General features: G+C 61.0%; 49 protein-coding genes and 1 tRNA gene (1 of these 50 running past the window's edge). 35 read left to right on the plus strand and 15 right to left on the minus strand.

Going from position 1 to position 57671, the window contains the following annotated elements; genetic code table 11:
* The first annotated feature begins 314 nt into the window (after positions 1-314).
* From HY836_RS05140 to lapB, 3 genes are read left to right on the plus strand one after another with little or no spacing between them, the layout of a single operon-like run.
* Positions 315-629: an integration host factor subunit beta gene (locus tag HY836_RS05140; protein WP_290674238.1), complete on the plus strand. Its 315-nt coding sequence runs from the start codon at positions 315-317 to the stop codon at positions 627-629.
* Between the two features lie 8 nt (positions 630-637).
* Entirely contained in the window at positions 638-1015 is a 378-nt protein-coding gene (locus HY836_RS05145) for a lipopolysaccharide assembly LapA domain-containing protein (RefSeq protein ID WP_290674240.1), read from the plus strand.
* 56 nt (positions 1016-1071) lie between these two features.
* The gene (gene lapB, locus HY836_RS05150; protein ID WP_290674242.1) at positions 1072-2229 is read left to right on the plus strand and encodes a lipopolysaccharide assembly protein LapB; all 1158 of its coding nucleotides are present in this window, start codon (positions 1072-1074) and stop codon (positions 2227-2229) included.
* Here the strand turns inward: lapB and HY836_RS05155 are convergent.
* Positions 2223-2816 carry a copper chaperone PCu(A)C gene (locus HY836_RS05155; RefSeq protein WP_290674244.1) on the minus strand — a complete coding sequence of 198 codons (594 nt, stop codon included), beginning with the start codon at positions 2814-2816 and terminating at the stop codon, positions 2223-2225. The two genes, lapB and HY836_RS05155, sit on opposite strands and share 7 nt — an antisense overlap.
* A 119-nt stretch (positions 2817-2935) precedes the next feature.
* Here HY836_RS05155 and HY836_RS05160 point away from each other — a divergent pair, with 119 nt between their 5' ends.
* The gene (locus HY836_RS05160; RefSeq protein WP_290674246.1) at positions 2936-5857 is read left to right on the plus strand and encodes a right-handed parallel beta-helix repeat-containing protein; all 2922 of its coding nucleotides are present in this window, start codon (positions 2936-2938) and stop codon (positions 5855-5857) included.
* Positions 5858-5896: 39 nt separating this feature from the next.
* Here HY836_RS05160 and HY836_RS05165 read toward each other — a convergent pair whose 3' ends face one another.
* Entirely contained in the window at positions 5897-7429 is a 1533-nt protein-coding gene (locus tag HY836_RS05165; protein WP_290674248.1) for a YifB family Mg chelatase-like AAA ATPase, read from the minus strand.
* Between the two features lie 318 nt (positions 7430-7747).
* Here HY836_RS05165 and HY836_RS05170 point away from each other — a divergent pair, with 318 nt between their 5' ends.
* The 6 genes from HY836_RS05170 (at position 7748) to gshB (ending at position 15399) form a co-directional block, all read left to right on the plus strand.
* Positions 7748-8086 carry a P-II family nitrogen regulator gene (locus tag HY836_RS05170; protein ID WP_290674250.1) on the plus strand — a complete coding sequence of 113 codons (339 nt, stop codon included), beginning with the start codon at positions 7748-7750 and terminating at the stop codon, positions 8084-8086.
* A gap of 103 nt (positions 8087-8189) precedes the next feature.
* Complete coding sequence (locus tag HY836_RS05175) at positions 8190-9728, plus strand: ammonium transporter (RefSeq protein WP_290674251.1); 1539 nt, start codon at positions 8190-8192, stop codon at positions 9726-9728.
* 219 nt (positions 9729-9947) lie between these two features.
* Positions 9948-11243: a glutamate--cysteine ligase gene (gene gshA, locus HY836_RS05180; RefSeq protein ID WP_290674252.1), complete on the plus strand. Its 1296-nt coding sequence runs from the start codon at positions 9948-9950 to the stop codon at positions 11241-11243.
* 108 nt (positions 11244-11351) lie between these two features.
* Positions 11352-13238, plus strand: coding sequence for a potassium transporter Kup (locus tag HY836_RS05185; protein ID WP_290674253.1), 1887 nt, complete (start codon positions 11352-11354; stop codon positions 13236-13238).
* 26 nt (positions 13239-13264) lie between these two features.
* On the plus strand, positions 13265-14449 hold the full coding sequence (locus tag HY836_RS05190; RefSeq protein ID WP_290674371.1) for a benzoate/H(+) symporter BenE family transporter: 1185 nt from the start codon (positions 13265-13267) through the stop codon (positions 14447-14449).
* Positions 14446-15399, plus strand: coding sequence for a glutathione synthase (gene gshB / locus HY836_RS05195; protein ID WP_290674254.1), 954 nt, complete (start codon positions 14446-14448; stop codon positions 15397-15399). Before HY836_RS05190 ends, gshB begins: the two co-directional genes overlap by 4 nt.
* On the opposite strand, the gene HY836_RS05200 is transcribed toward gshB, so the two are convergent.
* Together HY836_RS05200 and HY836_RS05205 are read right to left on the minus strand one after the other, a co-directional pair.
* The gene (locus tag HY836_RS05200; RefSeq protein WP_290674255.1) at positions 15400-16176 is read right to left on the minus strand and encodes a response regulator transcription factor; all 777 of its coding nucleotides are present in this window, start codon (positions 16174-16176) and stop codon (positions 15400-15402) included.
* Positions 16173-18146, minus strand: a complete 1974-nt coding sequence (locus tag HY836_RS05205; protein ID WP_290674256.1) for a hypothetical protein — start codon at positions 18144-18146, stop codon at positions 16173-16175. Before HY836_RS05205 ends, HY836_RS05200 begins: the two co-directional genes overlap by 4 nt.
* Positions 18147-18279: 133 nt before the next feature.
* On the opposite strand from HY836_RS05205, the gene HY836_RS05210 reads away from it, so the two are divergent.
* Positions 18280-20217 (plus strand): ATP-binding cassette domain-containing protein, encoded by a 1938-nt coding sequence (locus tag HY836_RS05210; protein ID WP_290674257.1) that lies wholly within the window; start codon positions 18280-18282, stop codon positions 20215-20217.
* Positions 20218-20234: 17 nt separating this feature from the next.
* Here HY836_RS05210 and ptsP read toward each other — a convergent pair whose 3' ends face one another.
* Positions 20235-22025 (minus strand): phosphoenolpyruvate--protein phosphotransferase, encoded by a 1791-nt coding sequence (gene ptsP / locus HY836_RS05215; RefSeq protein WP_290674258.1) that lies wholly within the window; start codon positions 22023-22025, stop codon positions 20235-20237.
* 189 nt (positions 22026-22214) lie between these two features.
* On the opposite strand from ptsP, the gene HY836_RS05220 reads away from it, so the two are divergent.
* The 7 genes from HY836_RS05220 to HY836_RS05250 all read left to right on the plus strand — a co-directional run bounded on the left by HY836_RS05220 (position 22215) and on the right by HY836_RS05250 (position 29574).
* A complete protein-coding gene (locus tag HY836_RS05220) occupies positions 22215-23081 on the plus strand; it encodes a GNAT family N-acyltransferase (RefSeq protein ID WP_290674259.1) in 867 nt (288 codons plus the stop codon).
* A gap of 101 nt (positions 23082-23182) precedes the next feature.
* Complete coding sequence (gene rsmB / locus HY836_RS05225) at positions 23183-24565, plus strand: 16S rRNA (cytosine(967)-C(5))-methyltransferase RsmB (protein ID WP_290674260.1); 1383 nt, start codon at positions 23183-23185, stop codon at positions 24563-24565.
* A gap of 8 nt (positions 24566-24573) precedes the next feature.
* Positions 24574-25167, plus strand: coding sequence for a DUF4390 domain-containing protein (locus HY836_RS05230; protein WP_290674261.1), 594 nt, complete (start codon positions 24574-24576; stop codon positions 25165-25167).
* Between the two features lie 23 nt (positions 25168-25190).
* The gene (locus tag HY836_RS05235) at positions 25191-27560 is read left to right on the plus strand and encodes an ATP-binding protein (protein ID WP_290674262.1); all 2370 of its coding nucleotides are present in this window, start codon (positions 25191-25193) and stop codon (positions 27558-27560) included.
* A gap of 33 nt (positions 27561-27593) precedes the next feature.
* Positions 27594-28382: a response regulator gene (locus HY836_RS05240; RefSeq protein WP_290674264.1), complete on the plus strand. Its 789-nt coding sequence runs from the start codon at positions 27594-27596 to the stop codon at positions 28380-28382.
* A gap of 54 nt (positions 28383-28436) precedes the next feature.
* Positions 28437-28512, plus strand: a tRNA-Phe gene (locus tag HY836_RS05245).
* 162 nt (positions 28513-28674) lie between these two features.
* Entirely contained in the window at positions 28675-29574 is a 900-nt protein-coding gene (locus HY836_RS05250; protein ID WP_290674266.1) for a glycosyltransferase family 9 protein, read from the plus strand.
* Here the strand turns inward: HY836_RS05250 and HY836_RS05255 are convergent.
* Positions 29533-30645 carry a glycosyltransferase gene (locus HY836_RS05255; protein ID WP_290674373.1) on the minus strand — a complete coding sequence of 371 codons (1113 nt, stop codon included), beginning with the start codon at positions 30643-30645 and terminating at the stop codon, positions 29533-29535. The two genes, HY836_RS05250 and HY836_RS05255, sit on opposite strands and share 42 nt — an antisense overlap.
* A gap of 188 nt (positions 30646-30833) precedes the next feature.
* On the opposite strand from HY836_RS05255, the gene HY836_RS05260 reads away from it, so the two are divergent.
* Genes HY836_RS05260 through HY836_RS05275 form a run of 4 tightly spaced genes read left to right on the plus strand, consistent with a single transcriptional unit; the run spans position 30834 to position 35021 of the window.
* Positions 30834-31937 carry a glycosyltransferase family 4 protein gene (locus HY836_RS05260; RefSeq protein ID WP_290674269.1) on the plus strand — a complete coding sequence of 368 codons (1104 nt, stop codon included), beginning with the start codon at positions 30834-30836 and terminating at the stop codon, positions 31935-31937.
* Complete coding sequence (locus HY836_RS05265) at positions 31934-33046, plus strand: glycosyltransferase (protein ID WP_290674271.1); 1113 nt, start codon at positions 31934-31936, stop codon at positions 33044-33046. Before HY836_RS05260 ends, HY836_RS05265 begins: the two co-directional genes overlap by 4 nt.
* Before the next feature lie 11 nt (positions 33047-33057).
* Positions 33058-33858 (plus strand): glycosyltransferase family 2 protein, encoded by an 801-nt coding sequence (locus HY836_RS05270; RefSeq protein WP_290674273.1) that lies wholly within the window; start codon positions 33058-33060, stop codon positions 33856-33858.
* Between the two features lie 50 nt (positions 33859-33908).
* Positions 33909-35021 (plus strand): DegT/DnrJ/EryC1/StrS aminotransferase family protein, encoded by a 1113-nt coding sequence (locus HY836_RS05275; protein ID WP_290674275.1) that lies wholly within the window; start codon positions 33909-33911, stop codon positions 35019-35021.
* 18 nt (positions 35022-35039) lie between these two features.
* Here the strand turns inward: HY836_RS05275 and HY836_RS05280 are convergent, their stop codons facing one another.
* The gene (locus HY836_RS05280; RefSeq protein WP_290674277.1) at positions 35040-35453 is read right to left on the minus strand and encodes an FdtA/QdtA family cupin domain-containing protein; all 414 of its coding nucleotides are present in this window, start codon (positions 35451-35453) and stop codon (positions 35040-35042) included.
* Positions 35454-35665: 212 nt separating this feature from the next.
* On the opposite strand from HY836_RS05280, the gene HY836_RS05285 reads away from it, so the two are divergent.
* Positions 35666-36964 carry a glycosyltransferase family 61 protein gene (locus tag HY836_RS05285; protein ID WP_290674279.1) on the plus strand — a complete coding sequence of 433 codons (1299 nt, stop codon included), beginning with the start codon at positions 35666-35668 and terminating at the stop codon, positions 36962-36964.
* Here HY836_RS05285 and HY836_RS05290 read toward each other — a convergent pair.
* The 7 genes from HY836_RS05290 to HY836_RS05320 all read right to left on the minus strand — a co-directional run bounded on the left by HY836_RS05290 (position 36950) and on the right by HY836_RS05320 (position 45783).
* Positions 36950-38041, minus strand: coding sequence for an acyltransferase (locus HY836_RS05290; RefSeq protein ID WP_290674281.1), 1092 nt, complete (start codon positions 38039-38041; stop codon positions 36950-36952). The two genes, HY836_RS05285 and HY836_RS05290, sit on opposite strands and share 15 nt — an antisense overlap.
* Positions 38042-38053: 12 nt before the next feature.
* Complete coding sequence (locus HY836_RS05295) at positions 38054-39553, minus strand: hypothetical protein (protein WP_290674283.1); 1500 nt, start codon at positions 39551-39553, stop codon at positions 38054-38056.
* 97 nt (positions 39554-39650) lie between these two features.
* The gene (locus tag HY836_RS05300; protein ID WP_290674285.1) at positions 39651-41027 is read right to left on the minus strand and encodes a hypothetical protein; all 1377 of its coding nucleotides are present in this window, start codon (positions 41025-41027) and stop codon (positions 39651-39653) included.
* An 89-nt stretch (positions 41028-41116) separates the two neighbouring features.
* Complete coding sequence (locus tag HY836_RS05305) at positions 41117-42103, minus strand: glycosyltransferase (protein ID WP_290674287.1); 987 nt, start codon at positions 42101-42103, stop codon at positions 41117-41119.
* 20 nt (positions 42104-42123) lie between these two features.
* Positions 42124-43221, minus strand: coding sequence for an FkbM family methyltransferase (locus HY836_RS05310; RefSeq protein ID WP_290674289.1), 1098 nt, complete (start codon positions 43219-43221; stop codon positions 42124-42126).
* Positions 43214-44386 (minus strand): Gfo/Idh/MocA family oxidoreductase, encoded by a 1173-nt coding sequence (locus HY836_RS05315; RefSeq protein WP_290674291.1) that lies wholly within the window; start codon positions 44384-44386, stop codon positions 43214-43216. The genes HY836_RS05310 and HY836_RS05315 overlap by 8 nt, the downstream gene beginning before the upstream one ends.
* 2 nt (positions 44387-44388) lie before the next feature.
* On the minus strand, positions 44389-45783 hold the full coding sequence (locus HY836_RS05320) for an ATP-grasp domain-containing protein (protein WP_290674293.1): 1395 nt from the start codon (positions 45781-45783) through the stop codon (positions 44389-44391).
* Positions 45784-45796: 13 nt separating this feature from the next.
* On the opposite strand from HY836_RS05320, the gene HY836_RS05325 reads away from it, so the two are divergent.
* From HY836_RS05325 to HY836_RS05380, 12 genes are all read left to right on the plus strand, one after another.
* Positions 45797-46468 carry a DUF4254 domain-containing protein gene (locus HY836_RS05325; protein WP_290674295.1) on the plus strand — a complete coding sequence of 224 codons (672 nt, stop codon included), beginning with the start codon at positions 45797-45799 and terminating at the stop codon, positions 46466-46468.
* Entirely contained in the window at positions 46468-47427 is a 960-nt protein-coding gene (waaC, locus tag HY836_RS05330) for a lipopolysaccharide heptosyltransferase I (protein WP_290674297.1), read from the plus strand. The genes HY836_RS05325 and waaC overlap by 1 nt, the downstream gene beginning before the upstream one ends.
* A 21-nt stretch (positions 47428-47448) precedes the next feature.
* Positions 47449-49179: an ABC transporter transmembrane domain-containing protein gene (locus HY836_RS05335; protein ID WP_290674299.1), complete on the plus strand. Its 1731-nt coding sequence runs from the start codon at positions 47449-47451 to the stop codon at positions 49177-49179.
* Between the two features lie 128 nt (positions 49180-49307).
* Positions 49308-51032, plus strand: coding sequence for a type IV-A pilus assembly ATPase PilB (pilB, locus tag HY836_RS05340; protein ID WP_290674301.1), 1725 nt, complete (start codon positions 49308-49310; stop codon positions 51030-51032).
* A 31-nt stretch (positions 51033-51063) separates the two neighbouring features.
* Positions 51064-52281, plus strand: a complete 1218-nt coding sequence (locus HY836_RS05345) for a type II secretion system F family protein (protein ID WP_290674303.1) — start codon at positions 51064-51066, stop codon at positions 52279-52281.
* Entirely contained in the window at positions 52281-53147 is an 867-nt protein-coding gene (locus tag HY836_RS05350) for an A24 family peptidase (protein ID WP_290674305.1), read from the plus strand. Before HY836_RS05345 ends, HY836_RS05350 begins: the two co-directional genes overlap by 1 nt.
* Positions 53129-53764, plus strand: a complete 636-nt coding sequence (coaE, locus tag HY836_RS05355; RefSeq protein WP_290674307.1) for a dephospho-CoA kinase — start codon at positions 53129-53131, stop codon at positions 53762-53764. Before HY836_RS05350 ends, coaE begins: the two co-directional genes overlap by 19 nt.
* Positions 53765-53795: 31 nt before the next feature.
* The gene (gene zapD / locus HY836_RS05360; RefSeq protein WP_290674309.1) at positions 53796-54554 is read left to right on the plus strand and encodes a cell division protein ZapD; all 759 of its coding nucleotides are present in this window, start codon (positions 53796-53798) and stop codon (positions 54552-54554) included.
* Positions 54555-54580: 26 nt separating this feature from the next.
* The gene (locus tag HY836_RS05365; protein ID WP_290674311.1) at positions 54581-54781 is read left to right on the plus strand and encodes a DNA gyrase inhibitor YacG; all 201 of its coding nucleotides are present in this window, start codon (positions 54581-54583) and stop codon (positions 54779-54781) included.
* Positions 54782-54796: 15 nt separating this feature from the next.
* A complete protein-coding gene (locus tag HY836_RS05370) occupies positions 54797-55231 on the plus strand; it encodes a nucleotidyltransferase domain-containing protein (protein WP_290674313.1) in 435 nt (144 codons plus the stop codon).
* Positions 55221-55643, plus strand: a complete 423-nt coding sequence (locus HY836_RS05375; RefSeq protein WP_290674315.1) for a DUF86 domain-containing protein — start codon at positions 55221-55223, stop codon at positions 55641-55643. Before HY836_RS05370 ends, HY836_RS05375 begins: the two co-directional genes overlap by 11 nt.
* A 297-nt stretch (positions 55644-55940) precedes the next feature.
* Complete coding sequence (locus tag HY836_RS05380) at positions 55941-57047, plus strand: glycosyltransferase (protein WP_290674375.1); 1107 nt, start codon at positions 55941-55943, stop codon at positions 57045-57047.
* 28 nt (positions 57048-57075) lie between these two features.
* On the opposite strand, the gene HY836_RS05385 is transcribed toward HY836_RS05380, so the two are convergent.
* Positions 57076-57671, minus strand: the end of a protein-coding gene (locus HY836_RS05385) for an FAD-dependent oxidoreductase (RefSeq protein WP_367114630.1). The gene runs 1204 nt beyond the window's last position; only the last 596 of its 1800 coding nucleotides appear in the window; its start codon lies beyond the right edge, outside the window; its stop codon occupies positions 57076-57078.

Consider the following 57671-nt stretch of genomic DNA (forward strand, 5'->3'; position numbering starts at 1 on the left):
CAGCTGTCGATCAAGGCCAAGGACAACGTCGAGCAGCAAGAAGCCATGCAGTCCCTGCGCAGCGAAACCACCAAGGAAGGCGCCGGCACCACCAGCCTGGGCGCCCTGCTGAAGGCCAAGCTGGACCAGAACAACGGTTAAGCCCGTTTGTTCTCACACAACACCCGTCGGCCAGGCTTCGGCCTGGTTCTTCGGGGGTTGTGATGAGCGTGGCAACACCTCTCGGTGTTGAAAGCCCTGGATCCTGGTCCTGCCAGGTTGAAGGGGCTTTTTGCTGATGCTCATCACAGCCTTAGATTCTCCGCCCTGCCCCTATGACCCGTTCCGATCTCGTGGCCAGACTGGCCGAGCGCTTTGGTCAGCTCACCCAGCGTGACGCCGAATTCGCCGTCAAGACCATCCTGGACGCGATGTCCGAGGCGCTAGCCAGGGGCCACCGCATCGAAATCCGTGGTTTTGGCAGCTTTTCGATCAACCGCCGACCACCCCGCATGGGCCGCAACCCACGCTCGGGCGAACAGGTGCTGATCCCCGAGAAGCTGGTGCCGCACTTCAAACCGGGCAAGGCCCTGCGCGAAGGCGTGGATAAGGTGGATACTGTCATCCAACAAGACACACTCAAGAGCTGAACACCCTCATGCGAGCACTGAACTGGTTGTGGCGCGGCCTGCTGTTCTTCGTCCTGTTCGCGTTCGCGCTGAACAACCAGCATCTGGTGGAGCTCAAGTGGTTCCTGGGTTACAACTGGCAGGCCCCGATGGTCTTCGTTGTGCTGGGTGTGTTCGCGCTGGGCTGCGTCACCGGCGTGCTGGCCATGCTGCCAAGCTGGTGGCGCCATCGCCGCGATGCACGCAACCGCGCCTTGTTGCTGCCTGAACCCGTCGTCAACAGCAAGCAAACTGTCACCCCCAGTCCATTTGACAGCGGCCCCAGCACCCGTTCCGGTCCACCCACACTGCCGGCCGAACTGCCCTTCCCGCCGGACATGCCCGCGCCGCGCAAGCCAGCCAAGTGATTGGCCACGTCATTGGCAAACTGATCGGCGCCTCACAGGCCTAGCCCTCATCGCTCATGGAATTCGACCTCTACTGGCTGCTGCTGGCCTTCCCCTTTGTCTTCCTGCTGGGATGGACGGCCTCACGCCTGGACCTGCGTCAACTCAAACGCGAAGACCGCGCCTCACCTCAGGCGTACTTCAAGGGCCTCAACCTGTTGCTCAACGAACAACAGGACAAGGCCATCGACGCCTTCATCGAAGCCGTTCAGCACGATCCGGACACCTCGGATCTGCACTTCGCGCTGGGCAACCTGTTCCGCCGTCGCGGCGAATACGAACGCGCCATCCGCGTGCACCAGCATCTGCTGGCCAGGGCTGATCTCAAGCGAGAAGAGCGTGAGCGTGCACAACACGCGCTGGCGCATGACTTCATGAAGGCCGGCTTGTTCGACCGTGCAGAAGAAGCCTTCAAGGCTCTCGAAGGCACCGCCTTCTCGACCGATGCCCGCTTGGCACTCCTGTCGCTGCACGAACGCTCGCGCAACTGGCACCCGGCCATCGATGTGGCGCGGCAGCTGGAAGCGGCAGGTACAGGCTCGTTCTCGCAACGCATGGCCCACCACTGGTGCGAAGTGGCGCATGAAGCCGACGCCCGCGGACGCAGTGAAGAGGCGCAACAAGCCCTTCAGCGCGCCCGTGAAGCCGCCCCTCAGGCCGCCCGCCCACTGGTCATGCAAGGCCAGCGACTGGCTCGCCAGGGTCTGCACGACAAGGCCTTGCGCGTCTGGGACGACCTGATGGTGATGCAACCTCAGGCCTTTTCGCTCATTGCCATGGACTACGCCAAATGCGCCCAGGCCTGCGGCGAGGGCAAGGCAGCGCTGGACAAACTCCAGGGCTTGTACACCCAGGTGCCCTCCGTGGATGTCCTGCACGCGCTCAACAGCCTGCAGGCAGATCCGCAAGCACGCCGCCAGGCCCTGATGGCCCACATGGGTGCACAACCATCGTTGTCCGCCGCACAAGGCCTGATCCGCGAACGACTGATCACACATGTGCCGCTGGATGAACCCGAGATCGAACTGATGCAGCAGGCGCTGGCCACTGCCGCCAAGCCGCTGCAACGCTACCGTTGTGCGGCATGCGGGTTTGAAAGCCAGCACTACTTCTGGCAGTGCCCCGGCTGCCAGGGCTGGGACACCTACCCACCCCGGCGCCTGGAAGATCAGTGAGCCTCGTGCATCGGGCCCTGATGCATGTGGTTGTGCTTCATGGCCGGCTGAGCGCCTGAGGTCGCACCGGCCGCCGGCGTCATGGTCATGGAGCCCGATCGGACGGGCACCTTGACGTCCTGCGTCAGGCTCTTGCCATCAGCCGTGCGCAGCTTGAGCGTGAGCGCCACTTCATCGCCGTCTTTGAGTTGCTGCTTGAGGCCCATCAGCATGAGGTGATGGCCGCCCATGCCGGGGCGCAACTCGACGGTCTGGCCTGCGGGCAATGGCAGCGATGCCACGGCCTGCATGCGCATCACATTGCCATCCATGGCCATCTCGTGCAGTTCGCTGTCAGCGGCCACCGTGGTGCTGAAGCCCACGAGTGTCAGCGGCTGCGAGGCCGTCAGGTTCATGAATCCCCCTGTGCCGGACTGGCCTTTGACGGTGGCCCGGATCCAGGCGTTGTCCACCTTGATCACACCAGACACCGTCGAGGCTGCGCCCTTCACGGGGCGCTGGTCAGCGGCATGTGCAGAGAGGTCAACACCGGTCAGCCCACACAGCAGGGACGCGACACACACAAATCGTACAGATGTGAAAAACATGCTTGCCTTCTAGCCAATAGGTAGCGGGAGTCAAACTGTACACCTCAGGCATACCCTCAATGCGAACGCTTGTTCACTCACTATGATGCCCGCACAAATTCACAACTCAGGGGATCCTCATGAGAACCGCATCGTTCAATGTGGTGGCGCTGGCTTGCGCCACGCTCTTTCTGTCGGCCTGCGGCGGTGGCAGCGACAGCGCCTCCAGCAACAGCAGCAGCCCGGCTTCAGCCGGGCGAGCCACGGCCCAGTCGATTGTCCCGGTCACGGTCAATGACACCGTGATCATTGTTTACCTGCCCTTTGGCAGCGCAGGCAACACCGTCGCGTTCAAGACCACCACAGGCAAGGCCGTCTACCTCTACAAGAGCAATGGCACCACCAAGGTAACCTCCCTGGATGACCTGCCCATCGGGCTGGCCACCCACGCCTGGACCAGGAATGCCAATGCAACGGGGCACCTTCGGGTACGCTTCAACCCAGGCGTGTACCGACTCAAATCGGGTTGGGTCTGGCCGGTAGAGGCCTCTGGCCACAGTGCCGCCAGCCAGCTCGTGCTGGAACAAAATCCCGGCACCTCTGGCGAAGTCGCCCTGCTGGGCTCGGAGGCCGCATCGGCCACGTACAAGGCCTCTGCGGGCAAGATCACGTTGACCACCTCGATCAATAAGCCGTTTGAACAACTTTGGGCCGAAGGGGGCCGCGCCATCCGCGCGCGCACGCCCAATGTCGGCTCGTATTTCTACGTTCGCGCTGGCGCCCAGGGTTGGCCAGCCAGCGCCACCGACCCCACCGTGGTCGACGCACTCAATGGCAGCACGGTATCGCGTCAGGCCTTCCAGGCAGACCCTGCCGGCTACCAGGCCCTGGCCGCCGTCAAGAGCGCGAACGACAACAATGCGGTGGTCATGATGATGGACAGCTGGCAGGTCACCAAGCACCGGGTGGCCGAGCTGGACAGCCAGGGCCAACGTGTCAGGCTGTCGCCCGCTTCGTATTGGCCGCTGGGTGCCAACGGCCCCGGCGAGCGCTATTTCATTGAAAACACCCAGTCCGCGCTGGATGCGCCCGGCGAGTGGTACTGGTCAGGCGCATCGAGCACAGGCACGCTTTACTACATTCCTTCCGCGGCCAAGGATGGCGCCAAGGTCTCGTTCGAGATCCCTCGGGTCAGCAAGCTGCTGGCCATCCAAGGCGCCGTGGATGCTGGCAAATGGGCTCAGTACATCCAGTTCAGCGGGCTGAAGTTCCGTTATGCCAAGGCAGACATGCCGGCAGCTGGCTATGTGGATGCGCAGGCCGACACCGGCGTCTCGGCAGCCATTGAGCTCAACGATGCGCGCAACATCGAGTTTGCCAATTGCGAGGTGTCGCACACCGGTGGCTACGGCATCTGGCTCAACAGCCGGGTCCAGGCCGTGACGGTGTCGGCTTCGGAGTTGTACGACCTGGGTGCTGGCGGCATCAAGGTCGGTAAGAGTCGCCCGGCCCAAGTATTCGAAGCGGACTGGGCCGATGTTCGCGATACCAATTCGACGGGGCAAAACGTTGTTCAGGGCAACCGCATCCACAGCCTGGGCCACGTCTACCCTGGTGCCATCGGCGTGTGGATCGGGCGAAGCTCGAGCAACAAGGTTGTGGGCAACCTCATCAAGGACACCACCTACAGCGGCATCTCTGTAGGCTGGACCTGGGATGCCGGCCCCACGATGGCATCGGGCAACCAGATTCAAAACAACTTCCTCTACAACATCGGCCAACACGCCCTGGCTGACATGGGGGGCATCTATTTGCTGGGCCGCGCGCCCAACACCGTGGTGTCGGGCAACGTGATCAAGGAGGTTCGCTCCTTTGACGGTTACGCCTATGGCGGCAACGGCATCTACGCCGATGAGGGCTCGTCCGAACTGAAGGTATCGGGCAACATCGTGCTGGGCACCGATGGCAGTGGGTTCACGCTGCACTATGGCGAAGACAACGTGGTGAGCGGCAACGTCCTGGCCAACATGGCCCCCGTGTTCGGCATTGGCAAGCGCAATGGCAGCAGTGCGGCCGTCCCACTGACCATGGACAACAACCGCTTCCTGCCCACCAGCAACGCCATGATCGGCTTGTCGACCGACGAGACCCTGGTGGCCGGCCGCGGCACGAGCAACCCGACCTGGGTGCCGACAGCGCCGGTCCTGACCAACAACAAGGTCGGCAGCCAGTATCTGCCTGCAGGCACCAGCCTGGCCATCCCGACGTCCATCTGCACCGGTTGCGCCGCCAGCGCCGTGACGGTCACCGACACGGCGGCCTTGAAGGTGCCCAGGATCAGTGACATGACGCTCACCGAAGGCCAGAACATCGCCTCATCGTGGGACACCGTCGCCTTGTCCAGCACCACCTCGGCCGCACGCCTCTGGGCGGCCAAGACCCAGGACGTGCCACTCAAGGTCATCGACTTCCGTGCCAGCCAGTGGCCGCTCAGCACCACCAACCTCAGTGGCTGGCAGGTGATCGCCCAGCCCGGCAAGACGGTGGACGTCAACGACACCACGGTGCCCGTCAGCATCCAGAAGGACACGGACGGTACACAGTTCCTGGCGCTGGCCGACACGGCTCGCACCGACTTCGCCTGGGAGCCCTACATCCAGAGTTGGTTGAGCTACGCCAGCGGCACAGCCAAGGTGAGCTTCACGGCCCGCTTTGACGCGAACACCAACCTGTCGCATGTGTGGCGCTCGGACGATGCGGGCACCACCGTGGGGCCCGCCATGTCCATGGTGGCGCGCGGCACCGGTGTGGACGTGATCGTCAACGGCACCACCTTGATGTCGGTGCCGACCGGCACTTGGGTCAGCTTCGACGTGACCTCACCCATTGCGCCCAACTCGACCTGGGCCTTGAGCGTCAACGTTGCGGGCAAGGTGAGCACGTTCACCGGCCAGCCGCAAGGCCACGCACAGTGGGCTTACCTGGGCCCGATCCTGTTCATCTCCAACGCCAATACCAGGACGACAACGGCCATCAAGTCGATCAGCGCCGTCAAGTTGTAAGCAAGCCGGGGCTGGCCGAACCAAGGGCGCAGGCCAGCCTCAACCGAGTTGCAACACGCGCCGGTACTGAATGGCCTCGGCCATGTGCGCCTGCAAGATGGCCTCCGAGCCGGCCAGATCCGCGATGGTGCGCGCCAGTTTAAGCACACGGTGGAAGGCGCGGCCAGACCACCCCAGGCGCGCGCACGCTGCCTGCAGGAAAACCGATGCAGCCGGCGCCGCCTGCGCATGCTCGTCCAGCAGGCCACCGGCGAGGTCCACATTAAGCACGCCTTGCCGCGCACGCTGGCGCTCACGCGCCTGCGACACGCGCGCTGCCACCACGCTGCTGGCTTCGCCGTCCGGGCTGTTGGCCAGGACATCCGGCGCCACGGCGGGCACCTCGATCTGCACGTCCACGCGGTCCAGCAAGGGCCCACTCAGACGCGCCTGATAGCGCGCCACCTGGTCGGGCGTGCACCGACAGGCCTTGAGCGGGTTGCCGAAATGGCCGCATGGGCACGGATTCATCGCACCAATCAACTGAAAGCGCGCCGGGAAGTCATGCCGGCGCGCAGCACGGGCAATCGTGATGTGCCCGGTCTCCAGCGGCTCACGCAGGGCCTCCAGGGCCGCGCGCGGGAATTCGGGCAGTTCATCCAGGAAGAGGATGCCGTGGTGCGCCAGCGAAATCTCACCCGGCCGGGGCGGCGAGCCCCCACCGACCAGGGCCACGGAGGACGCCGTGTGGTGCGGGCTGCGCACCAGGCGCTGGCGCCAGCGTTGCGCATCAAAGCAAGCAGCCAGGCTGAGCACAGCCGCAGATTCCAGCGCCTCGTCGTCCGTCAGGGAGGGCAGCAAACCGGCAAAGCGCTGGGCCAGCATGGATTTGCCGGTGCCTGGCGGCCCGACCATCAGCAAGCTGTGCCCCCCTGCCGCCGCCACCTCAAGCGCCCTTTTGGCCGCGGTCTGGCCCTTGACCTCCTTGAGATCGGGCACGGTCACGGTAGAGGCAGCAGGCTCATTGGCCTTGGCCCGCACCAGATCGGCGCCGTTGCCTTGGCCGTCCGGGCGCAGGGCTTCCACCACCTCCATCAAATGCGCCGCACCGTAAAGCCGCACCCCCTCCACCAGTGCAGCCTCGGCTGCACTGGCTTGTGGCAGCACCAGTCCACGTGGTCGCGCGCCCCCAGCGGCGCGGCGAAGCGCCAGCGCCATGGGCAATGCGCCCCGCACCGGCCGAAGTTCGCCCCCCAAAGACAACTCGCCTGCGAACTCCAGCTCAGCCAGCCGCGCAGGATCCAGGTGCCCCATGGCAGCCAGAATGCCCAGCGCAATAGGCAGATCGAAGCGCCCGGATTCCTTGGGCAGATCGGCTGGCGCGAGGTTGACGGTCACCCGTTTGTTAAAAGGGAACTCCAGGCCGGAGTTGCTCAGCGCAGCCCGCACCCGCTCTCGCGCCTCCTTGACCTCGGTGTCGGCCAGGCCAACGAGCGTGAACGACGGCAAACCGTTGGCCAGATGCACCTCCACGGTGACTTCGGGGGCCTTGAGCCCATCCAGGGCGCGACTGTGAACGATGGCCAATGACATGTCTGCAATGCTTCATTTCGGGGATTCGACGAATTTTGCCGAGTGGTGAAATATCCCGCGCCCCCCGAAAGGGCCCCACCAATGGGCGCCCTGCGTCACTACGCCTTTGCCAAATGGCACCAATGCAGTGCGCACAACCGCGTGCGCCGTGACAAATGAACGGCGGCGCACAAGGTTCGTGCATCAAGTCATCGCAGCCGCCAAGTCGGTGCATCCATCATGGCTCGTCTTGGACTGCTCACCGATTTGGCGCGCTGGCACAGATCATGCAGACATGACCTTGTCTGAATTTTTGCCAACCTCACCGGAGAACCAACCATGAAAATGGTGACCGCCATCGTCAAGCCCTTCAAGCTTGATGAAGTGCGTGAGGCCTTGTCTGCCATCGGCGTCCAAGGCATCACCGTGACCGAAGTCAAAGGCTTCGGCCGCCAGAAGGGCCACACCGAGCTGTATCGTGGCGCGGAATACGTGGTCGACTTCCTGCCCAAAGTGAAGATCGAAGCCGCGGTCGACGAGTCCATCCTCGACCGCGTGATCGAAGCCATCGAGTCGTCTGCCCGTACCGGCAAGATCGGCGACGGCAAGATCTTCGTGACGTCGCTGGAGCAGGTAATTCGTATCCGTACCGGTGAAACCGGCAAGGACGCGCTCTGATCCTCGGCCTTCAAGCCTGACCCCACCTCCCTTTTGTGGCCCACACACCTGATAGGTGTGCGTGCTGTAGCTCACCTATCTCTCGTATCCAAGAGGCAACTTCATGAGAAAGCTCATTGCGTCCCTCGCGCTGGGGCTGGCCGCCTTCGGTCTACTGGGCGTTTCGCACGCTCAGGACACCGCGGCGTCCGCGCCCGTAGCCGCTTCGGCTGCCGCTGAAGCCACTGCACCTGCATCGGCACCCGATGCAGCCCCCGCTGCGGAAGCAGCCGCATCGGAAGCAGCGCCTGCCGCTGCCCCGGCCCCCGTCCCCAACAAGGGCGACACCACCTGGATGATGGTCTCCACCCTGCTGGTGATTCTGATGACCGTGCCCGGCCTGGCCCTGTTCTACGGCGGCCTGGTGCGCAGCAAGAACATGCTGTCCGTGCTGATGCAGGTGATGGTCACCTTCTCGCTGATCGTCGTGTTGTGGTTCGTTTACGGCTACAGCCTGGCTTTCACCGAAGGTAACGCCTTCATCGGTGGCCTGGACCGCCTGTTCATGAAGGGCGTCTGGGACAACGCGGCCGGCACCTTCGCCAACGCTGCCACGTTCAGCAAGGGCGTCTACATCCCCGAGATCGTGTTCGCTGCCTTCCAGGCCACGTTCGCCGGCATCACCTGCTGCCTGATCGTCGGCGCCTTCGCTGAACGCATCAAGTTCTCGGCAGTGCTGTTGTTCATGGTGCTGTGGTTCACCTTCAGCTACGCCCCGATCGCGCACATGGTCTGGTTCTGGATGGGCCCTGACGCTTATGCCTCCAAGGATGTGGTCGACGCCATGAATGGCAAGGCCGGTCTGATCTGGCAATGGGGCGCGTTGGACTTCGCAGGCGGTACCGTGGTGCACATCAACGCCGCTGTGGCTGGCCTGGTTGGCTCCTACATGGTCGGCAAGCGCATCGGCTACGGCAAGGAAGCCTTCACCCCTCACTCGCTGACGCTGACCATGGTTGGTGCCTCGCTGCTGTGGGTGGGCTGGTTCGGCTTCAACGCCGGCTCTGCCCTGGAAGCCAACGGTTTCGCTGCCCTGGCCTTCATCAACACCTTCGTCGCCACCGCAGCCGCTGTGCTGGGCTGGTGCCTGGGTGAAGGTCTGCTCAAGGGCAAGGCTTCGATGCTGGGTGCCGCTTCGGGTGCCGTGGCCGGTCTGGTTGCCATCACGCCTGCTGCTGGTAACGTCGGTATCGGCGGTGCCGTGATCATCGGCCTGCTGGCTGGTCTGATCTGCCTGTGGGGTGTGACTGGCCTGAAGAAGCTGCTGGGTGCAGACGACTCCCTGGACGTGTTCGGCGTGCACGGCGTCGGCGGCATCTTCGGTGCCCTGGTGACCGGCGTGTTCAACTCGCCCAACCTGGGTGGCCCCAGCGCCGTGGCTGACTGGACGACGGTGGCGATGATCGCCCCTGGCGACTACTCGATCGGCGCCCAGGTGCTGACTCAGGCCAAGGCTGTCGGCCTGACCATCGTGTGGTCGGCTGTGGTCTCCCTGATCGCCTACAAGATCGTTGACCTGGTGATCGGCCTGCGTGTTCCTGAAGAGGAAGAGCGCGAAGGTCTGGACATCACCTCGCACGGCGAAACGGCGTATCACAAGTGATGACTTGCCGGGCTGGCCCACCTGGGTTACCCCGAGCCAATTCGAACAAGGCTGCCTTCGGGCAGCCTTTTTTCATGGGTGCTGCCATGAATCGCCCAAGGCTGCACAAGCAACTCGTCAAAATCCCGAGCAAACAAACTTGCCACTTGAATAAGCGCGCAGGCGCCCCGAACTTGCTACGATTCCGCTCAAACACCCTTACAACATCCCTGCTCCACCATGGTCCCCCACCTGATCACCGCGCTGACCGGCCCCATCAATGAACTGGAGCAGCGCATGCTGGAGTCCGTGCCGGCCATCGAGCGCTGGTTCCGACTCGAATGGATGGAGCACACGCCACCGTTCTATACCTCCGTGGACTTGCGCAATGCGGGATTCAAGCTCGCCCCGGTGGACACCAACCTGTATCCAGGCGGCTTCAACAACCTGACGCCCGAGATGCTGCCGCTGGCTGTACAGGCTGCCATGGCCGCGATCGAAAAGATCTGCCCGGAAGCGAAGAACCTGTTGCTCATTCCGGAGAAGCACACGCGCAACACCTTCTACCTGGCCAACGTCCAGCGCCTGGTCCAGATCTTCACAACGGCTGGCCTGAACGTCCGACTGGGCACCTTGGACGAGACCATCACCGCGCCTACCGAACTGGCACTGGCAGATGGCTCGACCTTGACGCTCGAACCGCTGGTGCGCACCAAGCACCGCCTGGGTCTCAAGCATTTCGACCCTTGTACGATCCTGCTCAACAACGACCTGTCTGCAGGCATCCCGGATGTCCTGAAAGATCTGCACGAGCAATACCTGTTGCCGCCACTGCACGCGGGTTGGGCGGTGCGCCGCAAGAGCCAGCACTTCGAGGCCTATGAAGCCGTCGCCAAGAAGTTCGCCAAGCTGTTGGGCATGGACCCTTGGCTCATCAACCCCATGTACGCGGTGTGCGACGAGGTCAACTTCCAGGAAGGTACGGGCTCTGAATGCCTGCAATCCCAGGTGGACGCCCTGCTCAACAAGATCCGCCGCAAGTACAAGGAATACGGCATCAACGAAAAGCCGTTCGTCATCGTCAAGGCCGACAACGGCACATATGGCATGGGCATCATGACCGTGCGCGACGCCAAGGAGATCGTCGACCTCAACCGCCGCACACGCAACAAGATGTCGGTGGTCAAGGATGGCCAGGAAGTCAGCCGCGTGATCATCCAGGAGGGCGTGCCCACCTATGAGCAGATCAACGATGCCGTGGCCGAACCCGTGGTCTACATGATCGACCGCTATGTGGTGGGCGGTTTCTACCGCGTGCACGCTGATCGCGGCATCGACGAAAACCTCAACGCCCCTGGCTCCAGCTTTGTGCCACTGGCCTTTGCCGAACAGACGCAGTTGCCTCGTCCCGGCGTCAAACCTGGCGTCAGCGCACCGAACCGCTTCTATATGTATGGGGTTATCGGACGCCTGGCCATGCTGGCGGCCAGCTACGAGCTGGAAGCAACGGACCCCAACGCCGAAATCTACAACTGACGCAAGAGCCTGGACGCCACAGGCTTCACGCCATCACTGTCGCAACGCAGCAAAAAGTGAGCGGAACGAGCGCAAAATGGGCGTTCTGTTGATTCGCGCTCATTTTCCGTGCAACACAGCTCCAACGCCAAGCTCAGTGGCTCCCAACTGGCCGCCCTCACCCTCGGTGCCATCGGCATCGTCTATGGCGACATCGGCACCAGCCCGCTGTATGCCCTCAAGGAAGTCTTCGCCCACGGGCATCTGCCGCTGACGCCGGAAAACATCTACGGCATCTTGTCGATGATGTTCTGGACGCTGACCGTGGTGGTCACGCTGAAGTACGTCACGCTGATTCTGCGAGCCGACAACAATGGCGAAGGTGGCCTGATCGCCATGCTGGCCCTGGCCTCGACGGCCGTGAAGGACCGCCCCGCCCTGCGCAGTCGCCTGCTGGCCATCGGCATCTTTGGTACGGCGATCTTCTTTGGTGACGGGGTCATCACACCCGCAATCTCGGTGCTGTCTGCGGTGGAGGGCATGGAGGTGGCCGCACCCGGGCTGGAGAAGGCCGTCGTGCCCGTCACGCTCGTCGTCTTGACCCTGTTGTTCATGGTGCAAAAGCACGGCACGGGCGGCATCGGCAAGTTCTTCGGCCCCATCACCGTGCTGTGGTTCGCCGTGTTGGCGGTTCTGGGCGTCGTGCACATCGCAGACAACCCCGCCGTGCTGGCCGCCATGAGCCCGCACTATGCCTTGAGCTTCATCTACAACCACCCCCATCTGGCCTTCGTGGCACTGGGCGCCGTGATTCTGTGCGCCACGGGTGCAGAAGCCCTGTATGCCGACATGGGCCACTTCGGCAAACAGCCTATACGCCTGGCTTGGTTCGGCCTGGTGATGCCTTCGCTGGTTCTGAACTACTTCGGTCAGGGCGCCATGTTGCTGGCGCACCCTGAAAACGTCGAGAACCCCTTCTTCGAGATGGCCCCGCATTGGGCGCTGTACCCGCTGGTAGGCCTGGCTACCTGTGCCACGGTGATCGCGTCGCAAGCTTTGATCTCTGCCGCCTTCTCGGTCACCAAGCAGGTGATCCAGCTGGGTTACCTGCCTCGCTTGCGCATCCTGCACACCTCCGAGAACGAAACGGGCCAGATCTACATTCCCTTTGTGAACTGGGCGCTGTACGGCTGCATCGTGATGGCCGTGATCTTCTTTGGCTCCAGCGGCAAGCTGGCGGCGGCTTACGGCATCACCGTGACCATCGACATGCTGATCACGACCGTGATGACCTTCTTCGTGATCCGCTTTGCCTGGAAGCTGTCGCTGCCGCTGTGTATCTTTGCCACCGGCTTCTTCTTGTTGATCGACCTGGCCTATTTCGGCGCCAACGTGATCAAGGTGATCGATGGCGGCTGGTTCCCCTTGTTGATCGGCTTCATCATGTTCGGTTTGATGATGACCTGGAAGGAAGGCCGTGCGCTGCTCAGTGAACGCCTGCGCTCGGATGCGATTGACCTGCACCCCTTCCTGGAAGCCGTGTTCTCCAGCCCCCCTCTGCGTGTCAGCGGCACGGCCGTCTTCCTCAATGCCGATGCGGGCACCACGCCCAACGCCCTGCTGCACAACCTCAAGCACAACAAGGTTCTGCATCAGCAAAACCTGTTTGTCACGGTCAAGTCGCATGAGGTGCCCTGGATCAAGCAAAGTGAGCAGCTCGAAATCGAATCCCTGGGCAATGACTGCTGGCAAGTGATGCTCCACCTGGGCTTCAAGAACGAGCCGGATGTGCCGGCAGCGCTCAAGCACCTCAAGGAACATGGCGTGATCCTTGATGACATGGAAACCAGTTATTTCCTGTCGCGCGACATCGTGATCCCCACCATCGGTAGCGGCATGGCGCCATGGCGCGAGAAGCTCTTTGCGAGCATGCACCGCAATGCTGCAGGCGCTGCCGACTTCCTGAGCCTGCCGACCAACCGTGTGGTCGAACTGGGCTCCAAGGTCGAGATCTGAGCACTCACGACACGCCCGGCCCTCACCTGCTGCGGGATCTGTCTCCTGCAGCCGTGTCGGCGGGGTTCGTGGCCACGCTGGTGGGCTTCACCAGCACCATTGCCCTGATTTTTCACGCCGCACGCTCTCTGAGCGCCACGCCTGAGCAGGTCAGCTCCTGGGTGCTGGCGCTGGGCATCGGCATGGGCCTCACCACGATCGGCCTGTCGTTGTGGCAACGGGCACCGATTCTCATCACATGGTCCACACCGGGGGCCGCGGTGATCGCCAGTGCTGCCAGCGGTGTCTCCCTGGGCGAGGCCACAGGCGCATTCCTGGTCTGTGGGTTGTTGATGCTGCTGTGTGGCGTGACAGGCTGGTTCGAACGCATCATGGACCGCATCCCCGTGGCGTTGGCCTCGGCGCTGCTCGCTGGCATCCTGGCCAAATTCGCGCTGATGGCCTTTGCAGGTGGCAGCACGCATCCGGGCCTGGTGGTGACCATGTTGCTGACCTATCTGGTGGGTAAACGCTGGTGGCCACGTTATGCGGTGCTGGGCGTGCTGATAGTGGGCACCGTCGTGGCGGCATCCCAAGGCCTGCTCAACACACATGAACTCAAGCTGGACTGGGCCAGGCCCGTGTGGGTGACGCCGCAGTGGTCCTGGCATGCGGTGATCGGCATGGGCCTGCCGCTGTTCATCGTGACGATGGCGTCACAGGCTGTGCCCGGCGTGGCGGCCATTCGCGCGTCAGGCTATGCCGCCCCCGTGTCGCCGCTGATGAGCTGGTCTGGTATGGCCACGCTGCTGCTGGCGCCATTTGGCGGCTACACCTTCAACCTCGCCGCCATCACAGCTGCCATCGTGCTGAGCCCGCATGCGCATGCAGACAAGGCCAGGCGCTACACCGCCGCCGTGATGGCCGGGCTGTTCTATATCGCCATGGGCGTGCTGGGCGCCGCGGTCGCTGGCCTGCTCAATGCCTTCCCGTCAGCCCTGATCATGGGCGTGGCTGGCATGGCCTTGCTGGGCACCATTGCCAGCGGGCTCGCTGCATCGCTGCGTGAAGACCGCTTCCGCGAAGCCGCGCTTATCACGTTTCTGGTGACGCTGTCGGGCATCACGCTATTGGGCGTAGGCTCGGCCTTCTGGGGCCTGGTGGCTGGCACGCTGACCCTCTTCGTGGAAAACTTCCATACTCGCCCAGACCAGGACATCGACACACCATGAAGCTCCTCTTCGTTGCCGACCCGCTGCACACCTTCAAGACCTACAAGGACAGCACTTTCGCGATGATGCGTGAGGCGGCCTCGCGTGGGCACGAGCTCTGGGCTTGTGAGCAGCCTGACATCGTCTGGCAACGCGGCGGGCAGGTGCAGGCCAAGGCGCGGCGCATCACGCTGACGGGCGACGAACACGACTGGTTCATCGAACAGGAAGCCGCTGAAGTGGTGCTGGCCAGCATGAATGCGGTGCTGATGCGCAAGGACCCGCCCTTTGACGCCGAATACCTTTACACCACGCACTTGCTGACCCAGGCCGAGCGCGAAGGCGCCAGGGTGTTCAACAAGCCGCAGGCCCTGCGCGAGCACCCTGAAAAGCTGGCGATCCTCGAATTCCCGTTGTACATAGCCCCCACCTTGGTGACGCGCAGCATCGAGGCGGTTCGCGCCTTCCACGCCACGCACCAGGACATCATCCTCAAGCCACTCGATGGCATGGGTGGCGCCGGCATCTTCCGCGTGAAAGACGATGGCTTGAACCTGGGCAGCATCGCCGAGACGCTGACAAAGGACGGCCAGCAAACCATCATGGTGCAGAAGTTCCTGCCCGCCATTGCCCAAGGTGACAAGCGCGTGCTACTGATCGACGGTGAGCCCGTGCCTTATGCGCTGGCCCGCATCCCGCAAGGTGGCGAAGTGCGTGGCAACCTGGCGGCCGGCGGCAAAGGTGTCGCTCAAGCCTTGAGCGAATCAGACTGGGCCATTGCACGCCATCTGGGCCCGATCCTGGCCGCGCGCGGTCTGCTGCTGGTAGGCCTGGACATCATCGGCGAGCAACTCACCGAGATCAACGTGACCAGCCCGACCTGCTTTCAGGAGATCACGCAGCAGACTGGCTGGGACGTGGCCAAACGCTTCATTGACGCACTGGAAGCGAAGCTCCAGACGCAGGCCTGATCACAGCGCGCCTGGCCCCGTTGCCTTGAACTGCGAGCCAAAGCTGTTGAGCAACCCAAGGCGATTGGCTTCAAACACGGCCTCACTGCGCGAATGCACGGCCAGCTTGCCATACAGCTTCTTGATGTAGGTCTGCACCGTGTGCACGGTGATGCCTTGCTGGCGCGCGATCTCTGCGTAGGAAAAGCCCCGCGCGATGAACTCCAGCACCTCCTGCTCGCGGCGGCTGAGCACGATGGCCACTTCCACATCGGCTGACGAGGTGTTCAACACCGATTCCGGCGACGGACTCGATGCAACTGTGCTGGCCACACCGGTCGCCCCCTTCACCACGGATGGCTGCATGCGTCGCAGCAGGTGCCGCGCAATCATCGGCGAAATCGGTGAGGCACCACGCTTGACTGCCAGGAGGGTTTCAGCGATGTCGGCGGCCTCGTCGTCCTTGTGCACATAGCCCACGGCACCTGCCTCGATGCTGGCCAGCACATTGGCCTCGTCACCGAACATGGACACCACCAGCATGTCGCATTGCGGCCAGTGCTGGCGCACGTCTCGCATCAGCTCCAGCCCGCTGCCATCGGGCAGACCCAGATCGACCAGCAGCAGATCGGCCGTTTCCTGCTCGAACCAGGCACGCGCGGGCGCCAGCGTGCCGAACGATGCCGCCAGTTGCAATTGAGGATGCCCCCTCACGCAGGATTCCAGAAAGGTACGGGTGGCCTGGTTGTCTTCAACCAGCACCACGCGCCAGACTTCGTGTGTTGCCAATGAACTCATGCTGCGGAGGATAAATCAAGGTGCTTGTCGTGCGACATGGGCAGGATCAAGCGCAGTTCGGCGCCACCTTGCGGTGTGGTGAGAAATTCGATGCGAGCGCCGATCACGCTGGCCCTGCCACGCATGGTCTGCATGCCCTGCCCTTCTTCTCCATCGCCACGCCAGCCTCGCCCGTTGTCGATCAGACTGACCTGCAGGTGATCACCGCAGTCTTTGGCCGACAAGGTCAGGCGCGTGGCACCCGAGTGCTGCAAGACGTTGGACAAGCCTTCAAACAGGATGTACTGCAACTGCCGCAAGGCCGGGGCCTGCCCTTGTGGCCAGGCGGGCAGATCGGTCACATCCCACACCAGCTCCAGGCCAGCGGCCTTGAGGCGAGGCGTGATACGAAAGCGCAGGCTGGCCAGCAGTCCCACCACATCACCTGGCGGGAGGGACAGCGCATCGATCGACAGCTTGAGTTGGTCCAGTGAATCTCGCAAAGTCTGGGTGACCAGGTTCAGGTCCACTGGCTGGCTGGGGGGAGATTGCAATTGACGCAGCGCAGATGTCAAGTGCGCCCCGACGCCATCGTGCATGTCCTGCAGGATGCGGCTGCGTTCGGCAGACACGGCCTGTGCACGCTCCAGTTGCGCCAGGCGCTCGAAGCTTTCACGCAGCGCCACCTCACGTTGGGCCAGGGTGTCGGCCAGGCTGCCATTGAGGCGATTGAGCGCCCGGCGTGATCGACCATAGTCACCAGCCAGCACGTAGAAGATGCAACTCATCATCACGGGGCTGATGTAGGGCAGCAGGTAGATCGTGTCAAAGGGCAGCAAGTTGACCTGGAAAGCCAGGTCATGGGCGGCAGCCGGGATCAGCAAGGCACAACCACCCAGAAACCACTCCCTGTCACGCCGACGATGGCGGATCAGCCAGTAGATCGACTGCACCATGCAGACCATGAAGACGGTGTACACCAGACAAAAGGCCCGGGCAAAGCCTTCGACAGAGAAGTCGAAGTAAGTCCAGACTGGCGTTGCCGAGATCAAGACCAGCACGAACGCCTCAAAACGCCGCGATCGGCGCCCGGCAAATCGCCTGAAGAACAGGCTCATCAACAAGGCCGACCAGACCATGGTGATGAAAGCGCCGCGCTCCCAGATCGCCGCCGGCAGAAAGGCCCGTGAGGCAACCCAAGCGGCATTACCCAGGCTCCAGAGCATGGCCGCTGCACCTTGAAAGCCGATGGCGCCCAGATCGGGATCACGCCACCACACGATGACCATGAAGACCCCCAGCGCCAGCATGGCGATGTTGGCGAAGTAGGTGCCATCCACCTGGGCCATGGTGCGCCACTTGTAAGGCTCCTCCAATTGAGCCAAAGGCCCCACGGTGATCGGCGCCAGGCCATCGCGGCTGACATAACCACTCACCACCTTGATCTGAATGAGGTTTTCACCTTCGCGCCAGACGTTGACGGGCACCTGCACCAAGGCAGGCACGTACCAGTTTCGGGTGACGGGGTCCGACATGGAGCCCGAATAAGCCATGGGCATGCCATTGACCCAGACCTGCGCGTTCATCACAGCCCGGGGCAAATACACAGCCCAGATGCCAGCAGGCGCCTGTGGCAGGACGACCCTGAATCGATACCACATGGCGCCGCGGTAGCCGGGATGGGTGGCGCTCCAGCGATGAGGCAGCTTCACATGCAGCCAGGGTGCCTCCTGGTCTGGCGGGGTATCCGATCCAGGCAGGATGCAGGCCTCGTCGAGTTGGGCAGGCCGATCGAGCGTCACGGTTACAGCAGGCGCCGAACCGAACAGATGGGGCCGGCTCGCTGGCGCCCCAGGGGGCGCTGCGGCCCGGTCGATCACGGCGGCGTGTTCATGCAACATGGGCGACGCAGCCACGGCCATGCCTGCCGAACCCAGCACACACCCGATCAGCCCGAACAGGCACCAACGCAGGACCATCCAAACAAGCATGTGCGCATTGTCGCGCGAGCGGCGACAATAGCGGGTTACCGACACCCCCTCGATCAGGCCCCGTGCAGACCCGCGCATCTCGAACATCACGCGCGAGGCCCCTGGAGGCCCTGAATCGACCACTGGATTTCACATGGCTGTATTGACCCTGAGCAACGCCTGCCTGGCATTTGGCCACGTTGCCCTGCTTGACCACACCGACTTCGCCCTGGAAACAGGCGAGCGCGTCGGCCTGATTGGCCGCAACGGCACAGGCAAATCCTCCCTGCTGAAGATCATGGTGGGCCTGGACAAGCTCGATGATGGCCAGGTACAGGTGCAAAAAGGCATCGAGCTGGCCTATGTGCCCCAGGAGCCCACATTCACCGATGGCGCCACGGTGGAAAGCACCGTCAGCGAAGGCCTGGGCGACATCCGCGAACTGCGCGAACGCTTCGAAGCCCATGCCGAAGGCGACGACCTGGACGCCCTCATGACCCAGATCGAAGCCCGCAATGGCTGGAACTGGGAGCAACGCGTTGAAGAAACCCTGCAGCGCCTGCACCTGTCGGCCGATCTGCCGATCGCCAGCCTGTCGGGCGGCATGAAAAAGCGCGTGGCCCTGGCCCGTGCGCTGGTGGCCAGTCCCGATGTGCTGTTCCTTGACGAACCCACCAACCACCTGGATCTGGACGCCATCACCTGGCTGGAAGAGTTGCTGGTCGACTTCAAGGGCAGCATCGTGCTGATCTCCCACGATCGGGCCTTCCTGGACAACGTCTGCACCCGCATCGTCGAACTCGACCGCGGCATCCTGCGCAGCTACCCCGGCAACTTCGCGGCCTACCAGGGCCTCAAGGAGCGCGAACTGGCCGACGAAGCCCTGGCCAACGCCCGCTTCGACAAGCTGCTGGCGCAAGAAGAAGTCTGGATCCGCAAGGGCGTGGAAGCCCGCCGCACGCGATCCGTGGCACGCATCAAGCGTCTGGAAGGCCTGCGTGATGCACGGTCCTCACGCCGTGATGTGGTCGGACGTGCCCGCATGGAGGTCTCGCAAGGTGATCGCAGCGGCAAGATCGTGGCCGAACTGGAAGACGTCGGCAAGGTCTATGCGGGCCGCGCCGTGGTCAAGGGCTTCACGGGCACCATCCTGCGTGGTGACAAGGTCGGCCTGGTCGGCCCCAACGGCGCCGGCAAGACCACCTTGCTGAAGATGATCCTGGGCGAGCTGCAACCCGACAGCGGTACGGTCAAGCAGGGCGCCAACCTGAACGTCGCCTACTTCGACCAGATGCGCGACAACCTCAATCTGGACGCCACCCTGGCCGACTTCATCAGCCCGGGCAGCGAGTGGATCGAGATCAACGGCTCGCGCAAGCACGTGATGGGCTATCTGCAGGACTTCCTGTTCTCGCCCGCCCGCGCCAATTCGCCCGTGCGCACGCTCAGCGGCGGCGAGCGCAACCGTCTGCTGCTGGCGCGCCTGTTTGCCAAGCCATCCAACGTGCTGGTGCTGGACGAACCCACCAACGACCTGGACATCGACACCCTGGACCTTCTGGAAGACCTGCTGGCCGAGTACCCCGGCACCGTCTTCCTGGTCAGCCATGACCGGCGCTTCCTGGACAACGTGGTCACCAGCACCCTGGTGGCCGAAGGTGAAGGCGCCTGGCGCGAGTACGAAGGTGGCGTGGAAGACTGGTTGATCCAGTCACGTCGCGCCAAGGCGATTGCCGCCGGCAAGCCCGGTGCGGCCAATATCGCGGCCGCCACGAAGCAAACACCGGAAGCCAATACCCGCACGCCCGTGTCGGTGGCGGCTGACAGCGCCCCTGCGGCTGCTCCCTCCGCGCCTGTGGTGGCCACACCCAAGCGCAAGCTCAGCTACAAGGAACAGCGCGAACTGGACGAACTGCCGGCCCGCATCGAAGCGCTGGAAACCGAGCAAGCCGAGCTGAACAAGCAACTGGCCGACCCGGACATCTACAAGAAGGAAGGCGCCAATGTGGCCGCCATGCACGCCCGTGTGGAAGTCATCGACGAAGAGTTGATGCACCTGCTGGAACGCTGGGAACTGCTCAGCCCACGCTGAGCATCACTTCCACCCAATCAGGCCCGCATCTGTGTGGCGTGGCTGGAACCGCCTTGCGAGAAAAGCTCGACGCACGTGGCTTCGGGCTCTTCACTGCGCAGCACGGCGTCCACCAGAGGCGCCAGGCGACGCGTATCGGCACGCAGCACCCGCTGTTTGACCGACGCGATCTGAGAGGGGTGCATCGAGAAGGTGCGCAACCCCATGGCCAGCAGCAACTCGGTGAAGGTCGGATCACCGGCCATTTCACCGCACACGCTCACCCCCTTGCCTGCTGCACGCGCCTGCTGAATCGTTGAATGCATCAACTGCAGCACCGCAGGGTGCCAAGGGTCGTAGAGATGGGCCACGGCCTCATCGGCACGGTCAATGGCCAGGGTGTACTGGATCAGGTCATTGGTGCCGATCGACACGAAATCGAAATAACGCAGGAAGACGGGCAAGGTCAGGGCCGCAGCCGGCACTTCGATCATCGCGCCCAGTTCGACCTCGCCAAACGGCTTGCCGGAATCGGCCAGCTGGCGGCGTGCGTGGGCGATGTTGTCCAGCGTCTGGCGGATCTCGCGCTGGCTGGCCAGCATGGGGATCATGATCTTGACCGGGCCATGGTGCGCGGCTCGCAGCAGCGCACGCAACTGACGGCGGAACATGCTGGGCTCGGCCAGGCTCCAGCGGATGGCACGCAGGCCCAACGCCGGGTTCAACACCGATTCGTGGCGCAACTCGCTGGCCGACATGCCTTCCAGCGGCTTGTCGGCACCCACGTCCACCGTGCGGATCACGACGGGCAGGCCCTTCATGGCTTCCACGGCACGGCGATAGGCGTCGTACTGCTCTTCTTCGTCGGGCAGGTTGTCCGAACGCCCCATGAACAGGAATTCGCTGCGGAACAGGCCCACACCCACGGCACCGGATTCCAGCGCACCGGGGCCGTCTTCCGGCATCTCGATATTGGCCAGCAACTCCACGCGCTCGCCGTCCAGCGTCACGGCAGGTGTGTGCCGCAAACGGGCCAGGCGTGAGCGTTCCAGCTCGCTCTGGCGCTGGCGGAAGCGGTACTCCTCCAGCACGATGGGCGAGGGATCGACGATCACCAGGCCGGCGTCGCCGTCGATGATGATGCAGTCGTCCTGGCGGATCAGGCTGCTGGCCTGGCGGGCCCCCACCACGGCGGGAATGTCCATGCTGCGCGCCACGATGGCCGTGTGGGATGTCTTGCCGCCCACATCGGTCACGAAGCCCGTGAACACGCTGCGCTTGAAAGACAGCATGTCAGCCGGGGCGATGTCATTGGCCACGAGCACCAGCGGCTCGTCACCACCGAAATCGCGCGTAGTCCGATTGGCATCCGGCACAGCGGAGGGCTCGCCCCGGCTCAGGCTGCGCAAGAGGCGCTCGATCACCTGCTCCAGATCTGCCTTGCGTTCACGGATGTAAGGATCCTCCATCTCGTCGAACTGGCGTGCCAGCACTTCGAGTTGGGCGGATACGGCCCACTCTGCGTTGTAATGGCGCTGGCGGATCCAGTCAGCTGCGGCACCCATCAGGGCCTCGTCCTGCAGCAGCATCTGGTGCACGTCCAGCAGGGCGGCCAGTTCGGCAGGCGCATCGGCGGGCAGATCGCGCTTGAGCGCCTCAAACTCGTCGGCCACCACATCGCGGGCGGTGTACAGGCGGGCCACTTCCCCATCGATCAAGGATGAATCGATGAAAACGTGCGGCACGTCCACCCGGCTGGATGCGACCAGCACGGCACGGCCGATGGCCACGCCCCGGGAGACGGGCAAACCGAATATCTGGATGCTCATACACCCAATCCTAGCAGCGTGGACCTGCTCCGTGTTTCAGGATTTGTCATGAGGATTAACGCGGATCAAATACCCCCTGGGCCATCCGGGCCCCATTCACGCAAATGTCATGACATGTTCACGGTTGCGTCACCGGCCATGGCAACACTGCCATCTCATGTCCATGAAGCCCAACGACTGGAGATGACGATGCGTGACCTCCCCCTGCCCACCCTGCCGATGGCAGACCTGTCTTCTCAACTTACGGCCGAATCCCGCGCCGCCCGGAGGTCACTTCACCCGAGCTCCGATGCACAGCCGGCTGCTGGTGGCAAGCAACGACAGGCCCTGGAAGTCGTTTGGGCTCGCACTGAGGAAGATGTTCGCGCCGCGCAGCGCCTGAGATACGACATCTTCGCCGGCGAAATGGGCGCTCGCCTGAGCGTGCCACCCGGCAGCCCCGAAGGCCATGACATCGACCTGTTCGACAGCTACTGCGAGCACCTGCTGGTGCGCCTGGGCTCCGAGAACGGCGAGCCGGGCGAGGTGATCGGCACCTACCGCGTGATGACGCCTGACGCGGCCAAGCGCGTGGGCGGCCTCTACAGCGAAACCGAATTCGACCTGACCCGCCTGCGCCCCTTGCGCGGCAAGATGGTGGAGCTGGGCCGCTCTTGCGTTCACCCGGATCACCGCAACGGCGGCGCCATCATGGCCCTGTGGGGTGCGCTGGCCGAGTTCATGGTCCGCAACGATCTGGACACCATGATCGGCTGTGCCAGCATCAGCATGCGCGACGGCGGCCACGTGGCCGCCAGCCTGTGGGAACAACTGCGCCACACGCACCTGGCCCCGATCGACCTGCAAGTGCGCCCGCGCCTGCCTTTGCCGGTTGAAGAACTGGATCACCACCTGCAAGTGGACCCGCCCGCACTGATCAAAGGCTATCTCCGCTGCGGCGCCAAGATTTTGGGCGCCCCAGCCTGGGATCCTGACTTCAACACCGCAGACCTGCCCATGCTGATGCGCATCGCCGATCTGCCGGCCCGCTATCGCCGCCATTTCCTGGGCGCCTGAGGCCTCGGACAAGCCGTTTTTCGCGCTCAAAGCGAGGCAAAGAACGGCAAACAATCCAGCCAAGCGGGCTGGACGCCCCGGCAACGCATAGACTGCGCGCCATGAGTCGTCCAGCCCGCCCTTCATCCCCCATCGAATCATCCCCCCAGGCAGGCAGCCTGCCCTTGTGGCAATTGCTGAGTGGCTGCGCCGATGCCGTCGCAGCCGTCCGCCAGGGCCAATCGCTGACCGACGTCCTGGCCGCGCGCCGCCCACAGGAGCGCCCCGGCGTGCAGGCCCTGTCGTTTGCCGTGCTGCGCCGCCTGGGCACCGCCGAAGCCCTGCGCAAGAAGCTGGTTCCCAAGGCGCCGCAAGCCTGGGTGGACGCCCTGCTGCTGTCAGCGCTGGCATTGGCGTGCGGCACCGAATACAACGAACACACGCTGGTAGACCAGGCCGTGGAAGCCGCCAAGCGCCGCGCCCGGCCCGCCAGCGGCATGGTCAACGCCGTGCTGCGCCGCTTCCTGCGTGAGCGCGGTGAACTGCTGGCCGGGATCGAGCAGGATCCGGTCGCCAGCTTCAACCACCCCGCCTGGTGGATCAAACGCCTGAAGCAGGACTGGCCCGACCACTGGCAAGCCATCCTGATGGCCAACCAGGAACAGCCGCCCATGACCCTGCGGGTCAACCAGCGCCATCACACGGTCAAGGCCTACCGACAGCAACTCATCGATGCGGGCATCCTGTCGGCCGACGCCGGCCATGAGGCGCAGGCCAGTGGTGCGCCCGTTGTACCGGCTGATCAGCCCGACCCCATCGTTCTGGCTCAAGGCGTCCCCGTCAACCGCTTGCCGGGCTTCGAGCAAGGTGATGTGTCCGTGCAAGATGCCGCCGCCCAGATTGCCGCGCCTTTGCTGGTCCACGCCGGAGGCCGCACTTTGCCCGCTGGCGCCCGCGTGCTGGATGCCTGTGCAGCCCCTGGCGGCAAGACAGCCCATCTGCTCGAACTGGCCGATCTGGCCGTGACGGCGCTGGACGCTGATCCACAGCGGCTCGTGCGCGTCAACGAGACTCTGAGCCGACTGGGCCTGAGCGCACGCACCATCGCTGCCGATGCCAGCCACCCCGCCGGCTGGTGGGACGGCCAGGCGTTTGACGCCATCTTGCTGGATGCGCCCTGCAGCGCCTCCGGCATCGTGCGACGCCACCCCGACGTGCGCTGGCTGCGCCGTGAATCCGACATCAGCGCCCTGGCCCGAACCCAGGACGCCATCCTCGATGCTCTGTGGCCGCTGCTCAAGCCCGGCGGCCATCTGCTGTACTGCACCTGCTCCGTCTTCAAAATGGAAGGCCAGGATCGCATCGACGCGTTTTTGCAACGCACCTCGGACGCCCAGGCTCGCCCCTCGCCCGGCCACCTGTTGCCTGTGGTCGAATACCTTGACCCCGCCCGGCACAACCGTGGCGACGGCTTTTTCTACGCCCTGCTGTCCAAAACCACCTAGGGTGCGTGATGTCCCAGATGCGCCGCCGAGAACTGCTCAAAAGCAGTGCCTCAGCCTTGCTTGCTGCCACCATGGCACCGGCAGGGCGGCTCGCGCATGCCGAAACACCTGGGCACCGCAGTGTTGAGCTGGACAAACTCGCCATCATGCACACCGACGAAGGCGTGCTGCTGAGTTACAGCGCGCGTTTTGACCTGCCACGCGATCTGGAACTGGCGCTCAGCAAAGGCATTGCCGTCGTGTTCGTGGCCGAAGCCAATGTGTTTCGCAAGCGCTGGTACTGGACAGACCAGCCCAAAGGTGAAACCACACGCCGCTGGCGCCTGGCCTACCAACCCCTGACGCGCCGCTGGAAGCTCAATCTGGACGGCCTGAGTCGGCACTACGCCACCCTCAACGAAGCCCTGGACGCCCTGCGTCGAACGGACCGCTGGCGTATCGCCGACCCTATTGCAGGTGCCGATGATCAGGACTGCTACGTGGACTTCAGCTTCCGCCTCGATACCGATGAACTCCCGCGCCCCCTGCAAATTGGCCTGGGCGGCCTGCTGGACTGGAACCTGGATGTGCAGCGCCGCGCCTGGGTGCCGGCCTTGCGCTGAATGAGTCTGGCACAAGGCAGCTCATGAGCACCATCAAAGCCAACCGCTGGGCCTGGATCGTCGCCGGCGTGGCCATGGGCGGCGCCGGCCTGATCCTCTCCTTCCTGCTGGTCTTTGCCACACAGAACAGCGAGCGCTACGAGCCGCACTATCAATGGCTGCTTTGGGCAAATGTGGCACTGGCTGCCGGGCTGATCCTGGTCATCCTCATCGCCCTGGCACGGCTTGCCCTGCGCCTGCGCGCCCGCAAGTTCGGCAGCAAACTGTTGCTCAAGCTCGCGGGCATCTTCGGTCTGGTGGGCCTGCTGCCGGGCTTGCTGATCTACACCGTGTCCTACCAGTTCGTCTCACGCAGCATCGAAACCTGGTTTGACGTGCGCGTGGAAGGGGCGCTGGAAGCCGGGCTCAACCTGGGCCGCAGCACGCTGGACAACCTCACCATCGACCTCGCCAACAAGGCCCGACTGGCGGCAGAACGCTTGAGCACGCCATCGGCCGGGAATGGCCAGTTAACCGGCCCCACCACGACCGGCATCATCGAGCTGGAGCGTTTGCGCGAACAACTGGGGGCACAGGTCGTCACCCTGCTGACCGAGTCCGGGCAGGTTGAACTGACAGCAGGCGGCGACGGCACACGCATACTGGCAGCCGAGCGCCTGCCACTCAGCTGGCGACAGGAAGCCCGCAGCAAAGGCGTGATGGCGCTGGTAGAAGGCTTGGATGACCGCAACGAGGACAGTCTGGAGCGCAAGCCGGATGCTGCTGTCGCGCCATTGCCCAGCGTGGCGCGAGTCCTGGCACTAGCCTGGGTGCCGGACAACAGCTTCAGCCTGCAAGCCCGCGGCCACTACCTGCTGATCACGCAGCAGTTGCAACCCCAACTGGTGCGCAACGCGCTGGACGTACAAGCCGCCTACCGCGAATACCAGCAGCGCTCGCTGAGCCGTGTCGGCCTCAAGCGCATGTACATCGGCACGCTCACGCTGGCCCTGATCCTGGCCGTGTTCGGTGCCTTCCTGCTCGCTGCCATCCTCGGCCAGCAACTGGCTCGCCCTTTGCTGCTGCTCGCCGAAGGTGTGGGGGAAGTGGCCCGCGGCGACCTGCGGCCCAAGGCCATCTTCACGTCTACCGATGAACTGGGCGGTCTGACGCGATCCTTTGCCGCGATGACCCAGCAGTTGGCCGATGCGCGCACGCTTGCCAACCGCAGCGTGCAGGAGCTCGACAGTGCCCGCGCCCACTTGCAGACCATCCTCGACAACCTCACCGCGGGCGTGATCGTGTTCGACTCCACCGGCCGCATCGACATGGTCAACCCAGGCGCCACGCGCATCCTGCGCCTGCCCCTGTCGGCCTACAAAGGTCGCTACCTGGCCGACGTGAACGGCCTGCAGGCCTTTGCCGACACCATCCGCCAACGCTTTGACCTGTACGCCAGCGACCCCGTACCAGGCGAACGCCAGCAATGGCAGGAGTCCTACGAGCTTAGCCTGCCTTCCAGCCCTGAACCGCTGACCCTGCTGGTGCGGGGCGCGGAGCTTCCACCCAACGAGCGGCTCATCGTGTTCGATGACCTCACAGAAGTGGTATCCGCTCAACGTGCAGAAGCCTGGAGCGAAGTGGCGCGCCGCGTGGCCCACGAGATCAAGAACCCGCTGACCCCCATCCAGCTGTCAGCCGAACGCATGCAGATGAAGCTGGAAGGCAAACTCGACGAGCCAGGACAACAATTGTTGACTCGATCAGTCAACACCATCGTCACGCAGGTGCAGGCACTCAAGACCTTGATCAACGAGTTCAGGGACTTCGCGCGGATGCCAACGGCCAAACTCACCCCGATCGATCTCAACGAGCTGATCAGCGATGTGCTGGCCCTGTATGGGCATGCCATCGAACAGGGTACGCTGCAAGTCGAACTCAAGCCCGACCTGCCCGAGATCATGGGCGACGCCACCCTGCTAAGGCAGGTCGTTCACAACCTCGTTCAAAACGCACTGGATGCAGTCGGCGAACAAGCGGTTGCTGATGTGACGCCGAATGTGCTCATACGCACCGACGCACCGTTGAAGGACGATGGCAGCATCCGTGCCGTGCGCCTTGTGGTGCGAGACAATGGGCCGGGCTTCCCTGACAAGATCCTCAAGCGTGCGTTCGAGCCCTATCTGACCACCAAGAACAAAGGCACAGGGCTCGGCCTGGCGGTGGTCAAGAAGATCGCCGATGAACACGGCGCGTTAGTCAGGCTGCGCAATTTCAGTGACAGCAACGATTCGATACCTAAAAGCAGCTCGAAACTAGGGTATCCCTCACAAGCTCATACTGTGAGAGGGGCTCAAGTTTCGTTATCATTTTCAAAGCTGTCATCTAAATCTGCCCAAGCTGGGTCACACTAGTCATAGTTCCCATCTAAGGGGTCAAACAAATTCATGGCCACCATTCTTGTTGTTGACGACGAACTGGGCATCCGTGCCCTGCTGTCAGAAATCCTGAGCGACGAAGGACACTCCGTCGAACTCGCCGAAAACGCCGCCAAGGCACGCATCCTGCGTGAACAGTGCAAGCCCGATCTGGTGCTGCTCGATATCTGGATGCCCGATGTAGACGGCGTCACCCTCCTCAAAGAGTGGTCTGCAAGCGGCCAACTCACCATGCCTGTGATCATGATGTCCGGCCACGGCACCATTGACACGGCCGTGGAAGCCACCAAGTTCGGTGCGCAGTCCTTCCTGGAAAAGCCCATCACCATGCAGAAGTTGCTGCGTGCGGTCGAACAGGGCCTGACCAAACCCACGCCTCGCGCGGCGGCCACGCCTGCACCGACCGTGCATCTGGCCACCGTCACGCCCATCACCGCAGCATCGTCCTATGCCGGCATCACCAGCATGAGTTCGCCCATTCGCAGCGAACTGGTTGGTGGCAGTGATGCACATCACCACAGCAGCCCCGTGTCGTACAACACGGTGCAACCGGTATCGAGCATGAACGGCCACACGCCGAGCGGCCCATCGCATGAGCAAAGCTTCGAGCTTGATCGCCCACTGCGTGAAGCGCGTGATGACTTCGAACGCGCCTACTTCGAGTTCCACCTGGCGCGCGAAGGCGGCAGCATGACCCGCGTTGCCGAAAAAACCGGCCTGGAGCGCACCCACCTGTATCGAAAACTCAAACAACTTGGCGTTGATTTGGGTCGCAGCAAGAAAACTGCCGTAAATTGATGTATAGTCTAAGTCTTCGCTGATCACTGCAACGCGGTTTTGAGCTGAAGAAATGGCCTGGTAGCTCAGTTGGTAGAGCAGCGGATTGAAAATCCGCGTGTCGGTGGTTCGATTCCGCCCCAGGCCACCAAAAAATTCAAAGGCCCCGCAAGCTTTCAGCTCGCGGGGCCTTTCCGCATATTCGGCGGTTCAGAGCGCCAAACTCATGCCACGCCACGCTCCAAACACCCCCCTGCCCTCCGCTCAACACCCGTTGACGGTTCGCCTATGCAATTGGATTGGCGATGTCGTGATGGCATTGCCCGCCCTTGAGTTGCTTGAGCAACACGGCTTCAATCTGAACCTGTACGGCAAAGGCTGGGCGCGAACCCTGCTCTCAGGATACGACTGGCACTTCACCAAACGCCAGGACAATGCACTGAGCGCTCGACTCCATGATTTACGCGCCATTCGGCTTCAAAGCCAGCGCATCGATCCAACCTTCGATCGCCGCATCAATGCACTGAGCTTCCCGAACTCGTTTTCGAGCGCACTGGAGTTGCGCCTGTCGGGTCACAAGGTCTGCGGCTACAGCAAAGACGGCCGAAGCCTGCTGCTCAGCAGAAAGCTGGCGCGCCTGCAGAACAAGCATGTGCTGGAGACCTTCTGGCACCTCGCCTGTGAACTGACAGGGCAACATGAAGCGCCGCCACCTGCCAGCATCGGCTTCAGGCTCAGCCAGAGTGCGCAAGACAAAGCTCAAGCCTTGCTCGCTCAGCATCAGCTTGATGGGCAGCCTTTCGCCTGCGTGGTGCCTTTTGCCACCGGCATGATGTACCAATTCGACAAGAAGTGGCCCCACTTCAAGGAACTCACTCAAAGCCTGAGCAAAGACCTGCCACTTGTCATCTGCCCCGGCCCCGGCGAAGAAGCCGAGGCAGAACAATTCAGCCAGCACGCCACCATCCTGCCGGGCGTTCCGCTGGATGTGTACGCCGCCATACTGGCGCGCGCCAGCCTGACTCTGGCCAACGACACAGGCCCTGGCCACCTGGCAGCGGCTGTCGGCACGCCCTTGATCAGCATCCTCGGCCCGACGGACCCCGAACATTGGGCACCTTGGGGACCCAACGTCACCGTTGTACGTGAGTGGCCTCAGTGGCCATCTGCATCAACCGTGCACGACACCGCCTTGCGCCTGCTTCCACGCTGAGCGAATGTGCTCGGCATAACGCCGAGCCATGACATCCACGCCAAACTCGGCATTCGCCCGCGCGCGCGCGCGCAGAGCCAATTGCGCGGCCCGCTCAGGATGCCTCAACAACTCCTCCAGCACATTGGCCAAGGCCACTGGATCAGCCTCAGGCACCAGACGGCCATCCACACCATCACGCAGCAACTCCTGCACCCCCACAACAGCACTGCCCACGACCGCGCAACCCGCCGCCATGGCTTCAACCAAGGCCAGCGGCATGCCCTCGTAATGCGTGGACAGCACGTAGATCTGATGATTCATCAACAGATCCGGCACGGTTGGGCAATGGCCCAGGAAGCGAACCTGATCGCCCAACCCCAGCGACTTGGCCAACCGCTCGGCCGCATCACGGTCACGCTGCTTGCCGCCACCCGCAAGACTGACTGGCGGGGCAAGCCCCCGCTCCTTGAGCAAGGCAACCGCCCTGATCAGCGTGGCATGATCCTTTTGCCTTGCAAACCGAGCCGACATCACGATCCCGGGCGTACGCGCCGCAAAAGATCGCTGAGCAGCGTCAACAAAGGGCGCCAGGCGGATGCCATTGGAAATGGCCACCGTGCGCTGCGAATCGAAGCCGAGCGCCAGCAAACTGGACTTGACGCCCTCCGAACAGCCCACGATCAAGGCGGTACGCTTGGCCAGCCAGCGCGCCTGAGCGAGCCGCCAGGCCGAATATCGCTCGCGCGAGTTGTGCTCAACATGAACCAGCACGGGCACCTTGGCCAACAAGCCGGCGTAACGCCCCCACAGGTGCTCACTGAAGCCGTGAGCCACCAACACATCGGGCTGGAACGCTTCGCAGACCTTGACCAATCCCTGAATGGTGGCGACATGCGCCCACCCTGGAACCAACTCAATGGTCAAACCCTCATCACGCAGTTGCTGAACACGTGACATCTCGGTCTGCGACTTGCGCCGCAACACCAGCATCGCGTCCCACTCGGGATCACCACGACACGCACGCACCAGATCGACCGCGACCTGAGTCGCCCCCGAAAACCCGCCCGTGACAAAGTGGATGACCCTCAAGCGCCTGGGCTGCGCGCCAGCACCATCTCCCTGGCCTCGCTGAGGCGGCAACGCGTTTTGCGAAGAAAATTCAAGCACAATCTTGGGTCCATTCAACAACGGCCTACATCATGCGACAAGAATGACGCACAGATGGCCCCCTCCCCTGCCCCCATGGCCAAGTCGAGCACCCGCGAGGCCCGCGGATCATGAGTGACACCTCACTGGTTCTATCCAACCATGGGCTGCGCCACTCAGGCGGCATCGAGCGCTACCTGCTGACGCTGGTGGACAGCCTGCACGCCCGCGGCCTGCGCCCCACGGTGATCGCCCACAAGTTCGACAAGTCCATCGCTGAGTATGCCTGGGTGAACCCCATCCACATCCGCACCTGGGGGCTTGGCGGCGCTTTGCGTGACCGCTGGTTCGACGCGCGCTTGCGGCGCCTGAAAGCCCGCCATCAATGGTTTCCTTTGATCGCGTTGAGCCAGACCTCAGCGGCTGACATTGCCATCTGTGGCGGCACCCATCCTGGCTACCTCGCCGCCATCAACCAAACCCCATCCTGGAAAGACAAACTGGCCATTGCCCTGGAAGCCAAACACCTCGGTCACGCGTCCGTGGTGATCGCCCACTCGGAACTGATGGCCCGACAGGTCAAGCAGTTCTATGGCGTTGAGCCCAGCAAAGTGGACGTGCTGTATCCCCCCGTGGACACGCAACGCTTTCATCCCGTATCCGCCCAACGCAAGCAAGCCTTGCGCGAGCAACTGGGGCTGCCGCCCGATCGATGCGTTTTCCTGCTGGCCTCAACCGGGCATGCCCGCAAAGGCCTGGATCTGCTGGTCGAGGCACTGGGGCACAGTGACCTGCCCGTCTTGCTGGTGGTCGCGGGCCGACCTGTTGACGTGCAGGCCCCCAACCTTCGCTATCTCGGCTACCGCAGTGACATTGAAGATGTATACCGCGCGGTGGATTGCACGGTGATGGCGTCTCGCTACGAACCCTTCGGGCTCGTCGGCGTGGAGACCGTGTTGTGTGGCACCCCGTTGGTCGGTGCCGAAGGCATGGGTTGCATGGAGGTCCTGCAAGGCGATGGCGTCATTCCGTTCAAGATTGAGGCAGCCACGTCACAGCAAGCCAGCTTGCACGTTGCCATCGCGCAAGTGTTGTCACGCTGGCGCGCCGGCACCTTGCAGGTTGCAGATCCGCTGAAGGCCTTGCGCTATGACCCGACTGTTGACGCGCACCTGCAGGCCCTCCTGCGCCACGTAGACCAATTGCGTGCGAGACAAACAGGACGCGACGCATGACGCGCGCAACGACAAGCCCCTTGAACATCGTGGAGCCGACGCTCAACAGCGATGCCGGACATTGCATGAGCCTGGTCCGCGCCCTGAGTGAAGCTGCGCTGCATACCGGCTGTCAAGACATCCGCGTGTGGGGCGGCCGCAATATCGCCAAGACAACCTGGACCGCCCCAGGTCAGGTTCGAGCCCATTTTGTACGTCGCTGGCGCCGCTTTCAGGCCCTGGGCCTGTACCGTCGGCTGCTGCGCGAACCCGGCCGCATCCTTGTGTCAACTGCGGGCAGCACGGATCTGGTCAGCCTGGACTGGGCCGCCCGCAGTTGCGGCATCGGGCGCATTCCCGCCCACAAGGTGACCCTGTTTGTGCACTGGCTCAACATCAAGCCAGGTAAAGCGCGGTTGTACACCGCCATTGCCAGACGCCAACCAGAGCTCAAGATCCTTGCCCCGACGGCCAGCGTGGCCGACTTCTTCGCCTCATGCGGCTTCAAGACACAGGTGGTGCCCTATCCGCTTGACACGGCCAATCAAGACACCCAGCCAGAAGCCCACACCGGTGAGTTTCGACACCTGCTGGTGCCTGGCTCCGCCAGAATGGACAAAGGATTTGGCCACATCGTCGATTTGGTCGAAGAAATGGCAAAGCGCCAGTTATCCTGGCCCATCATTGTGCAAACCTCACTGGAACACGGCCATGACAAGGACCTCGAATTGACCGAGGCCCTCGCCCGACTACAAGCCAGTGACTACGTGGGGCTGCAACTGCACCATGAAGCGATGGACCGCGAGACCTATCGCGCCCAATTCCAAGGCGCCATCGTTATTCAGCCCTACCGTGCCGCCAGTTTTCAGGACCGCGTCAGCGGCGTCACCCTGGACGCGCTACAGGCGGGCTCGCCGGTTGTGGTGACCGATGGCACCTGGATGGCTCGGCTGGCCGAAAAATACAAGGCGGGTGTGGCCACCTCCGATCTGACGCCCTGCGGGCTGCTGAACGCCATTCAAACCATCCTGAACGACCACGCCGGCTTCGCGCAACGTGCATGCGCGGCCGCCACGGACGTGCGTTCCGAACATTCCGCGCGCGCATTGATCGAGGCCGTGCTGGCATAGGACTGAACCACATGACAACAGCGCGCCTCTCCGTGGTGATCATCACCAAGAATGAAGCTCAACGGCTGCCCACTTGCCTTGCATCGGTCGCCTTTGCTGACGAGCTGATCGTAGTCGACTCCGGTAGCACCGATGGCACGGTCGATCTGGCTCGCCAGGCAGGCGCCAAGCTCATCGAAACGAAAGACTGGCCGGGCTTCGGGCCACAAAAACAGCGCGGCCTGAACGCTGCCACTGGCGAATGGGTGCTGTGCATCGATGCCGATGAATGGCTCGATGCCGCCTTGACCTCGGCGATCAAGGCGCTTGTAGCCCAAAGCCCTCTGCCCGCAGAGGCCCCAACCATCTATGAGATCGACCGCCTCTCAGCTTTCTGCGGCCAATGGATGCAGGCCGGCAGTTGGTCGCCCGATGTGGGCGTGCGATTGTTCCGGCGCGGCGATGCGCGCTTTTCGGACGACCTGGTGCACGAGCGCCTGCTGTTCAACGGCAAGACCGGGCGCCTCCCCGGCAGACTGCTGCACAACAGCATCACCAGCGTGCATGACGGCCTGGACAAGATGAACCGGTACACCACAGGCCGGGCCGAGGATCAGCGCAGACAAGGCAAGCGAGGTAGTCTGGGCAAGGCCGTGGGACACGGCCTGTGGGCATTCATCCGCTCCTATATCCTGCGTCGCGGCTTCATGGACGGGCGAATCGGATTCATTCTGGCCGTGCTCGATGCACACAACTCCTACTATCGTTACCTGAAGCTATGGCTGGACGGGCGCGTCATGCCGCACGACATCCCTGCCCCAAAATCTCGCTGAATCCCCCCCCGGCACCAAAACATCCATAACAAACACCTTCTGTCATCACCATGAGCACTTCCTTGAGCCCGATCCCCTTTGTTGATCTCAACCGACAGCATCAAGCGATCAAAGCAGAACTGACATCGGCCATTCAGACTGTGGTGGATGCCGGCTGGTTCATTCTTGGGCCACAAGTAGAAGCCTTCGAGCACGAGTTTGCCCAATACTCGGACGCGGCTTACTGCGTCGGCGTGGGCAATGGTCTGGACGCCATTCAACTGCTGCTGCGTGCCTACGGCATCGGCCCCGGCGACGAAGTCATCGTCCCATCCAACACATTCATCGCGACATGGCTGGCCGTGAGCGACGTGGGCGCCACGCCCGTTGCAGTCGAACCCGACAGGCTCACACACAACATCGACCCGGCAGCCATCGAGCAGGCCATCACCCCCCGCACCAAGTGCATCATCCCCGTGCACCTGTATGGCCAACCGGCCGACATGGACCCGATCAACGCGATTGCTGACAAGCACAAACTGGTGGTGATCGAAGACAACGCACAAGCTCAAGGCGCGCTGTACAAGGGGCGCAAGACAGGCTCACTGGGCCACGCGGCAGCCACCAGCTTTTACCCAGGCAAGAACCTCGGGGCAATGGGTGATGGTGGCGCCGTCGTGACCAGCGACGCACAGATCGCCGACCGAGTCCGCGTACTTCGCAACTACGGCTCCAAACAAAAGTACGTGCACCTGGAGAAGGGCGAGAACAGCCGCCTGGACGAACTGCAGGCAGCCATCCTGCGCGTCAAACTTCGTCACCTCGACGAATGCAACACCCAACGCCGAACCCTTGCCGCTCAGTACTCGCAACAACTAGCGAGCCTATCCGTCAAGACGCCGTTCGTCCCTGAGTGGGCACAACCCGTCTGGCACCTCTACGTTGTCGAATCGGATCAGCGTGATGCGCTCCAGGCGCACCTGGCCAAGGCGCAAATCCAGACGGTGATCCACTACCCCATCCCACCGCATCAGCAGGCCTGTTATGCACAAACACATGGGGGGCTTGAATTTCCCATCGCTGAGGCCGTTGCGGGCCGCGTTTTGAGTCTGCCGCTGTTTCCAGGCATGCGCGACGACGAAGTACATCGCGTCACGCAGTCCATCGTGCAATTCACGCGCTGATCAACACCAGCGCGGCGCTCAATCTCGCAGATTGAGCGCCTGCTTGAAGTCGCCGTAGTCTCGGTAATAGTCGTCTTCGTCGTAGCGATTGGACGCCAGGACCATGCAGACCGAGCCTGAAGAGAAGTTGTCCAACTCCCGCCAGATCATCGGGCAAACATACAAGCCGTAATACGAGCGGTTGAGATGAAAGCGCCGCTTCTCGGAGCCGTCATCCAGCACCACATCGAAACTGCCGGACATGGCCACAATCAATTGCGACAAGCCTTTGTGTGCATGGCCACCGCGCTCCGCCCCGCCAGGGACGTCGTAGAGGTAGTACACCCGCTGAATATCAAATGGGATGTGATTCGCCCCTTCGATGAAGGTCAGGTTTCCACGCGCGTCGGTGATCTTTGGTAACTCTACGATCTTGCAATCTGCTATCGGCATGCCGCATCCCAAACAACGGCCGAGCGATTCAGTCGCCAGCCAACCATGACATCCACCAAAGCACGGACGTACAACAATCTCACGCGGGCCGCAACCCTCCATTCGCCGTGTTTTAGCGAGTTGTTATGGTAGCATGGCCGGGCGACAAGACTGGGGCATCAGAACCAAAATTCAGCTGTCGCACTTCATACTCGAAGACATGGTGGCAGGCAATGAGTGCGAAAGATCTTTCAATTGAAATCAAACAATTCGTTAAAACAAAAAAACGAGTTTCAAGAAATTTAAAGAAAATCCGTCGCCCCTGGCTCCCTTTGCAATCCAATAGCGAGCTTGCTCAATCAGGTGGGGCAGAAATCATGAAACTGCTGACGAATGAACACGTCAGCGATTTTCCTGCACCTGTCTTTGTGGGGCGTCAACCAGAATCACCTCAGCTTGCACTTCCCAAAAAGAATTGGCCGGGGATCACGCTGACTCGCATGACGAACGTTCGAGTACTGGGTAACTGCAATTTCATCATTCGAGATGGAAAGGCTATCCACCCCGACATTTACACGCCAGAACGAGACAGAAGCCCCATTGAAATGTACGGGCGAGCTCGAATGGACGAGCAATTCAAACGAATCAAGATTTCCGTTGGCTTGACACACGGTCACCTCCCCGTAGCGGTAAATCTCTGCGACCAAACCCCATACAACTATGCCCACTGGCTGACTGAGGTTCTACCCAAACTGGCGCTGATTGAAGACATCCCAGAACTCTGTGATGCGCCTATTTTGGTTGACCATGGTTTGGCAGAAAATCTACTGGAATCAATTGAAGCCTTGACCGGACCTGGCCGCAAAATCATCATGGTGGACAGGTACGACAATATATGTGTTGACACGCTGTACAACATCTCACCGACATCATACTGCCCCCATGAGTTCAGGGATTTTTTCAAGACAAATCAACGAGGCTTTCAGTTCTTCTTTTCCGACGTAGCCCTCAACAAACTGAGAGACTCCCTGCGTCGCAGATATTCAAAATACGCGAATTGCCGCCCACGATCCATCTATCTGAAAAGAACAACACTGTGGGCATACAATGACCGAAACATTATCAATATCGACGATATTGAAAACATCATTGATGACTTCAGCATTGAAACCATCAATGTTTCAGGAATGAGTATTGCGCATCAAGCCAGAATATTCATGAATGCCAAGCTCATTGTTGCACCAACAGGTGCTGCCCTGGCCAACATGATTTTTGCACCACCAGGCTGCCGGATTATCGTCATGGCCGCGAGCTACCACGGTGCAACATATGATTATTTCAACCAGATCGCGCACATTCTGGGTCACCAGTTGCAGTTTGTCATTGGCCCACAAGCAGAAGATAATCGGTATCACATGAACCGCAACTATTCGATTGACCCCGCCGACCTCAAGCAGGCACTCAGTCAATCAATACCACGCCGCGTGCAGGAAGTGCAGACCGGCGTCCAGAGATCGTCAAGAGCAGCTTGAATAGCGACGCCTGCTCAGCATAGGCTTCTCCACAAAATGCCAGGAGAGCATGGCTAACGGCAGTACGATGCCGCTAGCCATGATCGTCATCGCCCAAACCCCAATACCTGGAAAGCAACTGGCCAAGGCTTGCTGCACAGGAAACGCATAGATGTAAGTGCCGTACGAATAATCGCCGACCGTGTTGTAGGCGCGAATGCGCCCTGCGGGCACATAAGCAAGAAACACGAGCAGATAAGGTATGGCCATCGTATAGGCCACCGGAAACAGGGTACGTGAGGTGGCCGCCGCAAGAATTCCCACAGCGACGATCGCGAATATGGGCCACGACAGCGTGATCTGATCCTTCAAAAGGTAGATGCTCGCCCCCATGAAAAACATGAAGAAGAGATGCACGGATTGGCTATAAGCCCCAAAACCAAGGCAAGCCTTCAAATGCATGAAGCCGGCAAGCCCTGCCACAAGCAGCACGATCGCCTTGAATACCCCATCAGGCATCTTCAACAGCACACGAATCAGCAGCCACATCAAACCCAGAATGACGTACATCCGGATCTCGAACTTCAAGGTCCATAAGGAGCCATTGACCGCCTGGGGAAAGGGATTGTGCTCAAAAAGACCGGGCAAACTCTTGCCCATGCCGGTGACCAGCGTGGCACTTTTCAACAGGTACTGGTAAGTGGCGCCATCAGCAAAATAAGCGCTCAGGGGCATGCGGGTCAGCGTCGGCCCCATCACAAAAACAACGAGCACCAACATCACGAAAAGGGCAGGGAAAATTCGGCGAGCCCTCGCCCATGCGAACTCGCGCAAGTCCTGCTTCACGAGTAAGCTGCCCGTGACCAGCAAGCCGCTTGCAATGAAGAATACGTCCACTGCAATGGCGCCCACCGTCACCCCAAGCGAGCGAGCAAACGGCTCATTGGCACCATCCCCTGTCGCCAGCACAAAGCTGTGACTGACCAACACGGCGTACGCGGCCAGAATGCGGATAAGGTGCAGGTTGTTATCCCGACCATACACAAAATCCGCCAACAGCAACTTCTCCTTTGGCAAGGTTTGCACCTCCAATTTCACCAACGTAGAACGTCATGACTTCACTGAATGGCACCCGGTTTTCTCAAGAACATCAAGTGGAATATATTTCCTGGAGAAAACCTTCACCCCCGATTTTTTAGAATAAATAAGCAAGTCAGGCGGAAAAGGACAATCGTATTTATTGTACGACTTCACCACCTCTGAACTCTGAAGCGCCTGAGAATATACATCAAGCGTAACAACAAAGTCAGGTCGCCTGAACTCCACATAGGCTGGAGGAATTGCGCCAATTCCATAGTCCGCGCGCTCTTCAGGCACCTTCAATGGATGATATCGAATAGCCTCGGGGTCGGCGAGACCAAATGCATCGAACACAGGCCCTTTAAAACCATACCCAATCCCTCCAATCTCTGTGGTGGCAAGCGTGCATGTTGGGCAAACCTCACTCAAACCAGATGCGACCTTTATGTAATATGGCACCCGCATGTTCACGTGCCCCTCTCGATTAGCAGGGCCAAAATACACAAGCAAGCCCCAAGCATAAATGCATGACCCAAAAATAACCACATAACAGGCGACACGCTGCATCAACGCATTCCGTTGCTTGGAGGCCAGTAGCAAGAGACCTATAGGAAACGATAGCAAACACAAATACCACTCGAATAGGATCGATCGGCTTAATGCCCACGCAGCGAACAAGAAACCTGCATAAATCAACAGCGCGTCTGACAAAGATGGTCGCAGACGAGACTTGAGCAGATGAAAGACCGAGGCCAAACTAGCGAAGACCAACACCAGAGCCAAAAACTTCCAACGCAGTATGCCCGCAGCATTCTGAATACTCTTCTGAAGTGGGAAGCCATACCCAATTGATTTGGCCTTTGCAGCATGAGGAAAAATGCTTCCAAACCACAGAACATCGAGAAGACAGATGATGGCAAATGGACTTGCCCACAAGATGATTCTCAATCGCTGATTCTCACTCCTAACAACATAGACTATTACCAACAACAAAAGTAGAACAAGCTCAATACGGAAGCCCGCCGCCACAGATATCAGCGCAACCATATACTGATACTTTTGCTCACACCAGAACACAATAGCCCAAGAGAGCAAGCAGCACGCAATGGCAGTTTCCATACCGCCCGATGCCGCCAACAAGAAAGCTGGAAGCATGGCCAATACGGTGATGACCGACATTACTCGACTACCGGCATTTTTGTAAACCAGCAAAGTCAGTGCAATGGACGTGAAAACAATGGCTCCCCCCTCGACGACTCGAATCGCCACCCCGGGAGAAAACCACGCGAGCGCCATAGAAAGCAGTAGCACATACCCTGTCGAGGAATCCGCCTTGAAGTGATCCCCCAAATTGAAATAGGGCTGACCGTGCTCCAGGAAATTTCGAGCAATCCGCATATGGATATACGCATCATCAAAAAACATCCATTGAGTGGCAAGCGTGGCGATCAACAGACCAACAACAAGGCCCAAGCCGATTACGAACACCTCACGTCGATTCAATGACAGTCTTGGAAACTTGATCTGCATGACAGCCCACCAAAAAAATGCCCATTAAAACTCACGGCGCCTCACAACGGAGGGTGCCTGCAATTTGCATCAATGAGTTACCTTGTTGATGCCGTACTCATACCTTGACCTTTTTCAGATACAAGTCAAACCCAAGCTTGAGCGATGAATGCCTGAGCCGACCAAAATGGCGCGCGTGCAGCCTCAACAGCACCGCCCGCATGGCTCGATTCAAAGTCAGCTTCTTGAGCGACGGCGTGATGGAGCGCCCGTTATCCATCCAATCCAACTCGGCGGCAGGTATTTGCTGGCGAGCCAACATCTCCTGTGGCGGCCACTCGATATGCAGCGGATCCATGCCCTGCTCCATGCGAGCACGGACCGCTGAAGGCGCATGAAATGCGATACAGCGTTGACGAACTTCCGCTTGCAATCTCAGCGCAGCGTCATCCTTCGCGGCCAATTTGATGCAAACATCCAGGAAGTCCTCTGCCGAGTGTGAGCGCAGCACATCGGCATAGCTGTATCCCGACGAGCCGCCTTGTATCGCCGCTACCAGGCCCCCACGCATCAACGCCTCAGGGAACGCCGTGCCGCCTGGCCAGGGGTAGCTGTCAATGTAGTACGCGCAATCGTTGAGCAGCTTGAGATACTCGTCGCGGGGTACCGCCTTCATCATCTGCACACGCTGCCCGCCCCGCATGCGCAAAGGCCACCACCAGTAATCTCTGCTATCGGGGCCAATGATCTTCAAACGAATGCTTTGGTCGCGCCGAAGCAGCTCCATCAACACCACTGGCAGGGAGTGTCCACGAAAGGGTTTGTACTTGAAGGCCGTACCGCCGGTGAACGCATACCCGCCCTGCCCGCCACCATCCGGCCGCTGCAGAGGGGGGGCGATGGGAATACCCACAAAGGTGGAGCGTTGCTCAGACTGGCGCTGCGCTCGCAAAGCCCATCCATAGGCGCTGATCTCAAACACCTTGTCGGCGACACCTATCGCAGCTGAAAAAGCGTGATCAGCGTGATTCATGAACCCCACAAACAGACTGGGCTTCACTTGCTTCGCCAATCGAACGGCCAGCGCAGCGGCCACATCGTCAGGGTGAAGATGCAAGATGACACGGTCATAGCCTGCCATCTTGGTCGCCCAACGGACAACCCGTGCGCTGATCGGTTGATCGATCAAGGGAACCTCTACTCGCGCCGGATCCACCGCCAGAATGCCGCCAGCCTCAAGCGCCGTTGTGGGCCATGTCATGAGCACATCTGGTGGCTCAGCAGCCTCGGTGATCAGCGACCTCATCAACGGCGAATGCCCGCCATTGCGAAACACCGCAGACGCCACCTGCAACTCGCGCACCGGTCCATCAGACACATCCAAGGATGCTGGTACATCCAACTTATCGAGCAGGATGAGCTCCAGATCATCGAGGCGATAGATGCCGCAAAAGTTCACCCACAGGTAGCGGCCAAGCCAGACCGCCAGCGTCAACGCATGTTCAAAGTCAGGCTCCTGCCGGATGACCTCCAACAGGTCGGCCACAAAGGCCTGCGCACGCGCCTGGAGTGCGGTATCACCCTTCATCGTGCGACGATGCGCTTGAGCGCAAACAAGGGCGCCAGCAACCAGGGCCACGCCGCATAGGTCAACATCCGCATGCGCTTGTAGCCACTGACCCGATGTGCCCGCCAGGCGATCACAACTTTGGCCCCGACATCCGGTGCCTCAAAAACATTCCGAATGAACTCGGTCAAGGCAATCTCCCGGTCAAGCCAGGGCCCGACGATGTTTTCACATCCAGCCACACGTGCGTCAGACTTCAAGAGCGCAGCTTCGATCAGTGCATGCCTGTTATTGCTCAACAGTCGACGAATCGTGTCCTTGGCATGAAGCGTGCGTACTCGCCCTGAAAGCCCCCCTCGCCGATATTTCACCAGCGGTTCGGCGATCGTGATGCACCCGCCTGCACAAATGGCGCGAAACACCATGATCAAGTCCTCAGCACAAACGCCCGAGGGCAACGGGCCAAAACGATCAAACAAACGACGCGTCCACGCCTGCGCAGCACCGATCACATGCGGACGGCGATCAAGCCAGTCTTGCACCGTTCGATAAGCGCCCAGATCGGTAGGGACGATCACACCATGGGTTTGCCCCTGGTGATCGAGATCTACAAGCTGCGATGACACCAAGTCCGGGCGACAGCCGGCCTGCACCCAGGCTTGCGCAATGCGTTCGCAGCGTGTGGGCAAGGAAACATCGTCACCGGCCGCAATCACGATCATCTCGCCTTTCGACAAAGACACGGCGTGACTGATGTTGGCCCCGATGCCCAGATTGCGAGGGTTACGATTGAAAATGACGCGATGCGGGCCACTGTAGCCCTCCAGCGCAGCTTGAATACGCGCCGCTGACGCATCCGTGGACGCGTCATCAGAAACAATGATTTCCAGCGGCGAGTATGTCTGAGCGAGTGCACCCGTCACCGCCTCAGCCACTGTATCCTGCTGGTTGTAGGTGATCAGAACAAGTGACAGCAAAGGCCGGTCATTCACTTCAGTGATCACGGGCACGGCTCCGTCGTCGCTCAGCGGGGCACAAAGAACATCACGGTTTCGTAGATGCTCTCGGTGTAGTGCCGCACATAAATATCGTAGTCATCACGGATGGCCAGCACCTGCTCGGGAATCTGCCAGAACGGCGCATGGCCACCGGCATAGTGGTAAATGGCCACGGCCAGGACAGGGTGCGCACGCGCAATCGTTTCCTTGGCACCAGCCAACGCAAAAGGCTCTGCACCTTCAATGTCCATCTTCAGGAAAGTCGGTGCTGGCAAATCCATCTCATCAAGGCGTCGAACCTCGATCTCGACCGAACCATTCTGGGTGATCACAGAGCCTGAACCGGCAGGCTCGAAGCACAGACGCTGAGACTCCGACGACAGGCCAAACGGATGCACGGCCACTTTGCTCAGGTGCTTCAAAGCCTGGCTGCATTTCGCAAAATTGGCAGGCTCGGGCTCAAACAGTTGAACGCTGTTGAAGTCGGGGCATCGCTTGATGAATTCCTGCGTGGTGAACCCATCGAACCCACCTACGTCAAAAAACGTCTCACCGGCGGGCTTGAGCCCCAGGAAATCCTCGAAATACTGCAGATGCTCACGGTGCGTGAAACCGCGCAGCAATTCGATATCGCCCTTGAGTCTAAAGCTGACAAGCTTGCTGAATACCCGGCGCGACTCCTCGTCCTTGAGGCGCGCAAAAATCCATTCGTATCGATCGCGGTGGGCTTCGAAGTCCGCCGCGAAGCCCTCGTTGAAGACGATTCCCGTCAAGTCCAGCCCGGACCAACGCGCAAAAGCGAAATAGTCCAGCGACCTTACCGGCAAGCTCGACAGCTTGTCTTGCACAGACAGTGGCCGCCCACCCGACAGGACCAACACCATGGCCCCTTCAGGCACATCCGCCGTACGAACAACAGGCAAGCCCAGGTATTGAGCGTCTTCGCAAAAATCGTCAACAACACCATCAATCGGCAGTTGCGCGATCACCTTGCTCGCGTAAACATTGCGCCCGAACACAAAGCGCTTGATCGAACGGTCACCGCCGCAGAAGTCGCGACAAAAGGCCTGCGCAGCCTCCACTCTGGCGGCCTCGCCAACCGCGGATACCAGCAACTCAGCCATTGGAGACCTCCACCCACTGTTTCGTCTGCGAAGACAACGCGATGGCCTCCAGCAACTCGATTCCCTCCAGCGTACTGTCAACGCCAAACACGTAAGGTGTCTCCTGGAAATGACCCGACTCTTGATAGCTCAATAGTGCATCGGCCACGTCGTAGTAATAGTTGCCAAACGCCTCAATGAAGCCCGCAGGATGCCCGGCCTTGAAACGTGTATACCTGTTGGCATTGGCGATCTTGATGCGCGGGCTGGCGCGGTCAACCTGCAAGCGCTCGCCATCCTGACGCGCAATCTGCAGTTGTTCCGGATTTTCCTGAACCCAGACGGCCGAGCCGTGCTCGCCATACAACTCGACCTTCAGACCATTGCGATGCCCCAAGGCCGTCTTGGTGAACCAGACGTTGCATTGCAGGTCGTTGGTGTATTGCGCCATGCACGACACAGTGTCCATGATGCCGGGGAAGTTGCCATACGACTTGGTCGTCGCCACCACACTCTGTGGCCGCTCGCCCGTCAGGAAGAGGGCCATCATGTGCAGGTGGACGCCAAGATCCAGCGACACGGTGGGCACCACACCATCCTGCAAGCGCCAGCCTTGCGGCTTGAAAGGTTGACCATGCTCATCGACCTTGAGGAAGCCTTCCTGAGGCATCTCGATCCGCATCTGCTGGATACGCCCGAAACGGCCTGAGGCCACCATGTCCTTGAGCTCTCGCAAAATCGGGTAGCCAGTGTAGTTGTAGGTCACCGCGAGGAATCCACGGTGCTCGGCAACCAGCGCTTGCAGCGCCTTGGCTTGCTCCGAGCACGAAACCAGGGCTTTCTCGCAGATCACTGCCAGATCCTGCTCCAGACAGTGCCGAACTTGCTCGAAATGCTGATTGGTCGGCGTCAGGATGACGATGGCATCCAGATTGGCCCGCTCATGTGCGATCAAGGTCTCCAGATCCGGATAAGCCTTGGCGACATCCAACCCATAGGCAGCAGCAGAAGCCAGGTTTTCATCGTGATGCCGGCTGAAGCAGCCTGCGACCAGTTCGAAGCGCTGGTCAAGCTCGATCGCAATCCGATGTACACGCCCTACGGCTGACTGATAGGCGCCCCCCAGAAAAGCAACCCGCAGCTTGCGAGGCGACTGGGCCGCCGCGATTTTGTCTGACAAGGTCATCATCACTCCCCTACCTGCTGCTGGATATCCAATCGCTTCATGCGCACATACTCATGAAGCTTCGGGGTGTGCGTGAACATCTGATCCGCGCTGGCGTATTCATGGAAGGTGATAGCCAGCTTGTCAAACGGTGCAACACCCACCGACTCGCCACTGTTTTTGAGTGGCACGACCTCCAGATTTGAACCCGGAAAGTCACACGAGAACGACTGAAAGACCAATGGCTGCGCGAACGAAATGGTATGCCGGCCAATGCTGCGGGGGGCAGCAGACAAATCAGGCATGCGCAACTCCTCGCCAATGAATGGCTGCACGAACATATCCGTGTAATCAATGCCCTCAGAACGCTCCACCAGGCCACCATACAGATCGCCAGGGCATCGGCGCATGCACTCAATGATCCAGAAATCACGACCATTGCTGATGAACTGCGTGTGCAACAAACCATCGACCAGATCGAGCCGCGCAATCAAATCGTTCATCGCCTCCCGCACGCCCTCGCGCACGTGGTCAGGCAGCCTCGACGGGTAATTCGAGCAATTGACCTGATACGGATACACCGTACAGAACTCGTCAACAAAGAAATCTACCGCCACCTTGCCGCCCTTGATATAGGCAGAGTGGCTATACAGATCACCCTCAACAAAATTCTCGATCACCGCACTGGCGGAACGCGAAGCCGCCATGGCAGATCGCACAGCAGCATCCAGCGATGCCGCGTCTTCAACCTTTGTGACGCCACGGCCACTGAAACTATCGACCGGCTTGACCAGCAACGGAAAACCACTGTCGGGCAAGGCATAGGGCTCATCAGGTCGGACCCAAATTGCCCGCGGCGCAGGCGTGCCACACGCATTGGTCACCCCCCGAAAACCGTCTTTGGTATGGAGTTTCTCTGCAACCTCAAAACGATCGAAGCCCGGCAAGCCGATTTGATCGGCCACCCATGCGCCCGACATGTAGGAATAATCGTTACACGTTGGAACAATGTAATCAAAGCCTTCCGCCTTGACCAGCTCAAGCAACGCCTCACGCTTCGAGTAATCGACGAAAAAGGAAGCGTCTCCATATTGATGGCAAGGATCTGACGGGGCACTGCCGCACACAGACACGTGGATCCCTCGGCGCTTCAAACGAAACAACATCGGCGCAGCGCTGAAACTGCTACCAATCAAAAGTGCTCTTTTATTCATTGTGCGGTTGCCCGAATATTGCGGCTGTTCTTGCAGCCCTGTCGGCTCGCCGACGTCCCTCAGGCCTCGTTCCCCGGGCCAGCCCGCAAGTGTATCGCAGCCGTCTTTGGGCACCGCACCTGGCACCAGAAAGGCGCAACGGTTCGCACGCGGGGGTTTGGACCGATAATCCGTGCTGCGCTCCTGCGGCCACCACTCTTCCACACACCTTACCGACATGGCATTGCCTCCACAGCTCGCGGCTCAAGTGATCAGCCTTCATGACAGCACCCTGACCTCGGCAGGCGGCCCACCGGTTTCTCAGCCCTCGGCGCTCACGGGCACAGCATCTGACGCCGCGCTCTGGCACTGGATTGGCACCAATCACTACTTCAACAGCAAGCTGTGGGCCGAAGAAGATCTGGCGCGCCGCACCACGGTCGGTGACAGCGAAATCGCGTTGAACAAACGTGCCATCGACAAATACAACCAGGCCCGCAACGATGCGACCGAACGCGTGGATGAAATCCTGCTGACCGAGCTGGGTCTGGTCGATGCGACCTCGGCTCAAACAGACGCGCCGGTATCGAAAGTGCCCGCCAATGCGCGGCTGAACAGCGAAACGGCTGGCAGCATCATCGACCGCATGTCCATCATGGCGCTGAAGGTACACGCCATGCGCGTGCAAACCCAGCGTGCCGACGTGGATGACACCCACCGCAACAGCAGCCAGGTCAAACTGGAAAAGCTGCTCCAGCAGCGCGCCGACCTGGGCGCCTGCCTTGACGCCTTGATCTCGGACACGCAGGCAGGCCGCGCCTACTTCAAGGTTTACCGTCAGTTCAAGATGTACAACGACCCGCGCTTCAATCCGGCACTCGTGGCTGAGCGCGCCAAGTCCGGCGCCTGATGCGCGTTCTCGTTGTCAAGACCAGCTCCATGGGCGACGTCGTCCATGCCTTGCCCGCCATCAGTGACATGGCCGCTGCCATTCCGGGCATCGAAATAGACTGGTTGGTCGAAAAAGGCTTTGCAGCCATGCCGGCCCAACACCGAGCTGTTCGCCGGGTCATCACACTGCAATGGCGCAAATGGCGCAAGTCTCTGCGTACCCCGGAGACCCGCATCGCCATCCGTGCGTGGCGGCAGGACATGGCCCTGCAACGCTATGACCTGATCATCGACATGCAAGGCCTGCTCAAAAGCGCGGCGTTCGCCTGCTTTGCCGATGGCCCACGAGGTGGCTACGACCGCCACAGCATCAGAGAGCCCCTGGCATCGTTGCTATATCAACGCAAGGCTTCGGTCTCGCGCAAACTGCATGCGGTAGATCGCTGCCGCAACCTGTGCGCGCAGTTGCTTGACTACGCCCTGCCCGCATCCCCTCCGGACTTCGGCCTTCAGCCCGCATCTCAAGCCTGGACGCCTGGCCAAGGCCCGTTCGCCGTTCTGATCCCCTGCGCAAGCCGCCCGGAAAAACTGTGGCCACAAGCGGACTGGGTTGCCGCAGGGCTGGCGCTCAGAAGCCGCGGCTGGAGCGTGGCCGTCATGTGGGGCAGCCCAGAAGAACAACGCCTGGCGCAAGCCATTGCAGACAAGATCGGTGGGCAGGTGCCCCCTTTCCTGACCGTCGCTCAAGTTTCCGACACACTGGCACAAGCTCACATCGTGGTCGGACTGGATACCGGCATGAGCCACATTGCCGCCGCGCACGGCCGCCCAACCGTCGGCATTTACTGTGATCACGAGCCCGGCTTGGCCGGATTGACCGGATCTGGCCCTGTCCGCAGCCTTGGCGGCAAAGGTCAAGTACCCAACCTCCAAGACGTCACACAGGCCATCGATGCTGTGCTCAATGAGCGCGGCTGAACCGCTTTTTTGAATGAACTCATGGATTTCGCAGACACCCGTACCCGCCTGATTGGTTACGTGCGCCCGCAATGGCGCCAGCTAGCCGTTGCCGTCGCCTTGTTCCTGGCAAGTTCCGCCGTTGAGCCCATGGTTCCGGCCCTCTTCAAAAAGCTGATCGACTCCGGATTCAAGGACGGCCTCAAGTACCCCCTGTGGCTGGTACCGATCATCGTGATCGGCCTCTTTGTCGTACGCGGCCTGTTCAACTTCGCCGGCACGTTCGTCATGAGTTCGGCGACAACGATGATCGTGCTGAACCTGCGGCGAGACCTGATGCGCGCCTTGTTGAAGGCCGACTCCAAATTGTTCACCACGGTTGGCCCTGGGCTGGCTGTCAGCAAGATCATCAATGATCCCCAGTCCGCATCGGGTTCCCTGGGTAGTGCGGTGATCTCGATCGTTCGCGACGCCTCCACCCTGATATTTTTGGTCGGCTACCTCCTCTATCTCAACGCCGCGCTGACCCTGCTCGCCTTCGTATCCATGCCGCTGCTGGCATTCAGTGTCAAGCTGATCCGCAAGCGGCTGAACAAGGTGGGTGAAGCCCAGTACCTGGCACAGCAAAAACTGGTGACCTGCGTAGACGACAACGCGCGAGCCTGGCGCGTCGTGCGGACATTCGATGCCACCGAGTTTGAGTTACAGCGCTTCGATGGTGCTGCGGTGCACCACCGCCGCATGACGATGAAACAGATCGCCACGAGTGCGCTGGTCACGCCGATCACGCAAGTGCTGGCTGCGGTGGGCGTGTCCATCATTCTGACGCTGGCCATCTGGCAGGCGAGCCAAGGCTCATCCACTGTCGGCGAATTCGTCTCATTCATCACCGCCCTGCTGATGACGATCTCACCAATGCGCCACCTCACCGACATCTACACCCCGATCTCAGGTGCGCTCATCACGATCAAAGGTGCGTTTGAACTCATCAACGCCCCCCCTGAGCCCGACACTGGCACCGGCACGCTGCCCACCTGCAAGGGCGACATCGCCTTCCACAACGTGAATCTGCAATACGAAGGCGCCAACCACCCCGCCCTCGACGGACTCAGCCTCGACATCCAGGCCGGCCAAACCATCGCCCTGGTCGGCTCGTCCGGTGCGGGTAAAAGCACGGTCGTCAGCACCCTGCTGCGCTTTGCCTACCCCAACTCCGGCAGCATCACGCTGGACGGCACCCCGATCGACACGCTGAAACTCGCCAGCCTGCGCCGCCATTTCGCAGTCGTCTCACAAGACATCGTCCTGTTTGAAGGCTCGGTCGCACAAAACATTGCCTACGCCAGCCCGCACGGCGTGGATCTGGTCAAGGTCGAACGCTGCCTGCGCGCCGCCAACCTGTGGAACCACGTCCAGACCATGCCCGGCGGTATGGACGCCGACATCGGCACCAACGGCAGCAAGCTCTCCGGCGGCCAACGCCAGCGCCTGGCCATCGCCCGCGCGCTCTACCGCGACGCCGCCGTCTGGATCTTTGACGAGGCCACCTCCGCCCTGGATTCGGAATCTGAAGCCGTGGTGCAGCGCTCCATCGAAGACCTGCGCGGCAGCAAGACACTGATCCTGATTGCCCACCGCCTGAGCACCATCCGCAACGCCGACTGCATCTACGTCATGGCCGAAGGCAAGGTCGTCGAGCGGGGCACCCACGCGGAACTCATGGCCCTGGGTGGCATCTATGCCGGCATGGTTCGGATCCAGTCGGCGCACTGATGCCTGCGCCAACATAATCAAGCCCGAATTTAGCTGCCCAACCGGGCATTAATACGGTTTACAGGCTCGCTTGAATAGGTAATGATTTACCTTTGATATTCAAGCATTATCGGTTTTTGTGAATTTACATGGCTGACCCGACCCTGGCTGATGCACCTGGATCCCTGTCTGGCGTGGCCCGCGTGCTGGTCAACGCTGGCAAGCTGGACGCCAAGGCGGCAGAGTCCATTACCCGCGCCGCTCGCGAGCAAAAGCGCAACTTTGTGACCATGCTGGTCAACAGTGGCGCCATTCCCGCTGACGATCTGGCCCAAACCCTGTCGCGCGCGCTGGCCGTGCCCGTCATGGACCTGTCCGCCGTCGATGTGCAACGCCTGCCCAAGGGCATCATCGACACCAAGCTGTCGGCCCAATACCAGGTTCTGGTGCTGTCCAAGCGGGGCAACCGCCTGTTCGTGGCGGGCGCCGACCCGACCGACCAGGAAGCCATCGAGCGCATCAAGTTCGCCACGCAGCTCACGCCCGAGTGGGTCATCGTCGAGCACGACAAGCTCAGCAAACTGCTGGAAGGGCTCAACGCCACAGCCGAAGACCAGCTCTCCGCCCTGGCTTCCTCCGACTTCGAATTCGACGTCACCGACGATGCGGGCATGCCCGCGCCTGAAGCTGATGCGGGCGCCGCTGACGTGGAAGACGCCCCTGTGGTGCGCTTCCTGCAGAAAATGTTGATCGACGCCATCAACGCCCGCGCATCCGACCTGCACTTCGAGCCCTACGAATACAACTACCGCGTCCGCTTCCGGGTGGACGGCGAATTGCGGGAAATCACCCAGCCGCCCGTGGCCATCAAGGACAAGCTGGCCTCACGCATCAAGGTGATTTCCAAGCTGGATATTGCTGAAAAACGCGTGCCACAGGACGGCCGCATGAAGCTGAAATTCGGCAACAAGGCGATCGATTTCCGGGTCAGCACCCTGCCCACGCTGTTTGGCGAAAAGATCGTGATCCGTATTCTGGATCCGTCCAGCGCCAAACTGGGCATCGAAGCCCTGGGTTACGAGCCGGAGGAAAAAGAACGCCTGATGGCCTGCATCCACCGCCCCTACGGCATGGTGCTGGTCACGGGCCCGACCGGCTCGGGCAAAACCGTGTCGCTCTACACCTGCCTGAACATCCTCAACCAGCCGGGCGTGAACATCTCGACGGTGGAAGACCCCGCCGAAATCAACCTGCCCGGCATCAACCAGGTCAACGTCAACGACCGGGCGGGGATGAACTTCTCGACCGCGCTGAAAGCCTTCCTGCGCCAGGATCCTGACGTGATCATGGTGGGCGAAATTCGCGATCTGGAAACCGCTGACATCGCCATCAAGGCCGCGCAAACCGGTCACATGGTGATGTCCACCCTGCACACCAACGACGCCCCCACCACCCTGACCCGCCTGATGAACATGGGTGTGGCGCCGTTCAACATCGCCTCCAGCGTCATCCTGATCACCGCCCAGCGCCTGGCGCGTCGCCTGTGCGAAAACTGCAAAGCCCCCGCGGATTACCCCAAAGAGGCCATGCTGAGAGCCGGCTACAAGGAAGCCGACCTGGACGGCCGTTGGAAACCATATAAAGCAATCGGATGCTCAGCCTGTAACAACGGTTACAAAGGTCGCGTGGGCATTTACCAAGTCATGCCCATCAGTGAAGAAATACAACGCATCATTCTCACTCAGGGCACAGCTATGGATATTGCTGCCCAGGCCAAGCGTGAAGGCGTGCGAGACTTGCGCGAATCCGGCCTGGTGAAAGTCAAGCTGGGCTACACCTCGCTCGAGGAAGTCATCGCGGTGACCAACGAGTAAACATCGACGCACCGTTACGGAGTTTTGTCACATGGCCACGGCTGCTGCCAATAAACCGCAAGATACTGTCTACGAATGGGAAGGCAAGGACCGCAACGGCAAAGTCGTGCGCGGGGAAATGCGGGCGGGCGGCGAGGCCATGGTGGGTGCCACGCTGCGCCGCCAGGGCATCCTGGTCCAGAAGGTCAAGAAACGCCGTATCAGCAGCGGTGGCTCGGTCAAACCCAAGGACATCGCCATCCTCACCCGCCAGTTGGCCACCATGATGAAGGCCGGCGTGCCCTTGCTGCAGTCGTTCGACATCGTGGCCCGGGGCTCGACCAACCCGCGCGTGACCAAGCTGCTCAACGACATCCGTGGCGATGTGGAAACGGGTACCAGCCTGTCGGCAGCCTTCCGCAAGCACCCCATGTACTTCGACGCGCTGTACTGCAACCTCGTCGAAGCGGGTGAAGCCGCCGGTATTCTGGAAGCCCTGCTGGATCGCCTGGCAACCTACCAGGAAAAAACAATCGCCATCAAGCAGAAGATCAAGTCGGCGCTGACCTACCCTACAGCCGTGCTGGTGGTGGCCTTTGTCGTGGTCGCCGTCATCATGATCTTCGTGATCCCGGCATTCAAGGAAGTGTTCACCTCCTTCGGCGCAGACCTGCCCGCCCCGACGCTGTTCGTGATGGCCATGTCCGAGATCTTCGTGAGCTACTGGTGGGCCATTTTTGGCACCATCGGTGGCGGCCTGTATTTCTTCTTCCAGACCTGGAAGCGTTCCGAGCCCATGCAAAAACGCATGGACCGCCTGCTGCTGAAAATGCCCGTGTTCGGCGATCTGCTTTACAAATCTGCCGTGGCCCGCTGGACGCGCACCCTGTCCACCATGTTTGCAGCCGGTGTGCCCCTGGTTGAAGCGCTGGATTCCGTGGGCGGCGCCGCCGGCAACGCCGTTTTTGCGGAAGCCACCGAGCAGATCCAGAAAGACGTGTCCACCGGCACCAGCCTGACCACCGCCATGCAGTCGACCAACATCTTCCCGGTGATGGTGCTGCAGATGGGCGCGATCGGCGAAGAATCCGGCGCGCTGGATCAAATGCTGGGCAAAGCCGCCGATTTCTACGAAGAAGAAGTCGACGAGGCCGTCAAGGCATTGTCCAGCCTGATGGAGCCCTTCATCATCGTGATCCTGGGCACCATCATCGGCGGCATCGTGGTCTCGATGTACCTGCCCATCTTCAAGCTCGGCCAGGTCGTTTGATGCCGGATCAGCTCCTGCCGATTCTTGATGTCGTCCTGACACCCTGGGGCCTTGCCCTGCTTGGCTTGTGCGTCGGCAGCTTCCTCAATGTGGTGATCCACCGCATGCCATTGATGCTGGAGCGTCAATGGCAAAGCGATGCACGCGCCATGCTGGAGCTGCCTGAATCCACCACAGAAGCCGCGCCGCTGACCCTGTCCAAACCCGCCTCACGGTGCCCGAAGTGCGGCCATCAGATCCGCTGGTTTGAAAACATCCCCCTGATCAGCTGGCTGGTGCTGCGGGGCAAATGCTCGGCCTGCGGCACTGCGATTGGCGTGCGCTATCCGTTGGTTGAACTGGCCACTGGCGCCCTGTTCGCCGCCTGCTACTGGCGCTTTGGTGCTGAGCCGACCACCCTGCTGTGGTGCGGCTTCGTGGCCGTGCTGGTCGCTGCCGCCATGATCGACTGGGACACCACCTTGCTGCCAGATGACCTGACCCTGCCGCTGCTGTGGGCTGGCCTGGTTGCCGCCGCACTGGGCTGGAACCTGCCACTCAAGGAAGCCCTGTGGGGCGCGGTGGCAGGCTACCTGTCCCTGTGGTCGGTTTACTGGCTGTTCAAGCTGACCACCGGCAAAGAAGGCATGGGTTATGGCGACTTCAAACTGCTGGCCGCACTCGGTGCCTGGCTGGGCTGGCCCATGATCCTGCCGATCGTGCTGGCTTCGTCCGTGCTGGGCGCCATCATCGGCATTGGCATGAAGGTCACCGGCCAATTGCGTGAGGGCGTTTACGTACCCTATGGCCCCTTCCTGGCTGGCGCGGGTCTGGTCGTCACCATGGCCGGCCAACAGCGCGTGCTGCAATGGCTGGGCTGGGCCTGAACACCGGCGGCAAGCGCCTGACCATCGGGCTGACAGGCGGCATCGGCAGCGGCAAATCCACCGTCAGCCAGATGCTGGTGGATCTGGGTGCCCATCTGGTCGACATGGATGCCATCTCCCGCTCGCTGACCGCCCCTCAAGGCGCCGCCATTGACGCCATCACCCAACACTTCGGCCCCGACTTCATCGATGCCAGTGGCGCGATGGACCGCAACCGCATGCGCGAGTTGGCCTTTGCCGACCCAGGTGCGATGGCGCGCCTCGAAGGCATCCTGCACCCCCTGATCGGGCAACATGCAGCAGCCCGCGCTGCCCTCGCCCTACCCGCGCAGCACATCGTCTACGACGTGCCCCTGCTGGCTGAATCAGGCCGCCTGTGGCGAGACAAGGTCGATCGCGTGCTCGTCATCGACACCTCGCCCGAGACCCAGATCGCCCGCGTCATGGTGCGCTCCGGCTGGCCCCGCGAAGCCGTTGAAAAGGTCCTGGCCAAGCAGGCCCAGCGCGAAACGCGGCTGGCATTGGCTGATCACGTGATCCTCAATGAGGGCTTGAGCCTGGAAGAGTTGCGCGCAGAAGTCGAGAAGCTCTGGCGTCTGTGGAACAATGGTGTCTGATCGTGTTTGAACTGCTTCATCAGGTGGCGCATTGATCCTCTACGAATACCCTTTCGGCGAAAGCATCCGCACGATGCTGCGGTTGGAACATCTCTTCAACCGTCTGGGCATCCTGATGTGGCGCGAAGCCCCAGTGGATCACCATTACGCACTGTCCACGATCTTCGAGATCATGGATGTGGCCTCGCGCGCCGATCTCAAAAGTGATCTGCTGCGCGACCTGGATCGCTACAAGCTCCAGTTCCAGGGCTACCGCGGCAACCCGGCCATCCAGGAAAGCGTGCTCGACGATGTGCTCTCGCGCATCGAACGCGTGTACAGCGGCCTGAACCAATTGCCGGGCAAGGCGGGCCAATCGCTGTCCAGCAACGACTGGCTGATGAGCATCCGCAGCCGCATCAGCATTCCCGGCGGCACCTGCGAATTCGATCTGCCCTCGTACTACGCCTGGCAGCAAGAGCCTGCGGCCAAACGCCAGGCCGACCTGCAGCAATGGATCAGCACCCTCACGCCACTGGCCGAGGCTCTGAAGCTGATGCTCAGCCTGCTGCGTGATGCCGGGCACCCGCACATGGTTGCGGCGCCTTGCGGGCAATACCAGCAGAACCTGAAAGACAACCGCAGCTACCTGCTGCTGCGCCTGCGCATTGACCCAGCGCTCGGCCTGATCCCCGAGATCAGCGCCAACCGCCTGATGGTGTCCATCCGCCTGATGCGGCCGGATGCCGATGGCAAGCTCAAGATCGCCTCGGATCTGGATGCCGGGTTCGAGTTGACGCTCTGCGCCTGAAGCAAGGCCTGACAAAGAGACTGACCATGAGCAGTACAGACAAGAAGCTGGAAGTCCGCTGCCCCTCATGCGGCACCATGCACACCTACAGCACCGACAACCCTTACAGGCCTTTTTGCAGCAAGGGCTGCAAGGCGATTGATCTGGGCGCCTGGGCGAGCGAGAGTTACAGGGTAGAGGCCAAGCCAACGACCGAAGACTTGCTGGACCCCGATCCAGCGCCATAGACGACTGCCAACACCATGAGCCCCAACCATGCGCCCGACCTGGCTGCGGCACTGGCCGACGAAGGCCCTGTCGTCATCGCGTTGCGACGAGCTTTCCCCCATGCGCTGGGCATCTATGCCTTCGGGAGCATGGTGCAAGGCACAGCAAGATCAGACAGCGATCTGGATCTGGCCATTCTGGTAGAAGGATACGCTGCGCCACTGGCACTATGGGAGGCGGCAAATGAACTGACAGGGCTACTCCACAGGCCTGTCGACCTGCTCGACTTTCGAGCAGCCAGCACGGTGATGCAAGACCAGATACTGAACAAAGGTAGAAGGTTGTGGGGGAAGGAGCCCCAAGCAGGACTCTATGAATGCTTCGCCATGAGCGAAAAAGGCCGACTGGAAGAAGCCCGTGCGGGGATACTGACCGACATCGCCAAGGAAGGTCGTGTTTATGGCAGATGACGTTCTACTCAACAAGGCCGCCACGATCGAGCGTTGCGTCGCCCGGGCACGCGAGGAATACGCCGCAGCGGGGGCCAACTTCCATGCCGATTATTCCAGGCAGGATGCCGCCATTCTGAACATTCAGCGCGCCTGCGAAGCGGCCCTCGACATTGCCTATCATTTGATCAGGGCGCACAAACTGGGCCTGCCGCAAAGCGCCCGAGACGCCTTTGATCTGTTGGCGCAAGCCACGCTGCTGGATCCGCCACTGGCAGAAGCCATGAAAAAGATGGCCGGTTATCGCCATATTGCAGTCCACAACGACCAAAAATTGTTGCTGCCCATCACAGAAAACATCATCCAGCACCATCTGGATGAGTTCTCGCAGTTCACATCCGTACTGATCAAGCAGCAAAGTGGTCTGCCGTGAACACAATCGGAAGAGGCGCCTGACGCAAAACAAAAAAGCGACAGTTTTACGGGCAATTTCAGGTTGCTGAATTGGCTGAAAGGACTAGGATGTACCGATGCTGCAGCGCAATAAGCACGCCATCTTTCGAGGAAGCAACATGAAAGATCGTCATTCAAGGCCGCCTGTACCACGCGCTCGTCCCGCAGTGGCATCACCCAGTTGCTACGCTGGCTGCCACTACACTTATACGCATCACGCCAAAGCGTCCTGACTGGGACCTGGCGCAACAAAATAGCGGGAGCGAACGTGGCCACAATGTTGACTTGGGGGCTGGCGTCTGTTTTGGGCAGCAGCTTCGTGGTGTGCGCCCTGCTTGTACTGACACAGCGCTGGCATGGCAAGCTCTCTCTTGACCACGATCTGGCTGGCATTCAGAAAATCCACGCCAAACCGGTGCCCCGTATAGGCGGGCTGGGCTTGGCTTTCGGATTGCTCATCGCGGTCATCACCGGCTACGCCAACGGTGGCAAGACCTACCCGACCACACTGATCCTGCTTGCATGTGCTGCGCCAGTGTTCCTCGCAGGCCTTGCGGAAGATCTGACCAAGAAGGTTCGCGTCCGCACACGGCTTCTGGCGTCGTTTGCCTCGGCAGCCCTGGCCATCTGGATGCTGGACATCCGATACACACACCTGGACACCATTGGTCTGGACGCACTGATCCAGTACCCCGTTTTTTCGGTTTTGTTCACCGTTTTTGCCGTTGGTGGCGTCACGCACTCCATCAACATCATTGACGGCTTGAATGGCCTGGCGGCCGGCACGGTGTCCATCATGCTGGCTGGGCTGGCGGCCTTGGCCTGGATGCACGGTGATGTCCTGGTCATGAAACTGTGCCTTTGGGGCATTGCATCCATGGTCGGCTTCCTGTTGCTGAACTACCCGTTTGGGCGCATCTTCCTGGGGGACGGTGGCGCCTACCTCGCGGGCTTCTGGCTGGCACAGTGCGGGGTGATGTTCCTGGAGCGGAACCCTGGCGTGTCTGCGTGGGCCTTGATGCTGGTGTGGATCTATCCGGTGTGGGAAACGGTGTTCTCCATGTACCGCCGTCGCGTCAAGGAGGGGATCCAGACCGGTCAGGCCGATTCGGGGCACTTGCATCAACTGATCTACCAGCGCCTGCGCATGAAGGCACAAGCCAAGGGGGGGCCTAGCCCGGATTGGCGTGGGCATGGTTTGGCAAGCGCAGCCATCTGGGCGATGGTGGTGGGGTGTCAGCTCGTCGCGGTAGTTGCCAGTGAGAATACGACCATCACCTGCATTGCGGTGTGGACCTATGCGGCTGGGTATGTTTGGCTCTATCGAAGGCTGAGCCCCCACAACAAACACGTCCACCAGCATGCTCATGCTGCCAATGTTTGACAGACACAGGCTTGCTTTGTCCAGTCACTCAGATACAGGACACTTCTACTGATCGATCGCCAAACGCAAATTTGTATCGATGATTGCCACTACGCTGCTCGCGCAATGCCATCGTTTCGTAGTTGTCCTTCAGAGGCTGGTCCCATACCTCCCGCAGCGCAACTGACTCCTGCTGAGACGCACCGTCCAGAAGTTGAACCACGGCGGCATACAGACTCAAGGCTCGCAGAGGTTGGGTCGAAAGCACCGCTCTTTGCCACTGAGCCTCTCCAAGCCAAGACGGAAGCTTGCTATCAAGCACGGCACACGTGTCAATCGAGATGTGTAGATGCGAAGGCCGCTGGATCGACGACGCGTGTCCGCCCAGTTGTCCATACTTGGGTAACGCCCCCTCTCGAGCCTCGACTTCGCGCTGCAATTGTTGCGCTAGCAACCTGAATATCTCAAATGGCGAAGGATGCGCCACTTTCTGACGCCAACTCATGTCCGTTACAGGATTGCCCATCAAAGCAGATGCCACGATGATTAATTCTGACGCCCGAGGATGGCATATGTGGATAGCGGTCACCTTACCTGAATCAGCATCAAATTGATACCAAAGCTTGCCTTCTTCACGATGGACAT

Origin of the sequence: Aquabacterium sp. (assembly GCF_016234775.1) — a bacterium.
GTDB lineage: Bacteria > Pseudomonadota > Gammaproteobacteria > Burkholderiales > Burkholderiaceae_C > Aquabacterium.

Coding starts and splice junctions, on each gene's coding strand:
- HY836_RS05230 (WP_290674261.1), top strand. CDS start 24,574: ATGTCCCAGATGCGCCGCCGAGAACTGCTCAAAAGCAGTGCCTCAGCC.
- HY836_RS05205 (WP_290674256.1), bottom strand. CDS start 18,146: ATGCTTGTTTGGATGGTCCTGCGTTGGTGCCTGTTCGGGCTGATCGGG.
- HY836_RS05335 (WP_290674299.1), top strand. CDS start 47,449: ATGGATTTCGCAGACACCCGTACCCGCCTGATTGGTTACGTGCGCCCG.
- HY836_RS05175 (WP_290674251.1), top strand. CDS start 8,190: ATGAGAAAGCTCATTGCGTCCCTCGCGCTGGGGCTGGCCGCCTTCGGT.
- HY836_RS05370 (WP_290674313.1), top strand. CDS start 54,797: ATGAGCCCCAACCATGCGCCCGACCTGGCTGCGGCACTGGCCGACGAA.
- gshB (WP_290674254.1), top strand. CDS start 14,446: ATGAAGCTCCTCTTCGTTGCCGACCCGCTGCACACCTTCAAGACCTAC.
- HY836_RS05235 (WP_290674262.1), top strand. CDS start 25,191: ATGAGCACCATCAAAGCCAACCGCTGGGCCTGGATCGTCGCCGGCGTG.
- gshA (WP_290674252.1), top strand. CDS start 9,948: ATGGTCCCCCACCTGATCACCGCGCTGACCGGCCCCATCAATGAACTG.
- HY836_RS05270 (WP_290674273.1), top strand. CDS start 33,058: ATGACAACAGCGCGCCTCTCCGTGGTGATCATCACCAAGAATGAAGCT.
- HY836_RS05200 (WP_290674255.1), bottom strand. CDS start 16,176: ATGAGTTCATTGGCAACACACGAAGTCTGGCGCGTGGTGCTGGTTGAA.
- HY836_RS05265 (WP_290674271.1), top strand. CDS start 31,934: ATGACGCGCGCAACGACAAGCCCCTTGAACATCGTGGAGCCGACGCTC.
- HY836_RS05250 (WP_290674266.1), top strand. CDS start 28,675: ATGGCATTGCCCGCCCTTGAGTTGCTTGAGCAACACGGCTTCAATCTG.
- HY836_RS05145 (WP_290674240.1), top strand. CDS start 638: ATGCGAGCACTGAACTGGTTGTGGCGCGGCCTGCTGTTCTTCGTCCTG.
- HY836_RS05170 (WP_290674250.1), top strand. CDS start 7,748: ATGAAAATGGTGACCGCCATCGTCAAGCCCTTCAAGCTTGATGAAGTG.
- HY836_RS05140 (WP_290674238.1), top strand. CDS start 315: ATGACCCGTTCCGATCTCGTGGCCAGACTGGCCGAGCGCTTTGGTCAG.
- HY836_RS05280 (WP_290674277.1), bottom strand. CDS start 35,453: ATGCCGATAGCAGATTGCAAGATCGTAGAGTTACCAAAGATCACCGAC.
- HY836_RS05345 (WP_290674303.1), top strand. CDS start 51,064: ATGGCCACGGCTGCTGCCAATAAACCGCAAGATACTGTCTACGAATGG.
- HY836_RS05365 (WP_290674311.1), top strand. CDS start 54,581: ATGAGCAGTACAGACAAGAAGCTGGAAGTCCGCTGCCCCTCATGCGGC.
- HY836_RS05350 (WP_290674305.1), top strand. CDS start 52,281: ATGCCGGATCAGCTCCTGCCGATTCTTGATGTCGTCCTGACACCCTGG.
- ptsP (WP_290674258.1), bottom strand. CDS start 22,025: ATGAGCATCCAGATATTCGGTTTGCCCGTCTCCCGGGGCGTGGCCATC.
- rsmB (WP_290674260.1), top strand. CDS start 23,183: ATGAGTCGTCCAGCCCGCCCTTCATCCCCCATCGAATCATCCCCCCAG.
- HY836_RS05325 (WP_290674295.1), top strand. CDS start 45,797: ATGGCATTGCCTCCACAGCTCGCGGCTCAAGTGATCAGCCTTCATGAC.
- pilB (WP_290674301.1), top strand. CDS start 49,308: ATGGCTGACCCGACCCTGGCTGATGCACCTGGATCCCTGTCTGGCGTG.
- HY836_RS05275 (WP_290674275.1), top strand. CDS start 33,909: ATGAGCACTTCCTTGAGCCCGATCCCCTTTGTTGATCTCAACCGACAG.
- HY836_RS05315 (WP_290674291.1), bottom strand. CDS start 44,386: ATGACCTTGTCAGACAAAATCGCGGCGGCCCAGTCGCCTCGCAAGCTG.
- lapB (WP_290674242.1), top strand. CDS start 1,072: ATGGAATTCGACCTCTACTGGCTGCTGCTGGCCTTCCCCTTTGTCTTC.
- HY836_RS05160 (WP_290674246.1), top strand. CDS start 2,936: ATGAGAACCGCATCGTTCAATGTGGTGGCGCTGGCTTGCGCCACGCTC.
- HY836_RS05310 (WP_290674289.1), bottom strand. CDS start 43,221: ATGGCTGAGTTGCTGGTATCCGCGGTTGGCGAGGCCGCCAGAGTGGAG.
- HY836_RS05240 (WP_290674264.1), top strand. CDS start 27,594: ATGGCCACCATTCTTGTTGTTGACGACGAACTGGGCATCCGTGCCCTG.
- coaE (WP_290674307.1), top strand. CDS start 53,129: ATGGCTGGGCTGGGCCTGAACACCGGCGGCAAGCGCCTGACCATCGGG.
- HY836_RS05220 (WP_290674259.1), top strand. CDS start 22,215: ATGCGTGACCTCCCCCTGCCCACCCTGCCGATGGCAGACCTGTCTTCT.
- HY836_RS05165 (WP_290674248.1), bottom strand. CDS start 7,429: ATGTCATTGGCCATCGTTCACAGTCGCGCCCTGGATGGGCTCAAGGCC.
- HY836_RS05260 (WP_290674269.1), top strand. CDS start 30,834: ATGAGTGACACCTCACTGGTTCTATCCAACCATGGGCTGCGCCACTCA.
- HY836_RS05375 (WP_290674315.1), top strand. CDS start 55,221: ATGGCAGATGACGTTCTACTCAACAAGGCCGCCACGATCGAGCGTTGC.
- HY836_RS05380 (WP_290674375.1), top strand. CDS start 55,941: ATGTTGACTTGGGGGCTGGCGTCTGTTTTGGGCAGCAGCTTCGTGGTG.
- HY836_RS05295 (WP_290674283.1), bottom strand. CDS start 39,553: ATGCAGATCAAGTTTCCAAGACTGTCATTGAATCGACGTGAGGTGTTC.
- HY836_RS05285 (WP_290674279.1), top strand. CDS start 35,666: ATGAGTGCGAAAGATCTTTCAATTGAAATCAAACAATTCGTTAAAACA.
- HY836_RS05155 (WP_290674244.1), bottom strand. CDS start 2,816: ATGTTTTTCACATCTGTACGATTTGTGTGTGTCGCGTCCCTGCTGTGT.
- HY836_RS05210 (WP_290674257.1), top strand. CDS start 18,280: ATGGCTGTATTGACCCTGAGCAACGCCTGCCTGGCATTTGGCCACGTT.
- waaC (WP_290674297.1), top strand. CDS start 46,468: ATGCGCGTTCTCGTTGTCAAGACCAGCTCCATGGGCGACGTCGTCCAT.